At 34.8% G+C, this 50,618-nt stretch carries 47 protein-coding genes (1 of these 47 only partly in view); 13 read left to right on the top strand and 34 right to left on the bottom strand.

Translation table 11 applies throughout. The features are described 5' to 3' along the window. Window positions 1-115: 115 nt before the first annotated feature. The 3 genes from ACFSJT_RS11540 to ACFSJT_RS11530 all read right to left on the bottom strand — a co-directional run bounded on the left by ACFSJT_RS11540 (window position 116) and on the right by ACFSJT_RS11530 (window position 5,700). A complete protein-coding gene (locus ACFSJT_RS11540) occupies window positions 116-1,504 on the bottom strand; it encodes an amidohydrolase family protein (RefSeq protein WP_378320421.1) in 1,389 nt (462 codons plus the stop codon). A gap of 17 nt (window positions 1,505-1,521) precedes the next feature. Beyond that, window positions 1,522-4,518 (bottom strand): amidohydrolase family protein, encoded by a 2,997-nt coding sequence (locus ACFSJT_RS11535; RefSeq protein ID WP_378320420.1) that lies wholly within the window; start codon window positions 4,516-4,518, stop codon window positions 1,522-1,524. 102 nt (window positions 4,519-4,620) lie between these two features. Next, on the bottom strand, window positions 4,621-5,700 hold the full coding sequence (locus ACFSJT_RS11530; protein ID WP_378320419.1) for a DUF3810 domain-containing protein: 1,080 nt from the start codon (window positions 5,698-5,700) through the stop codon (window positions 4,621-4,623). A 100-nt stretch (window positions 5,701-5,800) separates the two neighbouring features. On the opposite strand from ACFSJT_RS11530, the gene ACFSJT_RS11525 reads away from it, so the two are divergent. Then, on the top strand, window positions 5,801-7,261 hold the full coding sequence (locus ACFSJT_RS11525; RefSeq protein ID WP_378320418.1) for an aminoacyl-histidine dipeptidase: 1,461 nt from the start codon (window positions 5,801-5,803) through the stop codon (window positions 7,259-7,261). 287 nt (window positions 7,262-7,548) lie between these two features. After that, a complete protein-coding gene (locus ACFSJT_RS11520; RefSeq protein WP_378320417.1) occupies window positions 7,549-8,079 on the top strand; it encodes a CIA30 family protein in 531 nt (176 codons plus the stop codon). 346 nt (window positions 8,080-8,425) lie between these two features. Here the strand turns inward: ACFSJT_RS11520 and ACFSJT_RS11515 are convergent, their stop codons facing one another. Genes ACFSJT_RS11515 through ACFSJT_RS11505 form a run of 3 tightly spaced genes read right to left on the bottom strand, consistent with a single transcriptional unit; the run spans window position 8,426 to window position 11,154 of the window. Beyond that, window positions 8,426-9,586, bottom strand: coding sequence for a peptidylprolyl isomerase (locus ACFSJT_RS11515; protein WP_378320416.1), 1,161 nt, complete (start codon window positions 9,584-9,586; stop codon window positions 8,426-8,428). Between the two features lie 12 nt (window positions 9,587-9,598). Continuing rightward, window positions 9,599-10,150 carry a gliding motility-associated peptidyl-prolyl isomerase GldI gene (gene gldI, locus ACFSJT_RS11510; RefSeq protein WP_378320415.1) on the bottom strand — a complete coding sequence of 184 codons (552 nt, stop codon included), beginning with the start codon at window positions 10,148-10,150 and terminating at the stop codon, window positions 9,599-9,601. Beyond that, window positions 10,147-11,154, bottom strand: coding sequence for a DHH family phosphoesterase (locus ACFSJT_RS11505; RefSeq protein ID WP_378320414.1), 1,008 nt, complete (start codon window positions 11,152-11,154; stop codon window positions 10,147-10,149). The genes gldI and ACFSJT_RS11505 overlap by 4 nt, the downstream gene beginning before the upstream one ends. A gap of 121 nt (window positions 11,155-11,275) precedes the next feature. Between ACFSJT_RS11505 and ACFSJT_RS11500 the strand changes: the two genes are divergently transcribed. Both ACFSJT_RS11500 and ACFSJT_RS11495 read left to right on the top strand, forming a co-directional pair. Continuing rightward, window positions 11,276-12,307, top strand: coding sequence for an alkaline phosphatase D family protein (locus tag ACFSJT_RS11500; RefSeq protein ID WP_378320413.1), 1,032 nt, complete (start codon window positions 11,276-11,278; stop codon window positions 12,305-12,307). Window positions 12,308-12,471: 164 nt separating this feature from the next. Continuing rightward, window positions 12,472-12,891, top strand: coding sequence for a nucleoside-diphosphate kinase (locus tag ACFSJT_RS11495; protein WP_378320412.1), 420 nt, complete (start codon window positions 12,472-12,474; stop codon window positions 12,889-12,891). Window positions 12,892-12,950: 59 nt separating this feature from the next. Here ACFSJT_RS11495 and ACFSJT_RS11490 read toward each other — a convergent pair whose 3' ends face one another. The 3 genes from ACFSJT_RS11490 to ACFSJT_RS11480 form a co-directional block, all read right to left on the bottom strand. Continuing rightward, window positions 12,951-15,503 carry a FecR domain-containing protein gene (locus ACFSJT_RS11490; protein ID WP_378320411.1) on the bottom strand — a complete coding sequence of 851 codons (2,553 nt, stop codon included), beginning with the start codon at window positions 15,501-15,503 and terminating at the stop codon, window positions 12,951-12,953. Window positions 15,504-15,510: 7 nt separating this feature from the next. Next, window positions 15,511-16,413 carry a FecR family protein gene (locus ACFSJT_RS11485; RefSeq protein ID WP_378320410.1) on the bottom strand — a complete coding sequence of 301 codons (903 nt, stop codon included), beginning with the start codon at window positions 16,411-16,413 and terminating at the stop codon, window positions 15,511-15,513. Between the two features lie 101 nt (window positions 16,414-16,514). Beyond that, on the bottom strand, window positions 16,515-17,036 hold the full coding sequence (locus tag ACFSJT_RS11480; RefSeq protein ID WP_378320409.1) for an RNA polymerase sigma factor: 522 nt from the start codon (window positions 17,034-17,036) through the stop codon (window positions 16,515-16,517). Between the two features lie 154 nt (window positions 17,037-17,190). On the opposite strand from ACFSJT_RS11480, the gene ACFSJT_RS11475 reads away from it, so the two are divergent. Both ACFSJT_RS11475 and ACFSJT_RS11470 read left to right on the top strand, forming a co-directional pair. Beyond that, on the top strand, window positions 17,191-18,609 hold the full coding sequence (locus tag ACFSJT_RS11475) for a hypothetical protein (RefSeq protein WP_378320408.1): 1,419 nt from the start codon (window positions 17,191-17,193) through the stop codon (window positions 18,607-18,609). A gap of 236 nt (window positions 18,610-18,845) precedes the next feature. Further along, window positions 18,846-20,279 (top strand): hypothetical protein, encoded by a 1,434-nt coding sequence (locus ACFSJT_RS11470; protein WP_378320407.1) that lies wholly within the window; start codon window positions 18,846-18,848, stop codon window positions 20,277-20,279. Between the two features lie 6 nt (window positions 20,280-20,285). Here ACFSJT_RS11470 and ACFSJT_RS11465 read toward each other — a convergent pair whose 3' ends face one another. From ACFSJT_RS11465 to recF, 3 genes are read right to left on the bottom strand one after another with little or no spacing between them, the layout of a single operon-like run. Then, on the bottom strand, window positions 20,286-20,582 hold the full coding sequence (locus ACFSJT_RS11465) for a DciA family protein (RefSeq protein ID WP_378320406.1): 297 nt from the start codon (window positions 20,580-20,582) through the stop codon (window positions 20,286-20,288). After that, window positions 20,582-20,989, bottom strand: coding sequence for a lipocalin family protein (locus tag ACFSJT_RS11460; RefSeq protein WP_378320405.1), 408 nt, complete (start codon window positions 20,987-20,989; stop codon window positions 20,582-20,584). The genes ACFSJT_RS11465 and ACFSJT_RS11460 overlap by 1 nt, the downstream gene beginning before the upstream one ends. Before the next feature lie 26 nt (window positions 20,990-21,015). Further along, window positions 21,016-22,113 (bottom strand): DNA replication/repair protein RecF, encoded by a 1,098-nt coding sequence (gene recF / locus ACFSJT_RS11455; RefSeq protein WP_378320404.1) that lies wholly within the window; start codon window positions 22,111-22,113, stop codon window positions 21,016-21,018. Between the two features lie 136 nt (window positions 22,114-22,249). Here recF and ACFSJT_RS11450 point away from each other — a divergent pair, with 136 nt between their 5' ends. The 7 genes from ACFSJT_RS11450 to ACFSJT_RS11420 all read left to right on the top strand — a co-directional run bounded on the left by ACFSJT_RS11450 (window position 22,250) and on the right by ACFSJT_RS11420 (window position 28,543). Then, on the top strand, window positions 22,250-23,023 hold the full coding sequence (locus ACFSJT_RS11450; protein ID WP_378320403.1) for a tetratricopeptide repeat protein: 774 nt from the start codon (window positions 22,250-22,252) through the stop codon (window positions 23,021-23,023). Between the two features lie 61 nt (window positions 23,024-23,084). Continuing rightward, a complete protein-coding gene (gene ribH, locus ACFSJT_RS11445) occupies window positions 23,085-23,588 on the top strand; it encodes a 6,7-dimethyl-8-ribityllumazine synthase (protein WP_378320402.1) in 504 nt (167 codons plus the stop codon). A 61-nt stretch (window positions 23,589-23,649) separates the two neighbouring features. After that, window positions 23,650-23,991, top strand: coding sequence for a riboflavin synthase subunit beta (locus ACFSJT_RS11440; RefSeq protein ID WP_378320401.1), 342 nt, complete (start codon window positions 23,650-23,652; stop codon window positions 23,989-23,991). Continuing rightward, window positions 23,991-25,865, top strand: a complete 1,875-nt coding sequence (gene mutL / locus ACFSJT_RS11435) for a DNA mismatch repair endonuclease MutL (RefSeq protein WP_378320400.1) — start codon at window positions 23,991-23,993, stop codon at window positions 25,863-25,865. Before ACFSJT_RS11440 ends, mutL begins: the two co-directional genes overlap by 1 nt. 7 nt (window positions 25,866-25,872) lie before the next feature. Then, complete coding sequence (locus tag ACFSJT_RS11430; RefSeq protein WP_378320399.1) at window positions 25,873-26,625, top strand: rhomboid family intramembrane serine protease; 753 nt, start codon at window positions 25,873-25,875, stop codon at window positions 26,623-26,625. Window position 26,626: 1 nt separating this feature from the next. Continuing rightward, window positions 26,627-27,517, top strand: a complete 891-nt coding sequence (locus ACFSJT_RS11425; protein WP_378320398.1) for a rhomboid family intramembrane serine protease — start codon at window positions 26,627-26,629, stop codon at window positions 27,515-27,517. A 39-nt stretch (window positions 27,518-27,556) separates the two neighbouring features. Next, on the top strand, window positions 27,557-28,543 hold the full coding sequence (locus tag ACFSJT_RS11420) for an endonuclease/exonuclease/phosphatase family protein (protein ID WP_378320397.1): 987 nt from the start codon (window positions 27,557-27,559) through the stop codon (window positions 28,541-28,543). 20 nt (window positions 28,544-28,563) lie between these two features. Here ACFSJT_RS11420 and ACFSJT_RS11415 read toward each other — a convergent pair whose 3' ends face one another. The 22 genes from ACFSJT_RS11415 to ACFSJT_RS11310 form a co-directional block, all read right to left on the bottom strand. Continuing rightward, window positions 28,564-29,343, bottom strand: coding sequence for a M949_RS01915 family surface polysaccharide biosynthesis protein (locus ACFSJT_RS11415; RefSeq protein WP_378320396.1), 780 nt, complete (start codon window positions 29,341-29,343; stop codon window positions 28,564-28,566). Between the two features lie 91 nt (window positions 29,344-29,434). Continuing rightward, the gene (locus ACFSJT_RS11410; RefSeq protein ID WP_378320395.1) at window positions 29,435-29,743 is read right to left on the bottom strand and encodes a DUF6122 family protein; all 309 of its coding nucleotides are present in this window, start codon (window positions 29,741-29,743) and stop codon (window positions 29,435-29,437) included. Continuing rightward, the gene (locus tag ACFSJT_RS11405) at window positions 29,743-30,366 is read right to left on the bottom strand and encodes a WbqC family protein (RefSeq protein WP_378320394.1); all 624 of its coding nucleotides are present in this window, start codon (window positions 30,364-30,366) and stop codon (window positions 29,743-29,745) included. Before ACFSJT_RS11405 ends, ACFSJT_RS11410 begins: the two co-directional genes overlap by 1 nt. A gap of 15 nt (window positions 30,367-30,381) precedes the next feature. Then, on the bottom strand, window positions 30,382-31,953 hold the full coding sequence (lepB, locus tag ACFSJT_RS11400; protein WP_378320393.1) for a signal peptidase I: 1,572 nt from the start codon (window positions 31,951-31,953) through the stop codon (window positions 30,382-30,384). Window positions 31,954-32,007: 54 nt separating this feature from the next. Then, window positions 32,008-32,706 (bottom strand): 4-hydroxy-tetrahydrodipicolinate reductase, encoded by a 699-nt coding sequence (gene dapB, locus ACFSJT_RS11395; protein ID WP_378320392.1) that lies wholly within the window; start codon window positions 32,704-32,706, stop codon window positions 32,008-32,010. Between the two features lie 34 nt (window positions 32,707-32,740). After that, on the bottom strand, window positions 32,741-33,250 hold the full coding sequence (locus ACFSJT_RS11390; RefSeq protein ID WP_378320391.1) for a DUF5683 domain-containing protein: 510 nt from the start codon (window positions 33,248-33,250) through the stop codon (window positions 32,741-32,743). A 67-nt stretch (window positions 33,251-33,317) separates the two neighbouring features. Next, on the bottom strand, window positions 33,318-34,223 hold the full coding sequence (locus ACFSJT_RS11385; protein WP_378320390.1) for a ParB/RepB/Spo0J family partition protein: 906 nt from the start codon (window positions 34,221-34,223) through the stop codon (window positions 33,318-33,320). 6 nt (window positions 34,224-34,229) lie between these two features. After that, window positions 34,230-34,994, bottom strand: coding sequence for a ParA family protein (locus tag ACFSJT_RS11380; protein ID WP_378320389.1), 765 nt, complete (start codon window positions 34,992-34,994; stop codon window positions 34,230-34,232). Window positions 34,995-35,133: 139 nt separating this feature from the next. Next, window positions 35,134-36,015 (bottom strand): SDR family oxidoreductase, encoded by an 882-nt coding sequence (locus ACFSJT_RS11375; RefSeq protein WP_378320388.1) that lies wholly within the window; start codon window positions 36,013-36,015, stop codon window positions 35,134-35,136. A gap of 77 nt (window positions 36,016-36,092) precedes the next feature. Continuing rightward, on the bottom strand, window positions 36,093-38,225 hold the full coding sequence (gene scpA, locus ACFSJT_RS11370; protein WP_378320387.1) for a methylmalonyl-CoA mutase: 2,133 nt from the start codon (window positions 38,223-38,225) through the stop codon (window positions 36,093-36,095). 115 nt (window positions 38,226-38,340) lie between these two features. Continuing rightward, a complete protein-coding gene (locus ACFSJT_RS11365) occupies window positions 38,341-38,958 on the bottom strand; it encodes a hypothetical protein (protein WP_378320386.1) in 618 nt (205 codons plus the stop codon). A gap of 98 nt (window positions 38,959-39,056) precedes the next feature. Then, entirely contained in the window at window positions 39,057-40,418 is a 1,362-nt protein-coding gene (locus tag ACFSJT_RS11360; RefSeq protein ID WP_378320385.1) for a methylmalonyl-CoA mutase subunit beta, read from the bottom strand. After that, window positions 40,411-40,770 carry an FtsB family cell division protein gene (locus tag ACFSJT_RS11355; RefSeq protein ID WP_378320384.1) on the bottom strand — a complete coding sequence of 120 codons (360 nt, stop codon included), beginning with the start codon at window positions 40,768-40,770 and terminating at the stop codon, window positions 40,411-40,413. Before ACFSJT_RS11355 ends, ACFSJT_RS11360 begins: the two co-directional genes overlap by 8 nt. 37 nt (window positions 40,771-40,807) lie before the next feature. Next, window positions 40,808-41,416: a uridine kinase gene (udk, locus tag ACFSJT_RS11350; RefSeq protein ID WP_378320383.1), complete on the bottom strand. Its 609-nt coding sequence runs from the start codon at window positions 41,414-41,416 to the stop codon at window positions 40,808-40,810. A gap of 126 nt (window positions 41,417-41,542) precedes the next feature. Next, window positions 41,543-42,625, bottom strand: coding sequence for an anhydro-N-acetylmuramic acid kinase (locus ACFSJT_RS11345; RefSeq protein WP_378320382.1), 1,083 nt, complete (start codon window positions 42,623-42,625; stop codon window positions 41,543-41,545). Next, window positions 42,603-43,286: a class I SAM-dependent methyltransferase gene (locus tag ACFSJT_RS11340; protein ID WP_378320381.1), complete on the bottom strand. Its 684-nt coding sequence runs from the start codon at window positions 43,284-43,286 to the stop codon at window positions 42,603-42,605. Before ACFSJT_RS11340 ends, ACFSJT_RS11345 begins: the two co-directional genes overlap by 23 nt. Window positions 43,287-43,298: 12 nt before the next feature. After that, window positions 43,299-44,867, bottom strand: a complete 1,569-nt coding sequence (locus ACFSJT_RS11335; protein WP_378320380.1) for a glycoside hydrolase family 3 protein — start codon at window positions 44,865-44,867, stop codon at window positions 43,299-43,301. A 6-nt stretch (window positions 44,868-44,873) separates the two neighbouring features. Next, window positions 44,874-46,145 (bottom strand): MFS transporter, encoded by a 1,272-nt coding sequence (locus ACFSJT_RS11330; protein WP_378320379.1) that lies wholly within the window; start codon window positions 46,143-46,145, stop codon window positions 44,874-44,876. Then, window positions 46,142-46,624: a hypothetical protein gene (locus ACFSJT_RS11325; RefSeq protein WP_378320378.1), complete on the bottom strand. Its 483-nt coding sequence runs from the start codon at window positions 46,622-46,624 to the stop codon at window positions 46,142-46,144. Before ACFSJT_RS11325 ends, ACFSJT_RS11330 begins: the two co-directional genes overlap by 4 nt. Then, window positions 46,617-48,137 (bottom strand): glycoside hydrolase family 10-like protein, encoded by a 1,521-nt coding sequence (locus tag ACFSJT_RS11320; protein ID WP_378320377.1) that lies wholly within the window; start codon window positions 48,135-48,137, stop codon window positions 46,617-46,619. The genes ACFSJT_RS11325 and ACFSJT_RS11320 overlap by 8 nt, the downstream gene beginning before the upstream one ends. A 78-nt stretch (window positions 48,138-48,215) precedes the next feature. Next, window positions 48,216-49,550 (bottom strand): RagB/SusD family nutrient uptake outer membrane protein, encoded by a 1,335-nt coding sequence (locus tag ACFSJT_RS11315; protein WP_378320376.1) that lies wholly within the window; start codon window positions 49,548-49,550, stop codon window positions 48,216-48,218. Window positions 49,551-49,567: 17 nt separating this feature from the next. Then, on the bottom strand, window positions 49,568-50,618 hold the final stretch of the coding sequence (locus ACFSJT_RS11310; protein WP_378320375.1) for a SusC/RagA family TonB-linked outer membrane protein. Its footprint extends 1,976 nt past the window's final position; the window shows 1,051 of its 3,027 coding nt (coding positions 1,977-3,027); its start codon lies beyond the right edge, outside the window — the gene reads right to left on this strand; the stop codon is at window positions 49,568-49,570.

Genomic DNA, 50,618 nt, shown 5'->3' with positions numbered 1-50,618 from the left:
ATCCTGATGGTTGGTCTTCCAGACTTGTGTGCGTTTCATATCTAAAAATACAAACAACACAAATCTTATCAAAAAAAAAAAGAAGCTGCCTTTTTAGACAGCCTCATTTTTTATGTTACTTCGTACTATACTTATTACTATACCGTTTCCAAAGCTTGGTTTGATGACTTTCCAGGCTAATATTCCTTCCTTGAATAAAAGCCTTTTCCAATTGATTAGTCCGCATATCCAAAGCATCACCAACACTTATAAACAAAGTTGCATCTTTACCGACCTCAAGTGTACCTGCTATGTCGTTGATACCTAAAATTTTAGCACTATTCCCAGTGATAAGTTGCAATGCTTTTTCTTTATCCAATCCATGAGCTGCTACGGTCCCGGCCTGAAAAGGAAGATTTCTTGCGTTTGCTCGCTCCATTTGACCACTATTTTGTAAGGCAACTAAAACACCTGCGTCCATTAGTAATTTTGCATTTTTATAAGAAAGATCGTAATCTTCATCTTCTAACCAAGGTGTAACGTGAGTTCTCGTAGCTAATACAGAAATAGTATTCTTTTTTAATCGATCTGCCACTTTATACGCTTCCCAGGCGCCTACTAAAACTACGTTCTTGATATCATTATCTTTGGCAAAAGTAATAACATCCAAAATAGCCTTTTCAACACCAACATTTACATATAACGTCTTAGTACCGTCAAAAATACCTTTCAAGGCAAGGTGTGGTAAATTCTCTGTTGTAGAACCCGATTTAATCGATGCTTTGGATTGTTTTATAAAATCTTCCAGCTTAGCAACCTCTGTTTGATACTTTTCGTTTGGTTTAAATCCAGGTTCTTCACCTAACCACCAACGTCCTCTTTTAAAAATATTTGGCCAGTTAAGATGTATCCCATCATCAGTTTTTATAGCAGCATCTTCCCAATTCCATGCATCTAATTGTACTATTGAAGAAGTTCCGGAAATAGTACCTCCTCTTGGGGTTATTTGAGCCATAAGTACGCCATTAGGGCGCATACTTTCTACAATTTTACTCTCTGCATTATAGGCTATTATACTGCGTATATGGGGGTTGTATTTTCCCATTTCGCTATCGTCATCAGTGGCACGTACAGCTCCTATTTCTACAAGTCCAAGTGTAGAATTTGGAGCTATAAAGCCGGGGTATACATGTTTTCCAGATGCCTCGATTATTGTTCCTTTTGGTGAAGCGCTTCCACTAGTACCAATTGCGGTAATTTTACCGTTTTCAAAAATAAGGATACTATTTTCGATGACTTCTCCATTGCCAATATGTGCAGTTGCTCCTGTGATCGTTATTGCTTCACTTTGAGCAGCGGCTGGAGTTTGCTGTGCCGAAATCTTCCCATAAGAAAAGATAAGCAGCGCTATGATTACTCGATAATCGAGATTTAAATGCTCTGTGACTTGCCGCGAAATCAAAATTAATTTCCAACCGATGCCTCGTGGGCTTGCCCCGGGGTAGTTTACTATTATTTTTTTCATTTCTTATTTCTTATTTTTTAGTAAGCTGATTGCAATGTCTCACATTCAAAATGTTGTTTTTCTTTTTTCTTCGGAGGTTGAGTTTTCAAACCATTATTTTTTGCTTTAAGCATCAGTGTAGAAAGTTTATTTTTTTCTGAAACAATTGTTTTTCTCATAGCTTTATCTTTTTCTAGATCAAAATAAATTGCCCCTTCGATCATTGTCTTTTCCGCTTTCGCATATATGGATAATGGATGATCTGTCCATAGGACTAAATCTGCATCCTTGCCAATTTTAATACTTCCGACTCTATCATCTATATGTAATAATTTGGCAGGATTAAGGGTTACGAACTTTAGAGCGTCTTCTTCGCTTACTCCACCGTACTTAACTGACTTGGCAGCTTCTTGATTTAGACGACGAGCCATCTCTGCATCATCACTATTAATTGCTGTTACTACTCCTTGTTTATGCATGATTGATGCATTGTAAGGAATAGCATCATTTACCTCATATTTGTAAGCCCACCAATCTGAGAATGTAGATCCACCGACACCATGAGCAGCCATCTTATCAGCAACTTTATATCCCTCAAGAATGTGAGTAAATGTGTTCACCTTAAAGTTGAATTTTTCAGCTACTTTCATGAGCATATTAATCTCACTTTGCACATAAGAGTGACAACTGATATAGCGTTCACTATTAAGAATTTCTACTAGCGTTTCCATTTCGATGTCCTTGCGATACGGTTGTCCGCTTTTTTTTCGTTTTTCGTATGCTTTGGCCCGGCTAAAATAATCCACATACAACTGTTCAACTCCCATTCTGGTTTGCGGGAACCTGGTTGTACTTCCCCAGTTACTTTGCTTTACATTTTCGCCGAGAGCAAATTTGATAAATTTGGGTGAGTTATTGTAAATAAGATTGTCTGCATCTTCTCCCCATTTTAATTTTATAATAGCAGATCTTCCACCAATTGGATTGGCAGAACCATGCAGAATCTGAATTGCTGTTACTCCTCCACCAAGATTTCTATAGATATTAATATCATCTGGAGAAACAACGTCTTCAATAGTCACTTCGGCAGATGAATTATGTCCGGCTTCATTTATAGCCGCAGCGGCAATGTGTGAATGTTCATCAATAATACCTGGAGTTAAATGCTTTCCTGTAGCGTCAACCACTTTCGCTTTTCCTGCATTAAGATTTTTACCAATGGCCGAAATCTTACCATTTTTAATCAAAACATCGGTTTCGGTTAAAACACCATCAGTTTCATTAGTCCAGACCGTGGCATTTTTAAACAATATTGTTTCTGATTTTGGTAATTCAGGACTACCATATGCAATATTGGGATAGGTTACCGATACTACTTCAGGCTTTTCTTTTTTATCAGAAGGTTTCTGTTCATCTTTTTTCTGTTCATTATTTTCTTGAGGTTTCTTTTTTGCAGTAAAAGTAGTCTCAGCGCCATTTGGAAGAATTGCTTTACCGCTCCAAAAATTAGGAGTCTCTCCTATTGCCGAAACAATTCTGGTATATTGAGTCTTCGTAGTATCGGCGTCTGTAAAAGTAAGCGTAACCCAATCGTTTTTATAATTTATTTTTGAACCTAATTTGGTTTCTCCTAGTTTCACTTCTGCTTTTGGTTGATCAGGTTTTCCAGAGATGGAAAGCTCATAGGTCTTTCCTGCAAGAGTTAAATCATAGGTTCCATTAATATCTTTGATAGTCATATCATTCACAATATTCTTATGGCCTTGTACCCAATTTTCGTAGATAATGTTGTCTTTCGAAAATAATTCGTCTTTGGTAATGAGAAAATTAGCATAGGCACCCTTTTTAATACTACCTAGAAGGTTGCTTTTTCCTAAAATTTGTGCAGGAACAGTTGTTAAGGCCGCAAGAGCTATCTTTTTATCCAGACCATGCTCTATAGCTTTCATTAATCGAGTTTTCTGATCTGCTACTTTTTTAAGTTTATGTGTAGTCAAGGAAAAAGAAATTCCGTTTTTTGATAACACCGATGGATTAGTTGGTGCTTGATTCCAATGACGCATATCTCCAAGACTTACTATATTTACCATGTAAGGATCTGATACATCATAAGCTTCTGGAAAATCTAATGGGATGATATATGTAGCATTCGTAGCTTTCACTTTATCGATTCTTGCATATTCGTCACCACCTCCAACAATTACATATTTTATATTGAATTGATCTGCGATTTTATCAGCTCTGAAACCATTAGTACGGCTACCTGCTTCAAAAATCTGAGGAAGGTTTTTGTTTCTTTCTAAAGCTTCAAGAGACAAATCTTTGGTATTTGCATTATCGGAGGCATACCAATCTGCATCATAATAAACTTGTCTGAGTAGTGCCATAGCACCCATTAACGATGTTGGATAAACTTGTTTACTCCGATTACTTTTATCAAAAGATAAAAATTGAGCTGATCGATCACTGAGTAGTCGCTCACCTTCGGTTCCTTCATTATTTAAAGCAACCAATAACCCAGTACCTCTAATGATTCCGTCGGGCATATGAGTATTCAATACACCAAAACCTTCTTTTATATATTCAGTGGCTTTTTTATCGTCATATTTAAAATTGGTCAAGGCATTGTTTTCGGGTCGTATATGATCGTTCCAATAATGTCCTTCTCGCGAAGCTCCCCACTGGGGTTGAGCACCTGGACTAAAAATACTACCGCCTTGTTTTTTTGGTTTTTCGATACCAAAATTTGTAAAAGGATCGATAAAAGAAGCGTAGATATGTTTTCCTTTTAGGTCAATAACCACACTATTCTGAGGTATTGATACAGAATTTCCAACTTCAATAATCTTTCCTTTATAAATAATCAAAGTTCCGTTGTTGATTTCTGAATCGGGTGTAGTATGTATGGTTGCATTTTTGAATACAGTGTAGTTGGCATCTGTAGTTTTAACTCCGTCATTCTTAGGGAAGTATTCCTGTGCATAAAAATTGAAGCTCCAACATACCACTGTGAGTGATACTAGAAGTTTTTTCATAAAAGCTGTATAAAGTGTTGAATTGGATTTAAAGATAGCAGATGAGCCTAAAATAGCTCGATAATTGGCAATTATTTAACAGGCAAATAAGAACTATCTAAACTATTTTTGATACGTAATAGGATTTACCTTATAATGATTTACTAATAAAGCAACCACATAACTATAGGTATCCATGCCATCTGGTTGGTTATTAGCTTTTAAATAGCTGTCGTACGTTCCCTTAAAAATAGGTTCTAGTGGATTTTTATACGAATCCCAAAATTCATTCACCTCACGATAATTTTTTCGTATTCCTGGTCGCAATTCTTCGATTAAACAAATAGCCTTTTCCTCATTACGTAAGTAAAGGTCGTTTAGACAAAATTTTAGGGCAAATGTAGTTCCACTGTAATTGAAATAAATATCATCATATTTTATTGTCGTTAATGCAGCGATAAAATTTGCCTCATTCTCTTTGGCAAACCCCAATTGGTGAGCCCCTTCATGACAACTAGTTGTAGGGGCCTTATAATTCAGGATCAAGCCGTTTACTTGTGCTTCATTTGTAATCGGATTAAGATATCCACTAAAGCCCATATAGGTTAGAGGTAGGCTCAAAATTGAAGTCTTTATGCTTTTAGGATGGTAATTCAATTCAGGAAATATACCATTTAATTGATTATAGGCGGGCACCGTTTTTTCAAAAACTTCTTCTTTAGAATAGGGAATTCTTATGGGTAAAGAATCATTAATTTCTAGTTTTGCATGCAAATGATTGGCCTTAACGATCAGAGCTTCAGAAACTTCAATAAGTTCTTCTTCGGTGTATTGATCATCGATTTTCAGTATTTCATGCAGTGGTAGTCTATAGTAGTTCATTCCCCATAACATATGAAAACATGCATATACCAAAGATAGTGTAGCACCAATGTCTAATATTATTTCTTTCCAGGCAACACCTCTTTTAAATACTTTTTTGATAAAAAATCGAAGAATCATGATAATCACAACACAGTATAAAACATCACCAAATGAAAAAGGAATCCATCCAAATACATAACGTAATAGTTTAGAAGTGTAAATAAATATGCCATTGCTGTAAAAGTGCTCGATAAATCCAGGAAAAAAGGAAATAATCTTAATTAGGACAATTTGAACGGGTAACAATAGAGTAAGAAATAGCTTTGTTTTGGATTGCATTATATAAAGATCATTTAGGTTGACAAAACTACAACTTTTAGTATTTCATTTGATTTAAGGTTATCATAATATAGTACATTTGCGAAAATACAATACAAATATGAACTCAGAAATAAGAAACCTTGAACCTAAAGCACTCTGGAATAAGTTTGCAGATCTTAATGCAGTACCAAGGCCTTCAAAAAAAGAAGAGCGAATAATAAAATTTATGAAGGACTTCGGAGAATCTCTTGGTCTTCATACAGAAATTGATAAAGTGGGTAATGTATTGATCAGAAAACCAGCTACAGAAGGGATGGAAGATCGAAAAACGGTGGTAATGCAGTCTCATTTGGATATGGTACACCAAAAAAATACAGATACCAATTTTGATTTTGATACCCAAGGTATAGAAATGTATGTAGACGGGGATTGGGTGCGCGCTAATGGAACAACATTAGGAGCAGATAATGGACTAGGGGTAGCAACTATTATGGCTATTCTTGAAGCTAAAGATATTCAGCATCCTGCCATAGAAGCCCTTTTTACGATTGATGAAGAAACTGGAATGACTGGTGCTATCGGATTAGAGGGGGGGTGGTTACAAGGAGATATATTGTTAAACCTGGACACCGAAGAGGATGACGAGATAGGAGTGGGATGTGCCGGAGGAGTCGATGTAACTGCCAAACGAACTTATAAAGAAGAAGCTATACCTGAGGGAAAAACTGCATATACCATATCAATCACAGGGCTCAACGGTGGCCACTCTGGAATGGACATTCATAAAGGGTTGGGCAACGCTAACAAGATAATGAATCGCTTGTTGTTCGATGGGTTCGAGAATTATGGCCTTCGTATTAATCAAATTAAAGGAGGAAGCCTTAGAAATGCAATCCCCAGAGAAAGTTTTGCTACTGTGGTTGTAGATACCATTCAGTCCAAGGCGTTTGAATTTGAAGTCAATGAGTTGTCTAACACCATCAAAAATGAACTTTCTGCGGTAGATCCTAATCTTCAAATAGAAGTTGCAAACACAAAATTACCTACTACAATTATGGATCTTGGGGTTCAAGAAGGAGTGATAAAAGCATTATATGCCGCTCATAATGGAGTGTATACCATGAGTGCCTCGATTCCAGATTTGGTGGAGACTTCTAACAATATTGCCAAAGTGACAATTGAACAAGGAGATGTTACCATCGAATGTTTGACTCGTAGCAGTGTTGAGTCATCTAAACTAGACATGGTCAATAAACTAAGGGCTACATTTGAGCTTATTGGCTGTGAAGTGACTACTAGTGGAGATTACCCAGGTTGGGCTCCAAATATGAATTCACCCATATTAAAAGTTCTTGATGAATTATATCAAAAACTGAACGGAGAAAAGGCTCATGTAGCGGCATGCCATGCGGGGCTTGAGTGTGGAATCCTGGGACAACACTATCCTGATATGGATATGATTTCTTTCGGCCCTACAATCCTTGGGGCACATTCACCAGATGAGCGAGCCAGCATCTCTTCTGTACACAAATATTGGAAGTTTGTTTTGGAGATTTTAAAAGAGATTCCGAAAAAGTAAATCTTCTTAAAGAGTAGTAGTTTGATTGATTTTGAGTATGAATAAATGATAAAGAAATTTTACTGCAAGTAAGTATTGAACGATTTTGTAATTTTTACTTTCCTATTTCTAAGGTCTATGCAGAATAATGAAAACATCATAGAACACGCCCGTTGAATTTATTATAGTTGAAATGTGTTCAAAAATTGATAAGCAATACATATCTTTAACACTAGATGCGTCGTTTTCACTTGATTTGCAGAAACGAATTATTCTCAAATCATTTTAATAATTTAAAAGAAGTTCGTATGAAATACTTATTTTGCATTATCATTTTATTGATATTTATGAATTCACTAACCATTTTTGATTTTAGTATAAAATCTGATATCCAAGACTGGAGAATAGTTGACGATGTTGTCATGGGAGGAAGGTCATCAAGTAGTATTACTCTGAATACCGATGGTTTTGGGGTTTTTAAAGGTTATGTGTCATTAGAAAACAATGGAGGGTTTTCATCGGTACGTTACCAGTTTGAAAAAACAGAGGTTAAAAGGTTTACAAAGATTATCCTTAAATTGAAAGGTGATGGTAAAAAATATCAATTTAGAGTAAAACCCAATTCTACCGATTACTACTCGTACATAATGCCATTCTCGACTTCTGGTGAGTTGCAAGAAATAGAAATTACACTTCGTGACATGTACCCTTCTTTTAGAGGACGAAAGCTTGATCAACCAAATTTTTCTGCAAATCATATAGAAGAAATCACTTTTTTAATTGGAAATAAAAAAGCAGAAGAATTCAAACTTTTAATTGATAAAATAGAATTAAAATAAAAGAACAACTTCTTCTAAATAAGATCATGAATTTTTATTGAACAATAACCATATGCATTTGTTCATGACAAAAAGAATTACTGTTTTAACAATCATTTCTATGACAGTTTTGGTTAGCTAATCCACAAAAAGAAAAAACTTGATTTATGACTCTATAGTATAAGAGGAGATCGAGGACCGCGAATCATTCATTGATAAAATAAGAAGATAGATCAGCAAAGATTAATGGATGAAGCTGGTCTGCATATTTCTGAGCAGTAAAATAGTATTTATTTTAAGGATGATAATATTTTAACAAAAAAAAGCATCTCGATAAAGAGATGCTTTAAGTATTGTGGAGATATTATTAGTGGCCGTGGCCGTCATCTTTAGAATGTCCTTGAGGAACACTATTAGGATCTTGAATGTCCATAATCTCTAATTCAAAAATAAGGTCTGAGTTGGGAGGAATTGGTCCTGCACCTCTTTCTCCATAACCTAAGTGTGATGGGATAAATAATATGGCTCTGTCACCAACATTTTTCATTTCTAAAGCTCCTTCTCTAAATCCAGGAATCATTCGCGCATCAGGTGAATATGGCATTGGCATTGGCTGGTATGGAGCTCTGCGGTTATCAAATACTCCAAATTCTTTTGCTTTGTCCTCATAACTGGTATCAAACATCTGACCGTTTGATAAGTATCCTTCATAATTTATTAGAATATTATCACCTATTTTCGGTTTTTCACCAGTACCTTTATTAAGAAAATAGATCTCAAGTCCGCTGTCTAATTTTGTAGCCTTTTCTTTTAACTCTGCATATTTAGCAGCTATTTTTTCGTTTCTTTCTTTTGCTAAGCGTTCTTTTTCGGCTTTTTCTTCCTCGATTACTTTAAGTTTTTCTGTAAATGCTTCGTCTGTATCAAAAGCCTTCGCCTCAGATCCTTTACGAATAATATTTACCTCGAGCATTTTGATTTCATTTTCTGGCTTATCTCTAGCACCCGTTTTGGTTGTACCTATACTATCAATAACATCTTGTCCCATCACAATCTCTCCAAAAACTGTATGTTTTCCATTTAACCACGGAGTTTCTTTCAGTGTAATAAAAAATTGACTACCGTTCGTTCCTGGTCCAGAATTCGCCATAGAAAGAATTCCTTTTGATTTGTGTGTTAAAGAGTCTACGATTTCATCGGGGAATTTATATCCGGGATCACCCGTACCGGTTCCTAAAGGATCACCAGTTTGTATCATAAAATCTTTGATTACTCTATGAAAGATGATTCCGTTATAGTATTTTTTACCTAAGTACGAACTATCTACCATAGTATTTGTACCTTCTGCCAAAGAAACAAAATTGGCGACGGTCATAGGAGTTTCTTTGTAGAATAACTCTGCTATTGCAACACCTTTGTTTGTTTTGATTTCGGCATACATACCGTCTTCCAGTTCTGGATATTTTTCGTTACAACTACTAATAGCTATTGCAATAAAGGCTAAGAATAAAAGATTTAGTTTTTTCATTTTTACTGTTAATTAATTTTCTGTTGTTGATTCTTTTGTAATTTTATGAAGTGTTACTGTAGTTCTTAACGGGATATTTGTTCCAATCTTATTATCGTCCCCATAATATCCATATGCTTGATACGATGGGAACAGGAAAGTTGCCGTTTCACCGGCCTTCATTAATTTTAGCCCCTCTCTAAGCCCCAAAAAAAGTTCTTCTTTATCTATATAGTATGTAATAGTATCTAGTTCTTTTTCAGTGTAGATTATATTACCATTTAAGTCCTTTACATTATAGTTAAAATTAACGATGTCACCAAACTTGGGTGTTCGTGTAGAAAGTGTGTCTTTCACATTATAGAAATACCAAAAACCACCTTCAGAAGTTATATATGAGTTTGCAGTGTCTTTATCAATGATCTTTTGAATTCTGGATTCTTCTCTAGCGGCAAGTTGTTTATTTCTATTAATAGATTCATCAATGAAAGAACCAGATTTTATGCTTACAGGTCTCCTGGCCTCGGGAGTTTTACAAGAAGGAAACAAAAAGAGCAGACAAAGTATGGCAAGTAGTGTTCTCATTGATTTAAGAGCTTTTTATAAGAGGGTAAGATACTAATAAATTTATCAACAGTATCAGGTAGCGGGAGATTACTTTTTCCTCCAGCTGCATTATGATGACCGCCTCCCTCAAAATGATTTCTTGAAAATTCATTTACAGAGAAATCTCCTTTGGACCGTAATGATATTTTTACAATCCCTTCTTGTCTATTTTCTATAAAAATAGCTGCAAATCTAATCCCTTGTATAGACAATCCTAAATTTACGAAACCTTCCGTATCCCCTTTCCTAAAGTTATGTTGATCTAACTCTTTCTGAGACATCGTAATGTACGCCGTATTATACTCTGACAGTACTTTTAGATTTTTTAGTGCAACACCCTTTAATTGAAGTCTCGAAAGCGTATTGGTATCATATACGTTTTCATGAATTGTTGTATTATCGGCGCCACGATCTATGAGATCTGCTACTACCTGATGAGTTTTGCTTGTTGTGGACCTAAATCTAAAGGACCCTGTGTCTGTCATAATACCAACGTAGATACATGTTGCAATCTCGGGAGTGATTTTAGGTAAATCATCCAATTTTTGGATAAAATGATAAATCATTTGACAGGTCGAACTCATGCTAACATCACTGTAAACATATTTTGCGTAGTCATCAGGCTGTTGATGATGATCAATCATTACAAAACTAGTTTTGGCTTTTGACAGTTCATCTTTCATATCACCGCTACGCGATAAATGATTAAAGTCTAAGGTAAAAATAAGATCTGCCTCTTTAATTTTTGATCTAACAATTTTTGTATCACAACTAAATTTTATCACTGTATCTTCTCCAGGCATCCACTTCAAAAAATCTGGATATTCATTTGGCGTAATGACTATAGAATCATGTCCCAATGATAAAAGATAATGATGCAATGCAAGTGAAGATCCTATTGCATCTCCATCTGGATTTTTATGAGTGGTAATAACAATACGCTTAGGTGAACTTAAAACCTTTTTTATTTCTTTAATATTCATAGGTCAGCGAATATACAAAAAGCCATTCTACCCCCAAAGCAGTAACTTTAAAATCATTAAAGATGATTTAATATACTGTTAATACAATAAAATGTATTTTTATTCTCCTTAACTAGAAATTATGCAAAAGAAGATATTTGTTCTTATACTCTGGAATTGTTTGTTTTTGGGTTACGGACAAAAAGAAAGCACCAAGACCGATGACACTGATTTTGTTATCGCTTTCGGAAGTTGTAATAAACAAAATAAGCCACAGCCATTTTGGAATGAAATAGTAAAGCATAATCCCAATGTATTTATCTGGGGAGGAGACAATATTTATGGTGATTCGTATGATATGAGCAAGATCAAGCAAGATTACATGCTGCAGAATAGTAATGTTGATTATCAAAAATTGAAGGCCTCTGTTCCTGTAATGGGTACATGGGATGATCATGACTATGGCAAAAATGATGCCGGAGAAGAGTGGAGGATGAAAAACGAAAGTCAGCGGCTATTTTTAGATTTTTTAGGAGTATCAAATGATGATCCGAGAAGAAAACAAGAAGGAGTATATACCTCTAAACTTTTTGAAATTGAAAAAGGAAATATTAAAGTAATCATATTAGACACCCGATACTTTAGATCTCCTTTAAAGAAAAGTAATACAGAAGATAGACGCTATATGCCTTATGAAGATGGAAAAGGCACAATATTAGGAGAGGCTCAGTGGAAATGGTTAGAAAAAGAACTAGAAAACAACTTCTCTGATTTTATAATTATCGTAAGTAGTATTCAATTTTTATCGTCAGAACATGGTTTTGAGACCTGGGGTAATTTTCCGCATGAAGTGGCTAAACTCAAGAAATTATTGGTCAGTAAAGCAGTTAGAAATGCAATTATTCTAAGTGGAGATAGACATATTTCAGAATTTTCTACCACTAGAGTAAAAGGGCTAAAATATCCATTAATAGATTTTACTTCAAGCGGATTGACACATTCTTATAGTTCTTATAAAGGCGAATCAAATAAGTATAGAGTAGGTAGGGTAATTTCTACCCCTAGTTTCGGAATATTAAAATTCGATTTTGATACATATACTGTTTCTATGGAAATGAGAGGAGATAACAATTTGATACTTCAAAAATATAGTAAACAATATCCCAAAGATTAACTTTCTTTAGGTTTACAGCAGTATAAAGCATACTTTCTGATAATAATTCTTGCTTTTGATCCTTTTATGGCTAATTTTGCACAAAATTTTAGAAATCAGAACTTTTAAAATTTTTAGTTTAAAATACAACTACTTCTTTAAGAGGTAACAACAAAAAAGATACAATGGCATCAAACAGAACTTTTACAATGCTTAAACCGGATGCGGTTAGAAAAGGATATATTGGGGCAATCCTTGAGCAAATTACAGCTTCAGGTTTTAGAATTGTGGCAATGAAACTTACCCAACTTACAATTAACGACGCTAAAGAATTTTATGCAGTTCATAAAGAACGTCCTTTTTATGGTGAATTAGTAGAATATATGACTAGTGGTCCAATAGTAGCTGCTATTTTGGAAAAAGAAAATGCAGTTGAAGATTTTAGAACTTTGATTGGAGCCACCAACCCTGAAGAAGCTGCAGAAGGTACTATTCGTAAAAAATACGCTACTTCTATCAGCGAGAATGCTGTTCATGGTAGTGATAGTGATGAAAATGCAGCTATCGAAGGCGCTTTCCATTTTTCTGGCAGAGAGCAGTTTTAAGAAAGAATTTTACAACAAACAAATTTAAAACCATTTCGATTAGCGGAATGGTTTTTTATTTACCAGAAAACCCTAAAACTAATATTTGGCGTTACCCCTAATGAGAATATATCGGCGTTAATAAATTGATTGTTAAGGGAGTTAGTTGTTCTGAATTCTCTGTTTAGCAAATTTTTTCGGTTATAAAGGTTAAGCACAGAAACACCAAGTCGGTATTTTATATTTGGATGATATCCAATCTTAAAATCGTAAATAGCAGAAAAATCTAATCTATGATATACAGGTAAATTGTTACTGTTTATATCATCAAATTCTATAATAACGATTTCACTTCCGTCATCAATTTCTGTAGCATTGGTAAATGCTTTTCCCGTATGCCAAAGCCAACCCAAAGAAAATTGAAGATTGTTTATTTTATAAAAATGAGACCATTTTACAGTGTGCTCAATATTCCAGTTACCAGGAAAGAATTCGTTGTTATTTATATTTTCGAACTTGTTTCGAGTATTAATGTAGGAATAACTTACCCAGGTTTTATAATTCCTAAATCTTTTTTTTAAGAAGAAATCAAGCCCGTAAATACTGCTTTGTCCATTTTGATACGTATTACTTATTGGATTTATAAACCCAGCGGTTAGCGAGGTGATATCATCAATTTTTTTGTAATAACTGCCAATATCCAAATACCATTTATTCTTTCTGAAACTACTGCCCAATGTAAATTGATAACTAGAAATAATAGGAAATTGATCATTATTTGCTAATGTCCATACCTGGTTTTCAAGAGAGAGATCACTTATTACAGATTCTTGTATTTGACTAGTAGCTTGACTTCTATACTCGGCACTAGTATTAATTTCCCAATTTTTGGTGATGTATTTCTGAATAAAAACTCTGGGTTCTATAAAGAATTCGTTAAGTTCGGTATAATGATTAAATCTTAGCCCTGCCGATAGATAGAAGTTTTTGGGATTTTCAAACTTATATTCGGTGTAAAACGAATGCGTATTCAAAAAACGGTCATCTTCATCTAAAATCAATTCGTAACCCGGGGTGGTAGTCACAAAAGCATATCTGGTGTTGTTGTTAGAATATTGATACCCTGAAGATAGATTTTGGTACATAGAAAGTTTATAATTCACTTGCAATTCGCCGCCATAATCAAGAACACTATTTTTCTTACTTTCGATTTCTGTTATGATATTGGGATCTCTGGTAATAAATTGGTAATTGAGAAGATATTTGGTATAATATGCATTGATATCCAGTGAGACTTTATCGGCATAAGAGCTTTTCCATTTAACGTTATACCCTTCATTTTCAGTAACTAGATCGTCATTAAATGATGCTGAATCATCACTTCGCCTGAAATCTAGATCATTCTTGCTATATACTGTGTTAACTTCTACTTTTTGATTAGCAGAAGGGTGAATAATCAAATTTGCATTATAATCGGCATAAAAGAAATCGTTGTTTTCGTCATTAATGCTTAAGGTATCAGTAATTTTAGTGTTCTGAAAAACACGATCAGAAAATTGTTTGTAGGTGAAGGTCTCCAGTAAATCGGTATATGACCTTCTTCCAGATACCTGAAGCGAAACTTTATCTTTAATTATTGGCGTATGCATAACAATATCTGCATTAATCATATTAAAACCTGCACCGCCACGAAAATGATCTGTAACCTCATTTTCTGAGGTAATATCGATCACCCCGGCAATTCTATCGCCATATCTTGCACTAACGCCACTTTTGTAAAAGTTTACTTCTTTTGCGACATATGGATTAAATGCCGAAAGCATCCCAAAAAAATGTCCTTGCTGGTAAGTTTTGATACCATTCCATAAAACCAGATTTTGGTGCGGTGTACTTCCTCTTACAAATAATCCGGACGCTGTCTCATAGGGATTGTTTACTCCGGGAGTAAGCTGTATACTTTGTAAAATATCGGGTTCTGTTCTTCCGGGGAGTACTTCGACGTCTTTTAGATTAATATTGATTATTTTTTTGTTCTGTGTAATTCCTTTTGCTAGATATTCTTGAATGAAAACTTCATCTAATACCTCTTCCTGTAGATGAATAAGATATATTTTTGGACAGTCACCCGATAAAAATGATGCTGAGCTTAATACTTTTTGTCTAAAACCCGGCGCGCTTACCAAAATAACTGAATTATAAGGAACTTCAGTACGCTCAAAATACCCCTTTTTATCTGTAGTAATATTAGTTCGAGTAGATTTAAAAAAAATTCGGATATCCTTAAGAGGTTTTTCGTCTTCGTCTAGAATATATCCACAAACAAATACCTTGTCTTTTTTATTAAAAGAACTAATCGTTACAAAGTTGTTTCCGGTAACTTTAAATTTTAAACGTGATTTTTGTGCTAATTCCTTAAGAAGATTTTCTATTGGGGTCTTGGGATCGATTGTGATAGAAACTTTTTTATCATCTACCAATGAATCTATATACGAGAATTTCACATTATATCGCTGTTCGATAACCTTGATAACTTCAGATAATGGCATGTTTTCTAGCACAATTACACTGGTTTCTTCTTGAGAAAAAACAGATATGCTCCATAAAAAAAAACATACACATAAAAGTCTTATCATGCTATTACTACTTTTCTAGTACGACAGTCTTACCATCTTGAGATAGGCTATACTCAATGCCTAAGGTACTAAAAACCGTTTTAAGAGCGACTTCTATATTGTCATTTGGGAAAGTTCCGGTGTATTTATATCCTAGATTTAGACCTTTCTCAACAATCTTGATATTGTATTGTTCTTCAAGTTCTTTAAAGACATAACGTATAGGTATACTTCTAAATGAACTTGTATTAGTTAACCAAGAGGGAGTAGATTCACCAAATGTCCATTTTTCATAGGTTTTCCCAAGATTTCTATATGCATTTCCTGCAGTCAAGATTTCTTTCTTTTTGTTATTCACTACACTTACTTTACCCTCAAAACAATTAACTTCAAATAAAGAGTTGTGAGAATTTACATTAAACTGGGTTCCCAGTACCGAAACTTCTCCGTTTTTGGTAGTCACCGTGAATTTACTTCCTTTTTTTACTTTAAAAAAAGCCTCTCCTTCCAAAGTTATTGTGCGGTTATTGTCCCAATTACTTTTATCAAAACTAGCAATAGATTTGGCATTTAAGGTCATTTCAGATCCATCGGGAAGTGCTACAATAAGTTTCTGTCCATAATCTGTACTAAATGATTTGTTGGGACCAAAGAAAAATAGTCCAAGAATAATAGCAATAGAAGCTGCAGCAGCAAAGTAAGGCCATAATTTTATAACAGGACCCGATTTTTTAAGGCTGCGTTTTGATTTTATGGCATAGAGTTCTTTCTCAACATCATAACTCTTGAGGTCTAAAGCATCTGCACCAGCCATTATTTTTACGTAGTGCTCATACTCGGGGTGGGATTGAAACTCACTAAGCTCCTCTTTAGAAAGCTCGCCGTTAATCCATCTGGATAAGAATATGTCATCTTTTTTATCGTCTAGCATAATCAAGATCTATATAAATTGAACGTTTACTTATGTAATTACCCTACCCTTTTTTTAAATTTTTTACGTCTAACCATGGACAATTGACTTATGACTTAAAATTATATATTTCCAATTTTTTTCCTAAGTGTTAATAATGCTTTATGCATAAGCTTCTCTATTGCTTTTACCGAAACGTTAGATAGCTCTGCAATTTCTTTATAAGTTTTTTTATCTATTCTACTCAAAAGAAAAACTTCTCTTTGTCTTTCGGGCAAATCTGCAATTGCATTTTTTAACTTTTGCATGTATTCTTTTTCAAGCGCAATAAATTCTGGCGACTCATTATTGATATCTGTTTTACGCTGTATAACATAGTCTTGGTATTTGAATTTTACTTTTTGGTGACGTGTAATACTTATCCCCAAGTTTGTCGCAATCGTATAAACGTAGCTCTTCGCTTTGGCAAGACTCACTTTTGAACAATTATTCCATAATTTGATAAAAGCATCCTGAACAATATCCTCTGCCTGATCAAGGTCACCAAATTTGTAATAGATATAATTTCTCAAAAGTTTAGCATGACTTTTGAAAAACTGATCAAACGCTTTTTCGTTACATGTAGAATTGCTGTTTTCAGACATTAGGGGTTCAAAAATATATTCTCAAATCTAGATTTTTTTTTCGTCCTATCAAAAATTAAATAAAAGCAGAGGGGGTAGGGTAATTTTTTTTTGAGTCGTTTCACTTAAGAGAGCTCTAGAAAAAGATTCTAAAACAACCCTAAAATAAAATATGATGAAAAAACTTAGTATTTGGTTTATAGCTACTTTAATACTTGTACTTGGATTTACTTCTTGTGAGGTAAACGAAGAGTTTGATAAAGACCCTCAAGTAGAAATAGTAGTGGATAACAAAGAAGGCAGTGCTGTATATAGATTTGAAGCTAAAACCAGTGGTGTGGAAGATGCTCGATTGGTTTGGACTATAGATGGAAATGTCATTGATGGTGAAAATCAAAATGATATTATCAATCAGATTTTGGATTATCTATTTGAATCGGGTACACATACAATTTGTGTTCAATTGATAAAAGGAGACTTAGTTAGAGAAGCATGTGTAGAGATAAATGTTGAAGTAGATGAAAATAATCCATGTCCTGATTTGTTTTTTAAACAAGAACGATATAAAGAGCCATATACATATAAGTTTTTTGCCAATTTTAGAGGAATACAAGAAATTGGTTATGGATGGTTTGTAAATGGAGAATTAGTTGAAGATTCTAGTGCTGATGAACGTAACTACTTAATTTATGATTTTAAAGAGCCGGGTGTTTACGAAGTATGTATTAAAACTGAAACCCCAGATTGCCCAGAAGGAGTATCTTACTGTAAAGAGATTATTGTAGAAGAACCAAATCGAGCATGCCCAGAAATCGCTTTTGAAAAAGAAATGGTTGCAGGAACTGTAAATACTTATGTTTTTGAATCTATTATAGAAGGAACAGATAATGTTTCAGAGATAAATTGGTTCATAAATGATGCTCGTATTGAAAATTCAACCGATTCACAATCTGGAAATCGAGTTCTGAGATATCAATTTGAGTCTGGCGTATATAAAGTATGCTTACAGGTGATCACTCCAGATTGCCCAGAAGGAGTTAAGTATTGTAAAGAAATAAGAGTAGGAGGAGCTTGCCCAGAATTATTGTTTGAATCAGAAAAAGATGGGGATAAGTCAGCGTATTATTTTTATCCTGGGGCATTCGACGGTATAGATGACACTACCTTAGAATGGTTTGTAAACGGAGACTACGTTGGGAATTCTCCAGAATTTCCCCACAACAATCCATTTTACTATGAATTCGCTGGTCCAGGAAGGTATGAGGTATGTCTAATGATAGAAACTCCAGAGTGTCCAAACGGTACCTCGTTCTGTAAGATTATCGAGATAGAAGGTTCTTGCCCAGAATTATCTTTTGAACTAGAACAAGATGGAGGTAATCCTGCATACTATTTCTACCCAGGTAATTTTACGGGAGTAGAAGACGTCTCCTCAGAGTGGTTTGTAGATGGAGAATATGTAGGTAGTAGTTCAGGTCAGCAAAATCCTTTCTACTATCAATTTAACCCAGGAACCTATGAAATATGCTTAGCCATTGAAACCCCTAATTGTCCTATGGGAGTAGAAATTTGTAAAGAGCTGGTGGTAGAATAATAAACCCAAAATAAAAATTGATAACAAAATGATAATTAAGTTAGTTTAGGTTAGATTAATTAGGTTATTTCCCCGGAAGATACAGCCATATGCTTTCGGGGATTTTTATTTACAGAAGGATATACTTTTTTGATTGTGATTTAATTTTTATACATTGATTGCCATTAGCTTATCAAAATCATAAGGGTAGGGTGGATACTCTAAATAAACGTTATAGATATATAAGCAGATAAACATTGAAGAAACTTATAACATACATAAGAGGATTTTTACTAGTGCTGGTCATGCAGCTTAGTTCCTGTGTGAATGATGATTCATTTTTTCCTGAAGAAACAGGAGGTAATGTTACATCAACCGTTGCAATGGTGTCTATTCTTAATGATATCGACTCCAGGGGTGATACCGTGGTAGAGAGCGAATTGTGTTTTAGTTTTGTATACCCTATAGTTTTAGGGTATAATACAGATTCTAATATCAGGGTTAATAGTTTTTCAGGATTACTGGATGTAATAGCCGGTCAAAGCAGTAATTTTAATATAAGTGGAATTCAATTTCCGGTAGAGATTAAATTTAAAGGAAATGATACTTCATTTAAAGTTGAGGACGAAGATTCGCTATATGATGTACTTAGAGAATGCCAATTACATACTTTCGGAGATGATTTTGTCTCTCTTTTTAGACAATGCTATAGATTAGAATATCCAATAACCTTATTTGATGATCTAAGGACGGAAGTAATTATTGAAAACATCGAAGCTTTTAATCGTTTTGTTTCGGGTCAAAGAGATAATTATCAGCCCAATTTCAAATTCCCTATAAAAATTTCTGTAGCACCAGATTTTGAAGAAACGACAATTTCAACATATTATGAGTTTTATAATATCATAAATACGTGTGTAGGTTGTCCCGATATCAGCTTTGAGATCGAGCAAATATCTAACACTAGATATCAGATAATTCCAAGTTTTGAAATTAAAGAAGGTTATGAGTTCTTTTTCAAGATTGATGGTGAAGTTATCACAGAGGTGGTAATTGACGGAAATCCGTTTACAAGAGAATTTACTTCCCCGGGAATCTATGAAGTTTGCATAAGAGTAGTCACCCCAGATTGCCCTGAAGGGAAAAAAGTATGCAAAGAAATTGTGGTCGAAACGGTATGTCCTGATCTTAGGTTCGAATCTGAAAGAGAACCGGAGACATTTTCTTATAATTTCATGGCCAATTTCGAGGGGATCAATGAGACTCAATACGATTGGGTAGTAGATGATCAAATTGTAGAAGATAATGATGGTGGAGTAAACGGTGACAATATGTTTATTTTTCAGTTCACTCCTGGGATTCACAATGTGTGTATAAGTGCAGAGACACCATTATGTCCCATTGGAACAGAATTTTGTCAAGAAATTATTGTATGCCCAGAGCCATTCTTTGTAACAGAACAACAAGGAATTACAAATACATACGATTTTATTGCTAATTTTCTTGGGATGAGGGACATCACGTATCAATGGACAATTAACGGAGAGTTTCAAGAAAACGATGGTGGAGCTAGCGGTGACAATATATTCTCCTTTCAGTTTGATCCAGGTTTGTCTTACGAGGTCTGTATTGTTACAGAAATAGCAGGATGCACAACCTCCAAATTTTGTGTGAATATCGATATACAATAGGACAAACTAGCGCAGAACTAATTTTTTAATTAGTTCTCTATTTAATTCTTCATTGAGGTTATCTATAATCTTTTGTTTACCATAACTTAACTCTTCCCTCAAGACCGAAGAGGTGAGTTGCACATACAAGGTATCTCTTTCTAACTTTATATTCTGAGTGTATTTGGTAATAGCCGGGCCCATTATCTTTTCCCAAACATCGCGAACAGCAACTTTATCTAACCCACGTTGTAGCTTATTATCTGTAACAAAATCTTTTAGAACTTCGCTTAGGCTTTGATGTTCTTGATGACGTTTGACCATTACAATGAGATCTTTTTATAAGGTTTATAAAAGTACATATTTCCAGCCTCATTTTTAATGATAATTTGGTTTTCTTTTGCAGAAATAACGGTCTCGATCCACGAAGATAAAGCAGTTTTATAATACATTCTTAAACTGTCGTTTTCTATTTTCAGAGTAAATATTTCACTATCCTTACTGGTAACAAAACTTCCGTCCAATTTTGGTTGTACTTTTTTGCGTATACCTAAAGAATCTTTTACTTCAAAAAAGTCAATACTTTGGTTAAAATTATATTTTTTTTCTGTTCCATCAGATAAAACGACCCGTTCGATTTCCCAATAGCCATTGATGTATTGCCGATACGCCTCAGGATTTGATTTTGTACAAGAAACTATAAACAATAATATATACATGATTCTTTTCATATCTCATAAATTCATTTAGTACTACACTACATATTATCGTTATTTGCCAGTTTAAAAATTTTATAAGATTGTGATATTCTTTTTACCACCTCTTCGGTGCGGTCGGCATGAGTATCACTTATAAAGAGTTGCCCAAAATTTTGATCATCTACCAATTTTATGATATGTTCTACCCTTTTCTCATCAAGCTTGTCAAAAATGTCGTCGAGCAATAGGATGGGGTTTACTTTACTTTCTTTTTTGATGAAATCAAATTGTGCCAGTTTTAAAGCAATTAGAAAAGATTTTTGCTGTCCCTGACTACCAAATTTTTTGATAGGATATCCTTCAATCTCAAAAGATAAATCATCCTTATGAACCCCTACACTTGTGTACTGCAACATCTTATCTTTAGCAAGGTTTTGCTCTAATAGGGTTAATAGATCAGTTTCAGATAATCTACTTTGGTAGGTGAGAGAAACTTTTTCTACACCAGAACTTATCGCCTGATATCTGTTTGTAAATATAGGGATAAATGTTTCTAGAAAGTCTGCCCTTTTTTGATGAATAATGCTACCATGTTCATGTAATTGCTGATTATAAATATCAAGCTGTGTCGCATCAAAGGTGTTATTAACGGCAAAGTATTTTAATAAAGCATTACGCTGTGATACCAGCTTCGAATATTTCAATAGGGTTGAAAGATAATTTTGATCACTTTGCGAAATAACACCATCAATAAACTTACGACGAGTATCACTCCCCTCAGTAATCAGATCTCTATCTGTAGGAGAAATGATCACCAATGGTAAAAAGCCTATATGTTCACTAAATGTATCATACACTTTTCCATTACGTTTGATCACTTTTTTTTGCCCTCTTTTGGCGCTTACAATAACTTTTTCCTCTCTATCATTTTTTTTATAAAGTCCATCAATGACAAAGAAATCTGTACTATGCCTTATGTTTTGACCGGTTATGGGGTTGAAATAGCTTTTTCCAAAAGATAAATGATAAATAGCATCAAGAATGTTCGTTTTTCCCACCCCATTATTTCCTACCAGGCAATTTATCTTATCGTCAAATTGAAAATTGACTGATTCAAAATTTTTATAATTGATTAAAGAGAGTGTTTTTAAAATCATAAAACATTGATGATCAAGGAGTCGTAACTTTTGTAAAATTCTTAATTAATCTGTGCAAATTATTGAAAAATAATAAATAGTTGTGCTTTTAATTATGAATAAAAATTTTATTTTTGCCCTTCATTAAAGAAAACTTATGGCAACTTATAAGAAACGAGGATATAAACCAAAAAATAAAGCTGAAGAAGTTGAGCAAATTGAAGACAAATCAACAACAGCAGAGGTATTTAATACCTTAGATGAGGGAGCCTCCAGAACTGAAGAATGGGTTGCGGCTAACCAAAAATATATACTTGGTATTGTTGGATTGATCGCTGTTGTGATATTAGGATATCTTGGATTCCAAAAATTTATTCAAGAACCAAAAGAGCAAGAAGCGGCAAATGAGATGTTTCAGGCTCAACAATATTTTGATAATGCGGTTAACGGCAATTCTGTTGTACGTGATTCGTTATACACACTTGCACTTAATGGAGGTGAAGGTAAATATGGATTCTTAGAGATCATTGAAAATTATGGTAGTACCAAAGCTGCTAATCTTGCTAATTATTATGCTGGTTTTTCTTACCTCAACATGAATCAATATCAAGAGGCTATTACGTACCTGGATAACTTTAAAAGTGATGATGAAATGTTAGGCCCATTAGCTCTGGGTGGTATAGGAGATGCGTTTTCGCAATTAGATCAGGTTGAAGAAGCATTAGGGTATTATGAGAAGGCAGCAAAAGCAAAAACTAATGAGTTCACAACTCCAAAGTTTTTATTAAAGGCAGCGATTACTGCGTTATCCTTAAATAAACCCGAAGTTGCCATTCCGTATTTAGAGCGCATCAAGGAAGAATTCCCTAAGAGCGTTGAAGCCAACCAGGCAGATGTTCATTTAGGGAGAGCGCTGGCAATGCAAAAATAGGGGGGTAGTTTAAAGTTTTTACAAGAAACTTTAAAACTAAAATGTAATATTTTAAACTTACATGGCTACAGAAAATAAAAATTTATCACAATACGATAAAACTACAATCCCAGATGCGAAGAATTTTCGGTTTGGGATTGTTGTTTCAGAGTGGAATGAAACTATTACACAAGCATTGTTTCAAGGAGCGTTTGATGCATTAATTGATTGCGGTGCCATAAAAGAAAATATTGTAAGATGGAATGTACCTGGTAGTTTCGAATTGGTATACGGGTGCAAAAAAATGCAAGAATCTTTTGATATGCTTGATGTAGTGATAGCTATCGGTTCTGTTATCCAGGGAGAAACCAAACATTTTGATTTCGTTTGTGAAGGTGTTACTCAAGGCATCAAAGATTTGAACCTTAATAGTGATATTCCTGTTATTTTTTGTGTTCTTACCGATAACACAATCCAACAATCCATCGATCGATCTGGTGGTAAACATGGAAACAAAGGGACTGAGGCTGCCATCGCTGCGATAAAAATGGCGCAATTACGCAAAGACGCAAAATTTTATAAATAGCTTTTCTTCGTTAAATATCTGTTGTAGGATGCCTTGTTGTTGATATTTTCATGTTATTGTAATGCTAAAAGGATTATATTACAATACATTTTTAAGTACCTTTGAATTTATTATGGGAATTTTCAAGACAAGAAAAAATAAAAGATTTAATTACTCTCCTCGATATTGGGATGACAAAGGAGAAGGAAACCCATATCAAATGGAGCATAAGTTTGATAAATTCAGAAGTACTGTAGGAAAAAGCGGAAACCTTAAAAACAGATTTTCTACAGCCTGGGACGAATTAAAGAATCATTCTGACAAAAAGGTGAATCTAAGGATTTTATGGATTTTTTTAATACTGCTTTTTATTTTTCTATATCTCATAGATTTTGATTTATCCATATTCTTTACCCGTTCTTGATGTCTGATATTATACAGCTGTTACCGGATCATGTTGCTAACCAAATTGCCGCGGGAGAGGTAGTTCAAAGGCCAGCTTCTGTAGTAAAAGAGTTACTGGAAAATGCTATTGACGCACAGGCTACGGTAATTAAACTAATTATAAAAGAAGCGGGTAAAACTCTTATTCAGGTTATTGATGATGGTGTGGGAATGAGCGTTACCGATGCCAGATTGAGTTTTGAACGTCATGCTACTTCGAAAATAAAAAATGCTGAAGATCTTTTTGAGCTTAATACCAAAGGTTTTAGAGGGGAGGCATTAGCCTCTATAGCCGCTATTGCTCACGTTGAGTTAAAAACTAAGCAGGATAATGATGAGGTAGGAACTGAAATCAAGATTGAAGGAAGCCAAGTTATTTCTCAAGAGGTTTGCGTGACCTCTAAAGGGACTTCTATTTGTGTCAAGAACCTGTTTTATAATATTCCTGCACGTCGTAATTTTTTAAAATCTAATACCGTAGAATTACGACATATTATTGATGAATTTCACCGTGTAGCAATGGCACATCCCAACATCAAATTTGACATGTATCATAATGGGAGCGAGGTTTTTAATTTACCAGTATCTAATGATCGTCAACGTATTGTAAATATCTTTGGGGGAAAAACAAATGAAAAGTTGGTTCCTGTTACCGAGGAAACAGATTTGGTTGCTATAAGTGGTTTTGTTGGAAAACCTGAATATGCAAAAAGATCACGAGGAGAGCAGTTTTTCTTTGTGAATAATAGATTTATAAAAAGTCCATATTTAAATCATGCGGTCAATGCAGCTTTTGAGGGACTCTTAAAAGATAAAGCACATCCTAGCTATTTTATCTATCTGCGAGTAGATCCAAAATCAATAGATATTAATATTCATCCCACCAAAACAGAAATTAAATTTGAGGATGAACATGCGTTATACGCTATTTTGCGTTCTACAATAAAACATAGCTTAGGGCAATTTAATGTAGCACCCATTTTAGACTTTGACCGAGATGCTTCTATGGACACCCCGTATGAATATAAAGGTAAGAATGCAAAGGCTCCCACTATTGAGGTAGATCGAAATTTTAATCCTTTCAAGGATGAAAAATTAGGTTCTGGCGGATCGGGTAAGAGCTATACTTCATCTTTTAAAAAGGAGCCCGTAGGAAGTTGGGAAAAACTATACGTAGGATTAGAATCGGAAATAACTTTACCTAAATCGTCGACAGCAGAAGAATTCTCCACAGTTGAATTTGAAAGTACAGAGGTTACGGGTTCTCTATTTAAGTCAAACGAAAAAAAAATTGGACATCTTACCACATATCAACTTAAGAAAAAATATATAGTCACTACTATCAAAAGTGGTATGGTTATTATCAATCAAAATCGAGCGCATCAAAGAATAGTATACGAAGAATTGTTACGAAGCATTACTATGGCCAATGCGGTTAGCCAACAATTATTGTTTCCGTTGAAACTTTCTTTTTCCAAGACAGAAATAACACTTTTGGAAACTGTAAAAGAACAGCTTCAAAATACAGGATTTGTATTTGGAGAGCAGAGCATGGGTGAGATTGAATTTACAGCAATACCCACTGTCGTTTCAGAAAAAGAAGTTTCGGTTTTATTGGAGCAATTGCTAAGTGACTTAGAGAATGAGGTGCCAGATACTGGTTTTTCACAAACAGATCTTTTGGCAAAATCTATTGCCAAAAGTGTTGCCATACGCACGGGGGTAGAATTGGCTCCAGAACAATTGCAATATATGGCAAATAGCTTGTTTGCATGTACAGAACCTACTATAACGCCTGATAATAAGCCTACGTTCATCACGTTAACAATAGACGATATTGATAAGAAATTTTAAATAATACATGGGGAGAATTACAGAAACAGTTAAGATCTTATTAATCATCAATGTTATTTTCTTTATAGGATCACTATCACTAGGAGATAAAGCATTTGAATGGTTTGCATTATGGTTTCCAAAAAATGAAAATTTTCAGATATGGCAGATAGTCTCGCATATGTTTATGCATGGGGGGACAGGACATATATTCTTTAATATGTTCGCTTTATACATGTTTGGAAGTCATCTTGAAACATCAATAGGTAAAAATAAATTTCTTTTTATTTATTTCTTCTCAGGCCTAGGAGCCGTTGGTTTTCAAATATTGTTTACCTATTTTCAATTTAATCCGGGGTATCAAGCCTATATTGAAGCAGGATTCTCTTCCGCAGAAATTAATTCATTTATCCAAGAAACTGTTTCAACTGGTCAGTTTAGGGTGTATCCTAATATTCCTCAAGAAATGACTGAAAGAATGATCGGAGCTTATGTGACCCCTATGGTTGGAGCCTCTGGTGCCATTTTTGGCATCTTGGCCGCGTTTGCCGTGTTGTTTCCTAATTTACCGTTATATATTATTTTTATTCCAATTCCAATTAAAGCAAAATATTTAATAGGAGGATATTTCTTGTTAGATTTGTATTCGGGTATTACAGGTCAAGCAATTCTTGGGCCTTCCAATGTGGCACATTGGGCACATATTGGAGGGGCAGTGATTGGTTTTATAACCATGTGGTACTGGAAAAAAAATTCGTTTAATCAACATCGTTGGTATTAATATGGCAGCCAATAATCTAACATATCAATTTAAGACCGCTAATATTGTCATTAAATTAATCGTAATCAATGCGATTCTGTTTCTATCTGCTACATTGGCTTCCTGGGTTTTCAAAACAAGTCCGGGTGCTTTAATGAGCTGGTTTGTACTTCCTGTTGATTTGGGGAATCTCATCATACAATTCTGGAGTGTACTTACCTATAGTTTCTTGCATTTCGATTTTTGGCACATTTTCTGGAATATGCTGGTGCTGTATTGGTTTGGACCCTATGTATTAAACTTATTTACAGAGAAGCGATTTCTTACTATCTACCTGTTAGGAGCCATCTGTGGTGGATTGTTATTTGTTTTTTCTTATAACGTATTTCCTGTTTTGTCGGGGTCATTGGCCTATTTAATAGGTGCTTCTGCTGCTGTTCGTGCTATTATGATCTTTATAGCAGCATACACTCCAAATGCCGAGGTGCGTATAATTTTTTTCAATGTTAAATTATGGCAAATAGGTTTATTTGTTGTTCTTTCTGATTTGATACAAATTCCTACTTCTGGTAATGCCGGTGGTTTAATAGCACATATGGGTGGTGCAATTTTCGGCTATTTTTATGCGATTCAACTTAAAAGAGGCAATGACATTGGGGCATGGTTCGAGAAATTAATGGATGGACTGGCGAATATGTTTAAACCCAAAAAGAAAAGTCCTTTAAAAACTGTTCATAAATCTAAAACTTACGCAAAATCTACCAAAAGAAGTACTACTTCTGCTAAGAAAGGATATACTAAAACTCCAAATCAACAACAAATTGATGCTATTTTGGATAAAATCAGCAAGAGTGGATATGATAGTCTAACCAAAGAAGAAAAAGACTTTTTGTTTAAGGCAGGAAAGGAATAAGGATGCAACATGGGTAAGTTGATTAACAAGGGTATCTTTTTGATAAATTCAATAGTGGCGTTTGCTCTGTTATTATCCTATTTATTACCTTATGTATCGCCCAAAACATTTCCCTTATTATCGGTACTTAGTTTAACTGTTCCTATTTTTATTGTCATAAATATTATTTTCCTTATTTATTGGATCGCTTTATTAAATAAAAGATTGATTTTATCTCTGGTAGTTTTAATTCTAGGAGTATCTCACATTTCGTCTTTATATAAATTAAGTGGTAAGTCTTCTGAAGAAATTGACAATAGTATCGCATTACTTAGTTATAATCTGCGTAGCTTCAATCGTTTTGATTGGATAAAATCAAGTACAATACCGCATGATATTTCAAAATTGGTTCTGAAGCAAAATACAGATATATTCTGTGCACAAGAGTTTTACAATAATCCAGATACAGATTTTTCACAATTCCCCTATAAGTTCGAGGATTTTAACAATAATAATGGAGAATTAGGATTGGTAATTTTTTCAAAATTTCCAATAGTAAATAAAGGATCTCTCGGTTTTGAAGAAACGGCAAACAACATCATCTTTTCAGACATTATTATCAAAGAGGATACCGTGCGTGTGTATAATATTCATCTGCAATCTCACAAAATAAGTTCAAATACCGATAGATTTGATAATACAGATTCTCAAAAGTTACTCAAAAGAGTACAGGTTTCTTTTGAAAAACAGCAAGAACAGGTAGAGATGTTGATTGCACATATGAAAAAGTCTTCTTTTAAAAAGATAATTATGGGAGATTTTAATAATACGGCATACTCATATGTCTACAATGAAATTATTTCCGAGGGTTTATTGGACACTTTCAAGAAAGGTGGAAAAGGATTCGGAAAAACTTTTGAGTTTGATCTATTTCCCCTTAGAATAGATTTTATTTTGGTACCAGAAGATGTAGAGGTCCTGGAGTTCAAAAATTTTGATGTGAAATACTCAGATCATTATCCTATTTTTACTCGAATAAAATTTTGAATTCAAAATATCTGGTAATGTTACTTCCCTTCTAAACGGATAGCTCTGTTAGCCATTTTCTTTTCCCATTCTGCTGAAAAAATAGCGTGCTTATTAGTTACCATCTGTCTCATTTTTTCTTTTACGGCTTCTTGTATTTGGGTAGGTAATCCATAAAAATTCTTATTGATCTTGGTGAGTCTTCCATCTTCTATTTCGCTATTCTGGTGTTTGATAGACATACGTTTCCCTCGATAATATACCATAATTTTCACCCTGCCGTCTTTATACGCATTCTGACCTCTTGTACCATAGACCAGTATGGGATCTACAAGACCATCATTATCAAGATCTGATAATTCTGAGTACTTATTCCAAAAACCAATAGAAGTTTCCCAATCGTTATCTATCTCATCTTGAACTGTAGATCTCTTTTTAAATTGATTATTTTTTTTGGTTACGTATACCGCGTAAATGTTATCATATAAAGTGTCTTTTTCTTCATTTACTGCTTTCATATGATCGGTGAGCAGTAAAAAATACTCACCAGACTCATCGTTATAGGAATACACCTGATATACAGGATTTGAAATTCCTAATTGGTTTTCTCTTCTTCGCGTAAAAATTGATTTACTTTCTTTTTTGGAAAGCCTGCTGGCAAATTTTGTATCCATAGGTATAGGATAATATTTGTCTATTGGTGTTGCTGGGGTAGTATCCTGTTTTGTTGCTTGTTGATCGGCGGCATCTTTAGATTCTTTGGATTGTTTTCCACAAGAAATTAAGGTTGAAAGTACAATGAAAAGTATAATTTTATTCATAGGTAAAATAGGGTTAAAAATTAAGTGTATTCATACAAATTTCATACTAAATGTAATCAATATTTTGTAAATGAATACGTTGAAACCGTATTTACATCATCCAACAATCTATCTGATCGGTAATGATATGCCATAGCAATGCCAATGCAATTACCCTAACTTTTGGAAAAAAGAATAAAATAATGTACCCTACAATAGCATAATAACTATGTAAAGGATGAAAATTAATACTGCAACGATTGGTATCAAAAATCGGAATAGCCAAAAGATGATCAAAATCAATAAACATTGTGGCTAAAAAAATAAGATATACTCTTTTCCATTGTTTGGGAAAGAATAAAATTGCAATCAGAAACGGAATAACGAGATGAAACCCATAATGAACAATAGGCCGAATCATTATAAAATAGTTTGATTCTCTAGGTAAGTTAATGCATTCGTTCCTTCATTAAATAGTAGATCCAGGATAGAAAGATTAGGAATAAAACCATGTTTTTCTGTAAATACCTGGGTATAGGATTCTAGATGGTATTTTTTCTCTTTTTTAGCATTGATTAAGCCTCTTAAATCGATTACATCTTTAGGTTCTTTGATATACTCATTAGTTTTAGTAAAAGACAGGTCGAATTGAAGACAATCGTGTATGGCTTGCATACATTCATAATTGAAGTCTAGTAAGAATTTTCTTTTTTTTTGAAATAAGTGAATAAGTTCATCTTCATAATATTCAAAAAACGGGGAAGTCCTATAGGCAGTTTCCAGAGATCTCCAATGTAAAATTTGCCATTCAAAATCATTTTCAATTTGAACATCTTTATAGAGTTGCCTCCCTTCTTTTCTTGTATGCTTAATAGGGATAGTAAGTAATAATGTACCGTTAGCTCCATAGATATAGGTACGATTGCGATATGTTTGTTTTTGATAATTGTCTTCATTTTCAAAAACAACAGATACTGATTGGGCTATAACCACATATTGCGCTATAGATCCAAAATACATGGGATGGAGTAAGGGGATATTCAATTCTCTTTTTTGATGTTATGCGCCTTTCTTTCTTTTACGGTATTGGTTGTATATAATCCATCCAAATAGTACGATTAAGAAATATTTAAAATAAGAAATAGGTTGTCCACTACCACCAACTGTTGTAAACATACGCTCCCATCGTATTTTATTAAAAAGTCCTTTGGCATTGGTATCCCAGCTAAACCATACAAATACGGGTTTACCTACGATATGATTTGCAGGTACATATCCCCAGGCACGACTATCTTCACTATTATGCCGATTATCACCCATCATCCAATAGTAGTCCTGTTTAAAGGTATAGCTGTCAATTGGATCACCATTCAATAATACCTGAGTTCCGTTTACAGATAATTTGTTATCAATACCAAGCTCTGATCCTTCGTATACCTCAATAATTCTTCTATATAAAGAAAAATTATTAAGATCCATTTTAATGGTTTTTCCAGCTTCTGGAATGTAGATCGGACCGAAATTGTCTCTGTTCCAGTTTACTTTACCATTATTAGGAAAAATACCATATTCTTTTTCTCCCTTAGGAGTTATATTTCTTCGCAAAGATGCCACACTTGGATGACTTTTAAATTTAGCGGCAGCATCTTCTGTCATTCCAGCAGCTCTAAATTCTGTTTGGCTGGTAAAACCAAATTCTCCTGGTTTTATATTATAGCGGTTGTATAGGTTTTGGGAATTGAAATTACTTCCTTTCGGAGTTCCGACATAAGAAAACTGTATTTGCGCACGGTCTGGTAATTCATTCTTTTCACCATTAATATAGACGTACCCGTCTATTACGGCTAGTGTATCTCCCGGTATTCCGACACAGCGTTTTACATAATTTGATTTTTTATCGATAGGTTTATAATATCCTTTATTGGATTGATCTCTGAATTTACTCACAGTATCAACAGGCCAGCTGAACACTACGATGTCATTACGATCAATATCTTGAAAACCGGGTAGTCTGAAGTATGGGTATTGTGGTTTACTTAAATAAGATTTTGTTCGTACTAATGGAATTGTATCATGAACCATGGGGAAGGATACTGCTGTCATAGGAGTACGAGCTCCATAGTGAAATTTACTTACGAATAAAAAATCTCCAACCAGCAATGTTCTCTCCAAGGATCCTGTAGGAATGGTGTAGGGTTGCATAAAATAAGTATGAACAATAGTGGCAGCAACCACAGCAAATAAAATTGAACTAATCCATTCTCCTACAGCAGTTTTTGGTTTTAAATCTCGATTTTCTATGTGGGACACATCTACCATATAGTTCAAATAAAATATGTAGAATCCAAGAGTAAGAATGACAAGAACTGTATCTTGAGTAGAATTTCTACCAAAACTTCTTATTGTTTCTACCCATATTACAGGAAGCATGATTACATTAATCACTGGGATGAAAAGTAATACCACCCACCACCATGGTCGATTTATGATTTTCATCAAAATCACAGCATTATATACAGGAACAGCGGCTTCCCAGGCTTGTCGACCTGCTTTAATATATAGTTTCCATGTTCCTAAAAAGTGAATAACCTGTAATACCAGGAAGAAAATAAACCATTCTGTAAGTATCATCTTTTAACGTATTTTGTAGTATAAGTACTTTTAATTTGTAAAGCGTTACAGTTTTTATAATCCTAAAACGTCTTTCATACCGAAAATTCCTTTTTTGCCCTGTAACCATTCTGCTGCAATCACTGCTCCAAGAGCAAACCCACTACGATTATGAGCCGTATGTGTAATCTCTATATCATCTACTTTTGATGAGTAGGTAACTGTATGCGTACCGGGAACTTTGTCAATCCTTTTTGAGGTTATACAGATAGTATTATGATCTCCAGTATCAAGTTTCCATGATTTTTTATCACTGATCTCAATGATTCCCTCTGCTAGAGTAATAGCGGTACCACTTGGAGCATCTAATTTTTCAGTATGATGAATTTCTTCCATGGCAACATCATACCCTTCTACAGTACTCATCATTTTTGCTAATTTCTTGTTGAGCTCAAAGAATAGATTAACTCCCAGACTATAATTGGATGAATAGATAAAACTCCCGTTCTTTTCTTTACACAAATCCACCATAGTCTCGTAATGATCTAACCATCCTGTAGTTCCTGATATTACAGGTACATTAGCATTAAAACAATTGGTAATATTATTTACTGCAGCCGCAGGAATACTAAAATCTATAGCCACATCTGCTTGAGAAACGTCGTATGAAGTATCGTCTTTGTCTACTTTAAGAACAATGATGTGACCTCTCTCTATGGCAATTTTTTCGATGGTTTTACCCATCTTGCCATATCCTAGTAATGCAATTTTCATTTTTTAATTGATTATTTTTGTGTCACAATTCTTTTTAAAAACTATAGTTGAATGAGACCCCATAGTTAAGTCCTGTATTAAAGTCATCAAAATTTACCTTAGGTTTGAAGGAAAGATCTTCAGTAATATTATATTGTTGTAAATGAGCTGTAACATTAGCGTCCACAATGTTTAAAAGATAGGCTGCAGCTGTGAGTAACAATGATAATTCCTGATCACGACGAAAACGATCTTGAAGATCAATTAATTGATCTTCAGTAAATTGAGGGAATTCATCGTCATTAAAGCCTGCTAATCGTCTTTTGTAGGCATCTCTTAAATCATTGTATCTACCATTATTCTCTAGATAAAAATAAACACCTGCTCCTATCGCGGCATACACAATAGGTATTTTCCAATATTTTTTGGTATATGCTTGTCCTAATCCAGGGAGTACTGCAGAATAAAATGCGGCACGAGCAGGAGCTAATGGCTCGTATGGTCTTATCTTTTTCTCTCTTTTTTTCTTCTTTTTAACGGCAACATCTTCGGTAGTAACTTTCAATTCCTCATTTTCTTGAGAAATTATACTTTGAACAGAAAAAAGTAATATAAAAATTATATAGGCGCATTTAATCTTCACTATTGATAAGTTTCTTTAAACGGTTAAAATCTTCTTCAGAGGAAAAAGGGATTATTAATTTACCACTTCCTTTGCTGGAAACTTTTACATCAATTTTTGCGCCAAAATATTCAGAAAAATCTTTTACTCCTTTGGCAATATGTTTTGGTAAAGCACCCGGAGTAGAAACGGCATTAGGCTTTTCTGATTTACTGTGTAATGACCGTACTAAATTCTCTGTATCACGTACAGATAAAGATTTACTAATTATTTTTTCGTAGATATCCAATTGTTGCTGTTGATCTTCTATGTTAATCAAAGCACGACCATGTCCCATTGAGATAAATCCATCGCGCATACCAGTTTGCACGATTGGATCTAATTTCAGCAGTCTGAGATAATTGGCTATAGTAGATCTTTTTTTACCAACTCTATCACTTAACTGTTCTTGAGTAAGACTTATCTCATCAATCAATCTTTGATATGATAAGGCTATTTCTATAGGATCAAGATCTTGTCGTTGAATATTTTCTACAAGCGCCATGGTTAATGACTCTTGATCATTGGCAATGCGAATGTATGCAGGAATTGTTTTTAATCCTGCTAATTTGGAAGCACGAAAACGACGTTCACCACTAACTAGCTGAAAGGTATTAAAATCCAGTTTACGTACGGTAATAGGCTGTATAACCCCAACTTCTTTTATAGAGGTAGCAAGTTCGCGCAATGTTTCATCATTAAAACTAGTACGTGGCTGAAATGGATTAACATCAATACTATCTAGCTCTAATTCTATGATATTACCAACTACTTTATCAGCATTTTTATCGTCAACTGATTTTATATCATTATCGGGATCTTTCAGCAATGCTGAAAGTCCTCTTCCCAAAGCTTGTTTTTTTGTTGCCTTCGCCATGAATCCTTAACTGTTTTTCTTAATTATTTCGTGAGCCAAACTTAAGTAATTACTAGCTCCTTTACTAGCAGCATCATAGTTTATTATACTCTCACCATAACTAGGTGCTTCACTTAAACGTATGTTTCTTTGAATGATTGTTTTAAACACCATCTCATTAAAGTGTTTTTGTACCTCTTCAACGACTTGGTTTGACAGCCTTAATCTAGAATCATACATTGTAAGTAGTAATCCTTCTATGTCGAGTTTTTCATTGTGTACTTTCTGTACACTTTTTATCGTATTTAAAAGTTTACCTAGCCCTTCTAATGCAAAATACTCACACTGAATAGGGATCATAACCGAATCTGCCGCAGTAAGAGCATTTAGTGTTAATAATCCAAGTGACGGTGCACAATCTATGAGTATATAGTCATATTGAGACTTAAGTCCTTGAATTGCTTTTTTTAACATATACTCCCTTTCATCTTTATCAACCAATTCTATCTCTATAGCCACCAGGTCGATATGTGCAGGAATGATGTGTACATTAGGAGAACTGGTTTCCATAATGGCATCTTCAGGCTTTAGCGTATGCTCTAGAATCTGGTAAGTGCCTTTTTCTATAGATTCTACATCCAGCCCTAACCCAGAAGTCGCATTGGCTTGAGGATCTGCGTCAATAAGTAATACTTTTTTCTCTAGTACACCTAGAGAAGCTGCTAAATTTACTGAGGTGGTGGTTTTACCCACGCCACCTTTTTGATTGGCAATCGCTATTATTTTACCCATAGGGGAAGATTTGGATTTAGGAGGTAAAAATACAATTTATTATATATTATAAAAATGAAAAATGTTAACAGAGAGCAACAAAAAAGACCATTCCCCTTTTAGAATGGTCTTATGAACTTTTAGGATTGTTAATAAATAATTATTTATTTTTTTTAGCGCGAATCATAGCCTCCAACTGATCCCACATTTCTTCAGGAATTTGTTCAAGCATATTAAATTGGCCTGCACCTTTTAACCATTCGCCACCGTCCAGAGTAACTACCTCACCGTTGATGTAAGCAGAGAAATCTGATACCAGATAAGCTGCCAGATTTGCAAGTTCCTGATGATCTCCCACACGACCAAGAGGAACTTGATTTTTCATATCAATTTTGTCCTTTAAGTCCCCAGGTAGTAATCTGTCCCAAGCACCTTTGGTGGGGAAGGGGCCAGGGGCAATAGCGTTAAAACGCATTCCGTATTTCGCCCATTCTACAGCCAGTGATCTGGTCATGGCGAGAACACCAGCTTTTGCAGTGGCACTGGGTACTACATAGGCCGATCCTGTCCAAGCATATGTAGTAACAATATTGAGTACAGTGGTATTTTTGTATTTAGTATCGATCCAGTGTTTACCAAAAGCTAATGTACAATTTTTAGTTCCTTTGAGAACAATATCAATTATAATGTCAAAGGCACGATGAGATAGGCGCTCGGTGGGAGAAATAAAATTTCCAGCCGCATTATTCAATAGTACATCTACAGTGCCAAATGCATCTAGAACTTTCTCTTTCATTGCTTCAACTTGATCATATTCTCGAACATCACATTGTACTGGTAAGCAGGTTCCCCCAGTTTCAGCCTCGAGCTCCTTGGCTGTATTTTGTAATTTTTCTAGATCACGCGAAGTTATGGCTACTTTGGCTCCAAGTTCAAGAAAGTACTTGGTCATCGATTTTCCTAATCCGCTACCACCGCCGGTAACTACTATGTTTTTTCCTTTTAGCGCTCCTTCACGAAGCATTTTATTTTTATAATTCATATAGGTACAATTATCAATATTTTTTTGAAAGTTACGATTTATATTTTAATACTATGCGCGCATAGTATTTTTGTCAGCTATTCAAAAGTAGAAATAAGAATTTCTAGGATGGTGATAGCTGCATCACTGATTTTGGTTCCAGGGCCAAAAACAGCAACTGCGCCAGCGTCGAATAAGAAATCGTAGTCATCGGGAGGAATCACACCACCTACAATGATCATGATATCCTCGCGCCCATATTTTTTAAGTTCTTCGACAATTTGAGGAACTAATGTTTTGTGCCCTCCTGCAAGTGAAGATACACCAACAATATGTACATCATTTTCAACTGCCTGTTTTGCAGCTTCCTTTGGAGTTTGAAATAGAGGCCCTATGTCTACATCAAAACCAACATCGGCATAACTAGTGGCAACTACCTTTGCACCACGATCATGACCATCCTGCCCCATTTTTGCAATCATAATTCTAGGTCTACGACCTTCTAACTCTGCAAACGCATTGGCTAACTCTCTTGCCTTATTAAAAGACTCATCATTTTTTATTTCTCTGGCATACACTCCCGTAAATGTTTTAATTTGTGCCTTGTATCTTCCAAATTGTTTTTCTAGAGCATCACTTATTTCTCCAAGCGTGGCTCTTAATTTTGCAGCTTCTACTGCTAAAACTAATAAATTTTGGTCAGTATCTAAAGCAGCCTTCGTCAAATTGGCCAGAGCAGTTTGCACCGCTTGCTCATCTCTTTTTGCTTTTATCTTTTCTAAGCCTTCTATTTGTTGTGCTCGTACGGCTTGATTATCTACTTTTAATGTGCTGATAGGATCTTCTTCTTCTAACTTAAATTTATTTACTCCAATAATGACATCTTGTTCGCTGTCAATTCGAGCTTGTTTACGTGCAGCAGCTTCTTCAATCCTCATTTTTGGTATTCCAGCTTCAATAGCTTTTGTCATTCCGCCCAGTTCTTCAACTTCTTGAATGAGTTTCCAGGCTTTTTCTGCAATATCATGGGTGAGGGATTCTACATAATAACTCCCTGCCCAAGGGTCTACTGTACGTGTTATATTGGTTTCTTCCTGAAGATAGATTTGAGTATTTCTAGCAATTCTGGCCGAAAAATCTGTTGGTAAAGCTATTGCTTCATCCAGCGCATTGGTATGTAAACTTTGAGTTCCTCCAAAAGCAGCGGCACTGGCTTCAATACACGTTCGAGCTACATTATTAAAGGGATCTTGCGCTGTCAAGCTCCATCCGCTGGTTTGACAATGTGTACGAAGCATTAAAGATTTTGGATTCTTTGGGTCAAACTGTTTAATTAATTTTGCCCAAAGCATTCTAGCCGCTCTCATTTTTGCTATTTCCATAAAGTGATTCATGCCAATTGCCCAAAAGAACGATAGGCGAGGGGCAAAGGAATCAATATCCAGACCCGCTTCTATCCCTTTTCTTATATACTCCAATCCATCGGCTAGGGTATACGCCAACTCAATGTCGCAAGTGGCACCGGCCTCTTGCATATGATACCCAGAGATACTGATCGGGTTAAATTTGGGCATATTTTTGGAGCAATATTTAAATATATCGCTAATAATTCGCATTGATGGAGTAGGAGGATATATATAAGTATTACGCACCATAAATTCCTTCAGGATGTCATTTTGTATCGTTCCTGATAATAGATTTTGATCAACACCTTGTTCTTCTGCAGCAACAATGTAAAAAGCCATAATAGGTAACACGGCACCATTCATAGTCATTGAAACTGACATTTTATCGAGTGGAATCTGATCAAAAAGTACTTTCATATCCTCGACAGAGTCTATCGCAACTCCGGCCATACCTACATCTCCAACAACTCTTTCGTGATCACTATCATACCCTCTATGGGTGGCAAGATCAAAAGCTACAGATAATCCTTTTTGACCCGCTGCAAGATTTCTGCGATAAAAAGCATTGCTTTCTTCTGCCGTAGAAAAACCAGCATATTGTCGAATAGTCCAAGGTCTGCGCACATACATCGTGGAATATGGTCCTCTTAAATATGGTGGGATACCAGCAGAAAAATTAAGGTGGTCTAAATTGTCAATATCATCCTTTGTATAAAAAGATTTTACATCAATTCCTTCGGATGTAGTGAAGATTGGATTTTGTGATTTGTTCTTAGATATTGTTCCTTTTGGTACTTCTAAACCTTGTATATTTTTTCTACTCATTATTTAAAGCTGCCTTTTAGAATGCTAAATTTAATAGCGTCGTAAAATTAAGCTTTTAGAGTGGTTTTTATAAAAAAAAAGAACTGTTTGATAAGAATAATATAAAAATAAGACATTAAAAAGCTTTTTCGATTACCATAAGTATTGAATAGTAAATATCGAATGCAATAAACTTTTTAATCTGATTGGTTCTAAACTTATTATCCGGGATATAATAAATTCTTTGGGCTATAATGGAGGTACTTACATTTCCATCTCCTTCAAGAGTATCAATAATTTCTTTAAAATCATCACTACCACTAGTGTTTTTAAGACATTGTATGAGACCGCCACGGTAATTAAATATCATAATTTCCTGTTCATTTTTATTACCCTGAGCCGACGGATTAGATTTCTTGACGGCTTCCTGATTTTCATACTCACTTAATTTAATCCAAAGTGAATTCTTACCAGTAGCTGCTTTCTTAAATTCACGGGTTAATTGTATTGAATTACTCGAAGGAAATTTTCTAAGATCTAAGGATAGACTGGCTACCTCGGCCAAAAAAGTTCTATATGTTTTAATAGAATCATTCCCAAACTTATAATAAGTAAATAGGTCTTTTTCAAACGATTCGAAGGCCTTTTTGGATAGACCACTTGCGTCAATAGTAAGACAATCGATTCCTGATTGGGTATATGAAGTAAAGGATGATAAAAGCAATACTATAAACATCGCTTTTAATCTAATCATTAGGGGCATTGATTAAGATTTAGTAAAGTTAATGTATAGGCTAAGTTTTACAAATTTAGCCGCAAGTTAGTAATTAGTTAGCAAATATTAACATTTTGTTAAAGATTTTTCTCTAAAAGCTCACTCAGTCTCCTTGTTATCACAGGTTCAAGGAGAGTTTTTCTAGGTTTTTTCTCTAGAAAAACTGTTTTTTGAAATTCAGGAATAACCTCTTTGGTGTTTTGATATTTATTAGAACCTGTTAAAATAATCTTTTCTTTATCGAAAAGTTCTTGTTCTTTTTGAGCGCTCTCTTTTATCTTTCGCTGTATATTTCCGGATTTCAATTGATTCAAGAACCCACCACCTTGCTCAATATTTTTGAATAATGTTAGGGCATGTTCTGCTAATTGATGAGTAAGAGCTTCTATATAATAAGAACCAGACGCAGGATTTTCTACCAAATCAAAGTAGCTTTCATTTTTTAGGATCAATAATTGATTTAACGAAATCCTTATGCCAAAATCGTTTTCCAGATTATAAATATCATCATAAGGAATATTATATATGGTATCTGCTCCTCCTAAGATAGCACTCATACACTCGGTAGTAGTGCGAAGCATATTTACATTGTAATCCAAAATTGTTTTGTTACGATGTGAAGGAAATGCCATTATAAAGCACTCTTCGATAACATTATATTCTGAAGCTAAAGCACTCCACAGCATTCTAAGTGCACGAAGCTTTGCAATTTCGAAAAAATAATTTCCGCCTACGGCTACTTTAAACGTAATTTTGGTTTCCTTAAATGGATTCTTGTTTTTATTTTCAAAATGATTTAAATATTCATTGGCATGTGCTAAAGCGTATGCTAACTGTTGTGTCATTGTAGCGCCTGCATTTTGATAGAGACTTATGTCTATACTCAAAGTACCCTTTAACGATGGGTATTTAGTAATTTCTTCTAGGGCTTGATGATCTTCCATTAAATTTTTAAACCAATTGCCTGTACTTGCAAGTCTATTTATAATATCAGTAAAAAGATAAATATCCAACTTTTTAGTTTTGGCGATATCATTTAAAATATTGATATATGATGTTGAAAGAAATTCGGTTTTTATAAAAAGAGGAGTTTCAGCGGTAATGTTTTGTAGAAGATCCTTAGGATTCACCTCTTCTTTTTGAACTACAAAAAAGATACTTTCTGCTCCTTTTTGAATAGCTTTTATTGCCTTTCGATTTCCTTTTTCGGCCTCTTTTACCTCTATCTTGATAGAATTTCTCCAGTTGGAAGGATGAGAAACGGGATTATTTATTTCGAAAAGATCCTCGTGATTATAAAAAGGTTTAATGTCTATACCTTCTAAAGATTTGAAAATTAAGGCTTCATTATAATCTGCACCTTTAAGATCAAATTGAATTTTTTGCTTCCACTGTTTGGCAGAGACTTCATCAAAACTGTCAAATAAGGGTTTAGTCATTTTTTTTGGTTTTAGGAACGCTATCTTCGTATTCGATGATGTAAATCTCTTCATCGTCACGTTTCATAAAATATTCTTCTCGAGCAAATTTTTCAAGCTCACTACTATCTTTTAATACTTTGATATCTTTTTGATCCTTTATGATCTCTTTTATGTAATATTCTTTATTATCCTCTAGTTCCTGAATTTCTTGATCCAATTCACGATGTATAAGCCATGAGTTAGTATCCAGAAAGAGCATCCAAATCACAAAAAGCAATACAATAAGCACATATTTATTAAGAAATATGGCAAATATCGGTATTAGTGCCGGTTTGTTTTTTAATTTTTGTAAATAACTTTTAAGCTTCAATTTACTTAAGGTGATGTTTGCTGTAAAGGTACAAAAGTTAATTCAAGCGTTCTTTAATAATGGTGCGTACAATATCAACCGCTACATTATTGTAATTATTGTTAGGGATGATGAGATCGGCAAATTCTTTGGTGGGATCAATGAACTGCTGATGCATAGGTTTTAAGGTGTTTTGGTATCGATCTAAAACTTCATCCATATCTCTACCGCGCTCTGCAATATCTCTTTTTAAACGTCGAATCAACCTTTCATCACTATCGGTGTGGACATAGATTTTAATGTCAAACATATCTCTTATTTGAGGATTAGTGAGTATTAGAATCCCTTCTACAATAATTACCTTGCTTGGTTTTGTACTATGGGTTTCTTTGGTACGATTATGTTCTACAAAAGAGTATACAGGCTGATCTATCGTTTCTCCTTTTCTTAATGCGGCAAGATGTTTTCCTAGTAGTTCAAAATCTATTGATTGAGGATGGTCAAAATTGATTTTTACCCTTTCTTCATAAGTTAAATGACTGGTATCTTTATAATATGAGTCTTGTGAGATGACACATACTTCATTTTCTGGAAGTTCATTTACAATTTGATTAACGACTGTGGTTTTTCCACAACCTGTTCCTCCGGCAATACCAATAATGAGCATTTTTTCGTTTTTTTGGCAAATTTAGAAATAGTTATTGAGTTATTTAGTTTTTGAGTATATGAGTTTTTGCGAATACATAAATATTCGATTATTAGCTTCATAATAAGATAAACAGGTAAACGTAATTTATAATGGATAATATAGTACTCCAGAAGACGAATCCCTTTGGGCTCCAGTTACAGACTTTAGACAATTGACTTCATTGATATCTCGTAATACACCCATAAAAGCAAAAATCATCGCCTCCTTAAAATCTATAATTTCTACTGCAGGCGTTATAATTTGTGCCATATCTTTTACTTTATCTTGAAGAGTTTCGATCAAAAACTCGTTTTTCGCACCGCCACCAGTGACTAATACTTTTGCATTTTTCTTTTGAGTATTCTTGATATCCATTCCTATTTGCGAGGCAATATGATATACTGAAGTATGTAATAAGTTTTGTGCTGTATCTTGGGAATTATCAATGATCGAAATCATATTTTTTTCAAACCACTCATATCCCAAAGATTTTGGATAGGGTAATTTATAATAGGGTAATGAATTTAGTTGCTCTAATATATCATTATTAATTGCTCCGGTAGCAGCAATTTTACCTCCTTGATCATAGTCAAGATCAATTTTTTTACAAATATGATTAAGAAGCATATTCACTGGAGAGATGTCATAGGCAATTCTTTTTCCTTCATCTTCAAACGAAATATTGCTGATTCCGCCTAGGTTTAAACAAAAATCATACTCTTCGAATAGTAATTTATCACCAATAGGAACTAGCGGAGCACCCTGACCGCCTAAGGCCACATCGTTGGTTCTAAAATCACAAATTACTTTTTGCCCACTAGCGTTTGCAAGATGTTGTCCAGATCCTATCTGATAGGTAAGACCAATTTCGGGTTGATGAAAAACAGTATGCCCGTGACTGGCAATAAAATCTATATTTATTTGGTTCCTGTCGATAAATTTTTTGACTTGTTCTCCCAGCCAATTACCATAGTCGTTATGAAAAGCCAATAGTTTTGAAGCTTCAAGGTGCACCGTGTTTTTTAATTTTTCTTTAAATTCTGAAGTATAATCAATACTTTCAGTTTTTTCTATCGAAAAAGACCAGGAATCATTTTTCCTTTCAAAATGGCAATAGGCAATATCCAAGCCATCTAGAGATGTTCCAGACATTAAACCAATAACCTTATATAGTTGTGTTTTTGACATAGTGCAAGGTAAAAATTATTGATAACAAGGTATCTTGATCATTAGTTACTTCGGTAATATCCTCAATCGATAAACTACAATTGTTAAATACTTCAATCCAATCTTCAAGAGTTCTGGCATACCATGCGTGTGGATCTTTAAAAGTACCAGGAAGTCCCTTCCATGAATCCTCAATCCATTGGCTGCTGTAGGTTGCCTCTTGATGCTTCAAAAAGTATGGATGTAACGTTTGGATGATTATTTTGCCATTTGGGGTAAGTATTCTTTTTAGGGCGTTCAACAAATCCTGAACTTCTTCTTTTTGATATAAGCTAAAGTTAAATACTATACCATCATGAGGAGATTTGGGTATTGCGGCTCCACTTATAATTTCTTCATAGGTTAGCTTGTAGAAATATTGTGGTCCTTTTTGCCGTGCATTTTCGATAAGAGTATCTATAGCGTCGATGCCTACTACTTCTGTAGCTTGATCTGATAATGCCCGGGTAAGCCAACCCTCACCACAGCCTACATCAAGGATTTTTGTAAAAGAATGCTTTTTAACCTGATTTACAATCGCTGGATTAGTATAAACTCTCGACAGAATAGTCCCATTGTCAATCACACGGATCCATTCCTTTGCATTGGTCAACCAAGATTCAAAAATTGACGTGTTTGTCATCTTCTACCAATTTTAAAGTGTTACGGGAATATTTCCATTGGCCTTTTGTTTACCCAAAAAATGTTGCCCCGCTACTTCTTGAAATTCTTTGAAATCCTGATAAGCAAGGATTATATTTTCAATCTGTGCTATATTCAAAACTCTTAATACATATGGATTACCAAATAAATATAAAGTTACTTGGTTCGATTCACTGAGGTTTTGAATATAGTCTATCATTTTCCGCTCAAGTCCAAAATTATGTATAGGTTTCACCGAAGGTGGAAATAATGCAATAAGTATATTCTTTGTGTTATATTCTGAAATATCTTCTTCGTGATATTCGTATTTTTTAAAGTTTATATGACCTTCAATAGTATCAAAGAAAGTACATATTGGTTTTCCGATACAAATAGCTTCAAAGGTTACGGTTTTAAATTTTTCTAGGGTTTGGGGCGAGCCTTTTATCATGGTAATGGTCTGCTGTGCAATTTTTTGATTTAACACTGAATGTACCTTCGATGTTGCAGGCGCGATACTTGACCTCTGAAGCGAAAATGCTTTTTGTTTCATTTTCCAAATTCTATTGAAACTAGCTTCAACTTGATGATCTGAGGCTTTTTTTCCAATCATCTGAATCCCTTCCTCTACATGTTCCGAAAAACACAAGATATCGTTACCTGCATCAAAGGCTTTCCATTCCAGAAGTCCTTTTTCTTGGTATAGCTTAGACACACTGTGCATATTTAATGCATCAGAGATGACAACACCTGTAAATCCTAACTCTTCTCTTAGCAAACCTTTACTAATATCTTTGGATAGGGTTGCAGAAATGTGTTGCCCGTTACTTAAACTGGGAATTGCCAGATGCCCTACCATGATACTGTCTATACCAGATTCGATGGCTTTGATAAACGGATAGAGTTCCTGATCAAAAATCTCGGCTTTGGATTTATTGATTACCGGAAGCCCGAGATGCGAATCTACGTTGGTATCTCCGTGCCCGGGAAAATGCTTAAAACAACTTAACACTCCTGCTTCTTTTGTGCCATTATGAAAAGATAAAGCTTTTTGGCTTACCTTCACTTTATTTTCGCCAAAGGAGCGATATCCAATCACCGGATTATCTGTATTCATATTAATATCAGCAACAGGGGCTAAATTTATATGTATACCTATGTTGGCAAGATCGTTTCCTATTTGTTTTCCGGTCTGGAAAATAAGCTCATTTTGATGGTCTGGTAAGGCTCCTAAAGTAAGTGCATACGGATATTGTGGTGTGTTTTCTACGCGCATGGCCAAACCCCATTCGGCATCAATGCTCATTAATAATGGAGTAGGAGCAATACTTTGATAATGTTCTATTAATTCTTTAAGTCTTTGAAGACTGTTTTCATTTCGTGTTATTTTTTTCTTCCCTTCAAAATTAGTAGCAGCACTTGCCCGACTATGAAAAAATGTGAGTCCGCCAATATGAAATTTTTTGATCAATGTTTCTAAACGTTGAATTTCTTCTTGGGAATCATTTATAAAAGCTGCCGGAAAGAAAAACTGTCCGATTTTTTCTCTTTTGGAGAGGTTCTCTAAGTTGTCTTCGAGCATGATCATTTAGCTTTTGTCTTTTTTTCCGTAATCAACAGGATATTTAATGAACCAGGTAAGTAGGATTCCAGGTATTGCTGAAATCGCTACCCAAAGAAAGAAGCCTGTATACCCCAGAAATTCCTGTATGATTCCGCTTAGCATACCAGGAAGCATCATCCCCAATGCCATAAAACCGGTTGCAATGGCATAGTGAGAAGTTTTTGAAACGCCTTCGGCCACATAAATCAAAAACATTAAATAGGCGGCAAATCCAAATCCATATCCAAATTGTTCTATGATCACTACCGATGTAGCAAAAACTACCGAAGATGGTTGCCAAAATGCCAATAATGCATATAAAAGGTTAGGAAGGTTTAACGCTAGGATCATGGGGAGCATCCACTTTTTTAGTCCATGCATCGAAATGACAATGCCTCCTAAAATTCCACCAAGGGTTAGCGCAATAATGCCAAATGTACCATAAATAGTACCTACTTCTGCCGTGGATAATGCTAATCCGCCGGTTTCTGTGCTGTCCAATAAAAAGGGGGAGGCCATTTTTACAAGTTGTGATTCTCCCAAGCGATATACCAAAATAAACGCCAGCGAGATCCAGATGTATTTCTTTTGAAAGAAAGTTATAAATACATCTATAAAGTTGATTTTTTCTTTTTCAACGGTACTTATATCATTTTCTACTTTTGGAATGGCGAATAAATTAACCAGAGTAAGTACAATCATTAAGACGGCTATAATGATCATAGTAAATGACCATGCTTTATGATTATCACCATAAAAGCTTTCCAGAAATCCGGCGAGTACAACAAGCAATCCTTGTCCGGTGACCATGGCTAATCGGTAAAATGTACTGCGTACTCCTAAAAAAAAGGATTGTTTTTTCTCTGAAAGGGCAATAAGGTAGTATCCATCTGATGCAATATCGTTTGTTGCAGAGGCAAATGCCGCTATCCAAAAACAAGCAATGCTAAGTATTAAGAAATTATTGGTGGGAATCGTTAGCCCAACACCTAAAAAAGCAATCGCTACAAGCAATTGCATTCCCAGAAACCACTTACGTTTGGTGCTTTTAAGATCTACAATCGGGCTCCATAATGGTTTTATTACCCAAGGTAGATATAACCAACTTGTATAAATACCAATATCGGCATTACTGATTCCCAATTTCTTATACATGATAACGGAAAGAGATATAATAATCACATAAGGCAATCCTTCGGTAAAATACAATGCGGGTACCCACGCCCAGGGTCTTTTGTCTATCTGTTGTTCTGTCATGAATTATTTTTTAGCATATGTTGATAGACACTTACTTGTGATCCATCGATTACTATTGCATTAACAGTCTTTTGATAATATTCTACAGGCCCCACACCTCCTATAATGGCATATCCATATCCTAGTTCCTTCAATGCGAGCAGAGCTTTAATTAATAATACTTTTCCGATGCTTTTACCTCTTTCTTTTTCTATAATTCCAGTTGGGCCAAAGAAGTTTTTGGCAGTACATTCATAGCAAGAGAACCCTATTATTTCTTGTCCTCTCTGCGCTATGAAACAACTTATCGGAATTCTGGAAAATGCTACGTCAACTTCATCTGCCCAATTACTGCTAAAATATTTGCAAACCCATTGTGTAACTATGGATTTTTCGGGAGCAATGGGCCTTCTAAAGATTACCTGTTCTTTTTCTTTTAAAACCTTTTCAGTATTAGTGATGTCCGGAAGTGAAACCAGCCTTACAAGCATATCATTCATTAGCTTCGGTATTACGGATTAGCATAGTATTAAATTGATAAGGGGTACTCTCCCTTCTATAAATATCCAAATACGTAATGGTAATGGGTTTCTTGTTTGTTGTCATAGATATCGGGACTGTTATCACAATATGTTCGTTAATAATTTTGGGAGGAAATATACTCATATTATTCTTGGAATGATAAACTATTACAGCACGTAAGGTTGTCGTTGTATCATTTTTGAAAAAAAGTGTTACAGAATCTTTATAGACTTTTCTCGAGGAAAATTTGGGGGCAATGTCGATTCTTTTCTCCTTAACGTGAGAAGGAGGTAGGGATGGCTGTTGATAGATGTTTTTTGATAATTGTGCTGTAATATCATTGTGTTGATGAAGTAATGATTTGGCACTGAAAAATATATTTCCAGAGATATTATCGGCTTTTCTTGCCAGTTTTATCTGTTTAGATAATTGTTTTTTCTTATTCCAGGCCCTATCAGGGTTATTTCTAACTTTATAAGCTCCATTGCCGATATAGATATTAGTGCTGTTATTGTTTTCATTCCACCATCGAACTAGTTTTTTGTAAGAAGCTTTCGGATGATTAAGACTCCAGTAAACTTGAGGAGCTAAATAATCGATCCACCCTTTCTGCATCCAGGTCAGTGGATCGGCGTACAAATCGTCATAGGTAGTTTGCCCAGCTTCGGTATCAGAACCTGCAGGATCTACCGATTTATTACGCCATACCCCAAACGGACTAATACCAAATTGTACCCACGGTTTTCGAGCTTTGATATTTGTATGGATACTGCGAATTAAGGTATTTACATTTTCTCTTCGCCAATCTTCTATAGATTGGTCAGACTTAGCATACTGCTGATAGGATAGCTGGTCATCAAAAACTTCATCTTTGATTTTGTAGGGATAAAAATAATCATCAAAATGAATGGCATCAATATCGTAATTTTTAACAACTTCATTAATTACAGAAACCAGATGTTGTTGTACCCCTGGTAATCCAGGGTTGTAATAATATTTTTTTCCATATTTGATCATCCATTCAGGATGCAGATGATAATCATGGGTTTGATCAAGAATGCTTGTGTCTAAATCAAAAGTGGCTCGATAAGGGTTGAGCCATGCATGAAATTCGAATCCTCGTTGATGAGATTCACTGATCATCCAGGTCAATGGGTCGTAATAGGGACGTGGCGGCACACCTTCTTTTCCTGTTAAGAATCGTGACCAAGGGGCTAATTTTGAAGGGTACAAAGCATCACCGGCTGTACGAATCTGGACAATAACTGCGTTGAAATGTAATTTTCTGTAAAATTCTAAAATCTCAATAAAGTCGTTTTGCTGCTTTTTTATGGAGTCTTTTCCACTTTTTGGCCAGTCGATATTAACTACCGAAGCAATCCATACTCCGCGAAATTCTCTTTCCGGGGTATTTTTTGTGTTTTTAATCAAGCTTCCGCAGGAGAAACAGAATATCATTAAAAAGAAATAATATGCTTTACAATACTTCATGTAAACTTTAAAAAAGGCTTACTCGATATCTTCAAATATAAGTAAGCCTATATTTTATTTGATAAATTATATATTCAATTAGATCGCAGGATCATCTGGTGTGTTGGGATTGTTATTGCGCTCGGTATCCGGATATGGATAAAAGTTTCTATTTCTCTCATCTGAAAATACCTGTGAGGCAGGACTTGGCTGTGGCCTATTGAACCTTCTACTATCCTCTAAACTCATCCCTGTTAAAAAAAGTTCTGCTCTTCGGTTTTGGTATACCTCCAGCAATAATTCTGAAACAGTAAGAGGGCCCATATATTCAGGAATATTGGCATTAATACCTAGGGGGTCATTTGTATCTGTCCTTACTTCATTAATAGCGCTCACAGCTGCAGTAATATCTGGATTGGTTTTTCTCAAATTTGCCTCAGCAATAATAAGATTCATTTCATCGGGGATATATAGTGGTATTGATTTATCGATAGCATCGAAAAAACCTTTTAGTTCTTCAATCGGCAATTGATTTTGATTGGTGGCGTCGTCTGGCTCTAAATAAAAAGATAATCTACCATCAGTACCTTCAAATACAAAAGAATCGGGTAGACCAAAGTTGTCTCTAGGTTTAAAATTAGGAGCTCCTCCTTGAATTACCCTATTCCAAATAGGATTGAAATTTTGATCATCATATGTAAAAACTGATGTGCTAGTTAGATCTACATTATTTGCACTAGTTATAGCAGCATCATAATTGCCTGCAAAAAGGTTAAATCGCGCCAACATGGCAAGAATACTGTTCTCTAGATCAATCTCTCCTTTTAGAATCTCATCAATAAATTCATCTGAAATAAGATTATTTTGTATTTCAGATAATGCTTCATTAAGCAATCGTATTGCCTCTTGATATCCTTCAATTCTGGAAACAAATTGAGCCTGATTATCATTACTGGTTTGTATAATCACATTTTCGTAATGTTGGCTCAGTCCCCCAATACATATGGCTTTAAAGAGTTTGGCGTATGCAATTAGTCCACTGGCTGTACCGTCTTCTAATTCTATCGTGGGAGTGGCGTTAATGATATCTTCGCTAAGTTTCATTACTCTAAGCAAATTGAACCAAAGACCTTGTACGTTTGAGTTGAAGTTTGGCAGATTTGCACCACCATCTTCTAGTTCTATCATATTTTGAAAGGTAGTGGTGATACCACCTTCTCTAGTAGTTATTGCAGGGGTTTCAATTATAAAACGTAATCCATTGGTGGAGTATAATTGCCTCATTCCTACAGTAGCAGCAAAAATACCTTCTCTAGAGGAGAAGACTTGTTCGTCGGTTGCAGAATTGGGATTTTCAAAATCTGTTTCACAAGAAATCAGCAATGTAACAGCCAATAAGATTAATGCGTACTTGCTCTTTATAAATGTTTTCATGATTGTTTTCATTTTAATTAGAAACTTGCGTTTACACTTATTTGATATGTTCTCGGTATAGGAACACCTGCAAAATCAAAACCTCGTACGCCGTTACTTTGTCCGGCAGTATTAATTTCTGGATCCCAACCTGAGTAGCTATCCCATGAGATTAAGTTTCTACCAATAAAACTTATTTTAAGATTATCGATACCTAAACTTTTTGGAGTAAAGTTATAGCTTAACGCTACTTCTCTAAGTTTAACAAAAGAACCATCTTCAACAAACTCTTCAAAAATTCCGGCTTGAACGCCACCCGTTCCTTTAGGGATTTCACCGGCCAATTCACGACCTGCCTGAGCACCTCCGCCAAAAATGGCATTATCTAGTAATCTGCGGTTCCAGTTAAAAACATCATACCCTTGTACGGCATCCAATTGAATCCTTAGTCCAAGATTTTTATAAGAAAACTCATTAATCAATGATCCAAACCATTCAGGGTTAGGGTCTCCGATAACTTTGCTCAAGGTTGAGCCAGAAGGTTGACCATTGCTGTCTCTTATAGGAGTTTGTGTTGCAGCGTCTCCTCTTTCTACCTGTGGAAATCCATCGGGGGTCAATAATAGACTACCATCAGGATTTCTTGCATAATATTGTCTATAGAATACACCCAAAGGTTCGCCTTCTATAACAAAATTAGTACCAAAACTACCTCCCAGCGGTATTTGCTCTGCCGGAACATCAGTAACCTCATTTTCATTTTTGGTAAAAGTTGTAGTGATATCCCAGGAGAAATCTTTTCCCTTAAAAGGGGCAAACCTCAGCAAGACCTCAAAACCTTTATTTTCTAAGCTACCAATATTCTCGAATCTTGTCCCAAAACCTGTGGATGGAGAAAGCTCTCTCTCAAGTAGCAGATCTGAGACTTCTTGTTGATAGTATGTAAATTCAAGTCCTACGCGGTTATTGATAAAACTGGCATCTATCCCAAACTCAATTTCATCCTGACGCTCTGGAGCTACATTTTCGTTTCCCTGCTTGGTATCTGGTACTAATCCATTACTGCCTGATATTGAAATGGGATCAAAG

Origin of the sequence: Aquimarina celericrescens, assembly GCF_042682765.1 — a bacterium.
GTDB classification, from domain to species: Bacteria; Bacteroidota; Bacteroidia; order Flavobacteriales; family Flavobacteriaceae; genus Aquimarina; species Aquimarina celericrescens.
The sequence above is the reverse complement of the archived record's forward strand: the minus strand, read 5'-3'. Positions and strand labels throughout refer to the sequence as shown.

Excerpts from the sequence above, each read along its gene's own strand:
- ACFSJT_RS11380 (WP_378320389.1), bottom strand. The coding sequence starts at position 34,994 with ATGGGTAAAATAATAGCGATTGCCAATCAAAAAGGTGGCGTGGGTAAA.
- ACFSJT_RS11330 (WP_378320379.1), bottom strand. The coding sequence starts at position 46,145 with ATGACAGAACAACAGATAGACAAAAGACCCTGGGCGTGGGTACCCGCA.
- ACFSJT_RS11500 (WP_378320413.1), top strand. The coding sequence starts at position 11,276 with ATGCAAAAGAAGATATTTGTTCTTATACTCTGGAATTGTTTGTTTTTG.
- ACFSJT_RS11425 (WP_378320398.1), top strand. The coding sequence starts at position 26,627 with ATGGCAGCCAATAATCTAACATATCAATTTAAGACCGCTAATATTGTC.
- ACFSJT_RS11385 (WP_378320390.1), bottom strand. The coding sequence starts at position 34,223 with ATGGCGAAGGCAACAAAAAAACAAGCTTTGGGAAGAGGACTTTCAGCA.
- ACFSJT_RS11325 (WP_378320378.1), bottom strand. The coding sequence starts at position 46,624 with ATGAATGATATGCTTGTAAGGCTGGTTTCACTTCCGGACATCACTAAT.
- ACFSJT_RS11430 (WP_378320399.1), top strand. The coding sequence starts at position 25,873 with ATGGGGAGAATTACAGAAACAGTTAAGATCTTATTAATCATCAATGTT.
- ACFSJT_RS11360 (WP_378320385.1), bottom strand. The coding sequence starts at position 40,418 with ATGACTAAACCCTTATTTGACAGTTTTGATGAAGTCTCTGCCAAACAG.
- ACFSJT_RS11320 (WP_378320377.1), bottom strand. The coding sequence starts at position 48,137 with ATGAAGTATTGTAAAGCATATTATTTCTTTTTAATGATATTCTGTTTC.
- ACFSJT_RS11485 (WP_378320410.1), bottom strand. The coding sequence starts at position 16,413 with ATGCTAGACGATAAAAAAGATGACATATTCTTATCCAGATGGATTAAC.
- ACFSJT_RS11490 (WP_378320411.1), bottom strand. The coding sequence starts at position 15,503 with ATGATAAGACTTTTATGTGTATGTTTTTTTTTATGGAGCATATCTGTT.
- ACFSJT_RS11365 (WP_378320386.1), bottom strand. The coding sequence starts at position 38,958 with ATGATTAGATTAAAAGCGATGTTTATAGTATTGCTTTTATCATCCTTT.
- ACFSJT_RS11335 (WP_378320380.1), bottom strand. The coding sequence starts at position 44,867 with ATGCTCGAAGACAACTTAGAGAACCTCTCCAAAAGAGAAAAAATCGGA.
- ACFSJT_RS11540 (WP_378320421.1), bottom strand. The coding sequence starts at position 1,504 with ATGAAAAAAATAATAGTAAACTACCCCGGGGCAAGCCCACGAGGCATC.
- scpA (WP_378320387.1), bottom strand. The coding sequence starts at position 38,225 with ATGAGTAGAAAAAATATACAAGGTTTAGAAGTACCAAAAGGAACAATA.
- ACFSJT_RS11535 (WP_378320420.1), bottom strand. The coding sequence starts at position 4,518 with ATGAAAAAACTTCTAGTATCACTCACAGTGGTATGTTGGAGCTTCAAT.
- ACFSJT_RS11340 (WP_378320381.1), bottom strand. The coding sequence starts at position 43,286 with ATGACAAACACGTCAATTTTTGAATCTTGGTTGACCAATGCAAAGGAA.
- udk (WP_378320383.1), bottom strand. The coding sequence starts at position 41,416 with ATGCTCATTATTGGTATTGCCGGAGGAACAGGTTGTGGAAAAACCACA.
- ACFSJT_RS11415 (WP_378320396.1), bottom strand. The coding sequence starts at position 29,343 with ATGAATAAAATTATACTTTTCATTGTACTTTCAACCTTAATTTCTTGT.
- ACFSJT_RS11515 (WP_378320416.1), bottom strand. The coding sequence starts at position 9,586 with ATGAAAAAACTAAATCTTTTATTCTTAGCCTTTATTGCAATAGCTATT.
- ACFSJT_RS11520 (WP_378320417.1), top strand. The coding sequence starts at position 7,549 with ATGAAATACTTATTTTGCATTATCATTTTATTGATATTTATGAATTCA.
- ACFSJT_RS11475 (WP_378320408.1), top strand. The coding sequence starts at position 17,191 with ATGAAAAAACTTAGTATTTGGTTTATAGCTACTTTAATACTTGTACTT.
- ACFSJT_RS11465 (WP_378320406.1), bottom strand. The coding sequence starts at position 20,582 with ATGGTCAAACGTCATCAAGAACATCAAAGCCTAAGCGAAGTTCTAAAA.
- ACFSJT_RS11410 (WP_378320395.1), bottom strand. The coding sequence starts at position 29,743 with ATGATTCGGCCTATTGTTCATTATGGGTTTCATCTCGTTATTCCGTTT.
- ACFSJT_RS11495 (WP_378320412.1), top strand. The coding sequence starts at position 12,472 with ATGGCATCAAACAGAACTTTTACAATGCTTAAACCGGATGCGGTTAGA.
- gldI (WP_378320415.1), bottom strand. The coding sequence starts at position 10,150 with ATGAGAACACTACTTGCCATACTTTGTCTGCTCTTTTTGTTTCCTTCT.
- ACFSJT_RS11450 (WP_378320403.1), top strand. The coding sequence starts at position 22,250 with ATGGCAACTTATAAGAAACGAGGATATAAACCAAAAAATAAAGCTGAA.
- ACFSJT_RS11480 (WP_378320409.1), bottom strand. The coding sequence starts at position 17,036 with ATGTCTGAAAACAGCAATTCTACATGTAACGAAAAAGCGTTTGATCAG.
- ACFSJT_RS11505 (WP_378320414.1), bottom strand. The coding sequence starts at position 11,154 with ATGAATATTAAAGAAATAAAAAAGGTTTTAAGTTCACCTAAGCGTATT.
- ACFSJT_RS11530 (WP_378320419.1), bottom strand. The coding sequence starts at position 5,700 with ATGCAATCCAAAACAAAGCTATTTCTTACTCTATTGTTACCCGTTCAA.
- mutL (WP_378320400.1), top strand. The coding sequence starts at position 23,991 with ATGTCTGATATTATACAGCTGTTACCGGATCATGTTGCTAACCAAATT.
- recF (WP_378320404.1), bottom strand. The coding sequence starts at position 22,113 with ATGATTTTAAAAACACTCTCTTTAATCAATTATAAAAATTTTGAATCA.
- ACFSJT_RS11440 (WP_378320401.1), top strand. The coding sequence starts at position 23,650 with ATGCTAAAAGGATTATATTACAATACATTTTTAAGTACCTTTGAATTT.
- lepB (WP_378320393.1), bottom strand. The coding sequence starts at position 31,953 with ATGATACTTACAGAATGGTTTATTTTCTTCCTGGTATTACAGGTTATT.
- ACFSJT_RS11315 (WP_378320376.1), bottom strand. The coding sequence starts at position 49,550 with ATGAAAACATTTATAAAGAGCAAGTACGCATTAATCTTATTGGCTGTT.
- dapB (WP_378320392.1), bottom strand. The coding sequence starts at position 32,706 with ATGAAAATTGCATTACTAGGATATGGCAAGATGGGTAAAACCATCGAA.
- ACFSJT_RS11375 (WP_378320388.1), bottom strand. The coding sequence starts at position 36,015 with ATGAATTATAAAAATAAAATGCTTCGTGAAGGAGCGCTAAAAGGAAAA.
- ribH (WP_378320402.1), top strand. The coding sequence starts at position 23,085 with ATGGCTACAGAAAATAAAAATTTATCACAATACGATAAAACTACAATC.
- ACFSJT_RS11525 (WP_378320418.1), top strand. The coding sequence starts at position 5,801 with ATGAACTCAGAAATAAGAAACCTTGAACCTAAAGCACTCTGGAATAAG.
- ACFSJT_RS11460 (WP_378320405.1), bottom strand. The coding sequence starts at position 20,989 with ATGAAAAGAATCATGTATATATTATTGTTTATAGTTTCTTGTACAAAA.
- ACFSJT_RS11345 (WP_378320382.1), bottom strand. The coding sequence starts at position 42,625 with ATGTCAAAAACACAACTATATAAGGTTATTGGTTTAATGTCTGGAACA.